The organism is Leptothoe sp. LEGE 181152, assembly GCF_032906605.1.
In the GTDB taxonomy this organism is placed as follows: domain Bacteria; phylum Cyanobacteriota; class Cyanobacteriia; order Phormidesmidales; family Phormidesmidaceae; genus Leptothoe; species Leptothoe turfae.
In genome coordinates, this window is record NZ_JASATU010000039.1 from 1 (window position 1) to 57,671 (window position 57,671).

Consider the following 57,671-nt stretch of genomic DNA (forward strand, 5'->3'; position numbering starts at 1 on the left):
CTCTAAAACAGCCCCCATGAACAGATTTTGTCCGTTTGGAACCCTTCAACATCTAAAAAAAGGGGAGGATAACAGTCTCAGATGAGACTCGATTTTTCAGAAGCCTAATAAATAGAGGTGCCCATAAGGAGGGATTGTGATATGCGATCGCAATGGAAAGTTTTTAATGAAACTGTCTGCACCTATTTATCGCCTAAAACGCCAAGCCAGAATTCTGTCGCGTAAAGAAGGCATCCCACTACATAAAGCACTGGACAACATTGCTGCCAAAGAAGGCTTTTCTAGCTGGAGTCTACTGGCAGCTCACATGTCTGCCGCTTCACCAGCAAAAACGTTACTGGCACAATTTTCCCCTGGCGACCTGATACTTTTGGGAGCACGTCCCGGTCATGGCAAAACACAATTGAGTCTCGAACTCACGGTTGAAGCCATGAAGTCAGGTCGTCAGGGCGTTTTCTTTTCGCTGGAGTATAGCCTGACTAACATTCTCGATTTATTCCAAGGAATTGGAGAAGACCCAACAGTCTTTCGCGATTCTTTTGAGTTTGACACATCAGACAACATTAGTGCCGAATACATTATGGACCAACTCGCCAATTTTCCTGCTGGTACGGTAGTGGTTATCGATTATCTACAGCTGTTAGATCAAAAGCGGAAAAATCCTGAGCTTATGGGGCAAGTCCGTGCGCTGAGAATATTTGCAAGTCAACGTGGTCTAATCATGGTGTTTCTCTCGCAGATCGATCGCTCTTTCAATCCATTAGCCGAACATTGTCCAGGTCTTGAGCACGTTCGACTGCCCAATCCATTGGAGCTTCGACTCTTTAATAAAGCCTGTTTTATCCATAATGGCGAGTTAGCCTTTTCAACAACACAATAAATAGCAACGATTGACGTGGTTTTTTCTAATAGGTTGGCCTAGCCCAAATACCTCAAAGGGCTCGTCCGACTGAACGCCGTTGCTGGTCTAGGGGAAGTACTACTCAATTAAAAGTATTCCACCCATGTATTAAATAGATATAGTAACCATCCTGAAGGCAGCAACGGCGTTTAAACTGTTGAAAATTAGATTTATTCACCCGCCAATGTAGTTTGGGAAGTGTATACCGTTTTCCAAGCGTTAACAGTGCTTTCTCCAATCTTACTGTCAATCGCTTCTCCACTTTCTGCAACCAGTCGGATATCAATTGTTGTCTCTGGTGCGTTTTGTAGGGCTTGAGCTAACTCATTATCGACTGGGAACGTATTATTTTGTCCAGAAATCTCAAATACACTGTCATCAACTTTGATGAACAGTTGGATGATGTTTCTGGCGTTACTGAATTCTGAACAACTCAAATCTGGAGAGACCCGAAATGACCCGCTTAAACAGTCGCGATCTCGAATAATCGACAGCACTCGAATAAAATCACGACTCCAAAGGCTTTGCACCTCAATGCGAGCGGTTGTATTCAAAAAGCGATCACTAAAGGAATGCCGGTCAAATACCCCAATAAAGCTACCCTCAAACGGATCGTCAATTTGCACCGGCTCCGACCAGGGTAAATTACGGTGAGTACCCAATGTGGCAGAGTCAACAACATCCAGCTCAGCAGCATTGGCGAAGGTAGTACCGGCTGACCAGATACTAACGAGTAGTCCCAAACTAAGTGCCAAACGCCTAATCATCAGAGGATTGCTTCATGAGCCTTTATCTCGACGATAGCACAAGGGATTAGAAATAAACGAGAGGTTAACGTTTCCTTTCCGGTAGCAGCCGTAACTTAACTATTTGTAGCTTTCCTGCGTTGAAATCTGTAGATTTTTCTACGGAAACACTCCTGGTCTGGACGTGGATAAAGTTTAACTAGAAAGTCCAATCACTTAACACTTTCCCAGCGTGTTTTAGCTTAAAGAGCAGTAGCTCTGTAACCAGTCGGTTTTAGAGCATCTATCAGTACATCACTGGTTATCGCTGCTTTTTCATCAATCGAAACAGTAATCGTTGTTTTTACCAAAATGTACTCTTATGTTTAAAACGCCATCTATCTGTTGTAAAGCCTGTTTTACTGTTGGAACGCACATCTGACAATGGAGATCCTCACATTTCAGTGTGATTTCGTTAGCTGACTGTTTTTTTTAAACAATTTCATTCTTCCCCCTCATAAGCATAAGGCTAAAGCTCACCAATGTCGCTTATCGACTCCGGTGCAACACGTCGTCGGGCTATTTTTCTATTTTAATAGTGGCCCCGCACTGCTCATACACTGTGAATTCTAGTCGCTCATGTAAACACTTAGCAAGATTATCCTGAAACGTTGTCAGATGCATTACTGAATATCGATATTTAGCCAGGAAATCTTCCAGAATCTTTGTGAGCATGTTGCTGCCGTTACCATCCCGACACACTGGTCAAAAAAACACTCCCAGCATGACATATACGCCATGCCCTGGGGATACTGTAGAACGATATCACTGTTGTTTATTATGAATGGGAGATTCTGTTGAGAGAGTTTTCATAGTACTAACCTACAGCAGACAATGTGAGCATAAACGCGAGATTGGAAGAGGCCTCTAGAGCATGGGGTGCGTTAGCCGTCATGAAGATAAACACACCTGGTGCTAGCGGAATGGTCTCACCGTTTAACGTTAACGATCCTGTCCCCTCTAATACTTGAACCGTGGCATTGCGCGTAGCAGTGTGTTCTGAAATTTCAGTATCCGCTGCCAGGCAAAACAAACTGTACTGGCATAGCTCATTTTTCCAAAGCACCTTGCTGAGTATCCCCGACTCAGGATATTCAAAATGGTCTTTAAGTTGAACAAAAGCGGTATCAGCGGAAATCAGAGTAATGGACATGGTTTACCCCTCCTTTCTGGCGCAAAGCACGACATAGCCCAAGTCACTGCTGTGACGGATAAAGGTTTCTCGCATGGAGAGAATGCGCTGACGGAGAACCGGACGGGTGAGCATATTCCAACCAATGGTTAGCAGTGTGGCTAATCCTTCTTCCTGGGCAATCTGGCGAGGGCTCAGCAGTGTCATGGGACCAGTGTCATATTTTTCCACAGTCAGCCCTGCCGTTTGACAAGCAGTAATCCAACCTTCTGTAGATAAGGGGGACGCATTAACCCGAATAGTAGTTGACAGATCCCGATGGATGGCATCAGTAGCGGTACCGCTTACCCGCAGTTCCTGACTGAGAAATTGGCCGTTGGCTTTGAGGCGATCGCAAATACCCGCCAAAATTTTGGCCTTGCCCCCAGCCGACTGCATGGTCAAAATAGCCTCTGCTAGCACATAATCAAACTGTTCTGTAACCTGTTCCAGGTGAAAAATATCCCCTTCCATAATGCTGACCTGGCCCTGCAAACCAGCTGCTACCACCTTTGCTTGGGCGCGAGCTACGCTGTCTGGGTTTTTCTCAATCCCCACCACCCGCACTCCATAGCGCTGAGCCAGGGAAATTGCACTGTAACCAAAGCTGGCGGCTAATTCCAGGATGGTTTCACCGGGCTTAAAGTCAGCCCAGGCAAAGAGTTGTTCAGTAGCCGTATATCCTCCTGGACGCAGGGCTTGCTTACCAGCTGCTGCTAAGACCTGATGCCCTGGGGCGGTTTTAAGGTTAATCTGAGCCATAACCGTTACCTGATGACAATAGTTTGAGTTTGTCAAAGAATCCTAGTTTGTTCTATGAGATAGCTCATAAAACAGAGCGCTCAATAAACTCCAGCTGTTGAAAATGATGGCAAACCCTCTTAATATCAATAACTATTCTCATTCTTTCCCAGCCAGCCCCCTCTTCGACTCCGCTTAGGAGACGCTTACAATGGCGAGTAGTCTGCCAACGTTAACTTTACACTCCATTAGTTGATTTCAAAATCGATAACATCGCTAGCAGCGACTAAAAAATCCATGGTTGAAATAAAAAGTCTATTTCAACCATGGATAATCGAGTGAATGTAATAGATAAATTCTGAAGAACCAAAAGTCTCATCTAGCATGCGCCCTATCTGAAACCTTTGACTATAAATAGCAATCAAAACTTAACTATCACTGATGCAATTATACATGCTTTATTGAGAATTAATCCTAATACATCTAAATTGCTGACTACAGCATTCAATCCTGGTTTGACGAATAATAGGGCTCTAGCTTTAGGAGCGTTCAACAACATATGTCGTTTTATTCCGATAGTGTTGAGGAAACTCCACACCATTGATTAGAGGCATTTCCTGGCGACATCGTAAACACATCCAATAGATACCCGCCGCACGAACATGACGCAGTAAATTTCCAGAGCAACAAGGACATGAACTCATGAGCGTTATCTCTGCTTAATAGCATAAATTCTCAATAATATTAGCGCACTCCCGCTGAAGTGACCTATTTTTGAGTTCGGTATCCGCGGGGACTATTTAACCCGTCGTCGTCTGCGGCACGTGTAAATTCATCCGCAAGTCAATAGTGGTGCGGCACAGCTAATCATAAATCACTCTCCACCACTGCCGCTGACCATAATCTACTAGCGCACTGTGGACAGGCAAGCTATGAACAGGCTAGTAATTTTTAATCCAAGGCTTGACTATTGAGAAAATATTGCAATAATACAATAATAGAATTGTGTTCTCCTGCCAGCACTCTTACCCTATAGTTTTATGGCTTCTCCTCAGGCAACTCCAAAAGTATCCACAGTCCCATCGCTGCTTCAAGTATTGTTGGCATCAAATACTTCTAACAGTAGTTTATTTCAAGTCTTCTGGCTCGTTGCCAGACTTGCTGCTGGGGGATTAATGATTCATAACGGTCTAGACAAACTCGCTGATATTCAAGGATTTGCCGATAATGTTGTCAGCTATATTGGTCTGCCCTATCCGGTATTTTTTACCTATTGTGCCGCCTACATTGAGGTGGTTAGTGCTGTGCTGATTATGTTAGGCCTGCTGTCACGCCCTAACGCTTTGGCGCTTTTAGCAACAATGGGGGTTGCCATATTTTTTCATATTAAAGGTAACGGGCTGAAGGTCACTCCATTAGAAACAGCATCATTATATGCAACGTTCTATACGTTCTTTTTAGTCAATGGTCCAGGACAGTGGTCGCTAGATGAATTGATTGCAAAAAAAATCAGAAGCTGATTTTTTCTCGACTATGGAACATGAACTGATCTCCACTACATTTCTACTTATTGCAATTGTGCTAGGACCGTTATTTCTACTCGGCATTATGGTCTGGTTTACCGTCAATACTGCCATGCACATAGCCCACTGGCTATGGCGTGCTTATCAGCTGAAGACGACTCCCTGCGGTCATTGTCTTTATTATACTGGTTGTAAAGAGTTAGCCTGTGCGGTGAATCCCCATGATGCGCTGACAAAAAGAGCTAGAGACTGTAAAGACTTTGCCTTAGGGGAAATGGCAACGTATGTTTCTAGAAAACAATCTAAGATTACTCATTAACTCAGTTCGATATTCACTTACGCCACCAGAATGTATTCATCCCAGCCGGAAACCTCTATATACAACTTTTGTTGCAATTTTTGGCTAAACGTTGTGGCTCTTATATAGATGCTGCAGTCAAAACAACAGATGTAAACAACAATGGTTTACAAACAATCCTAACAATAACAACACACATGAAGACCTAACAAGTACCCTTTATCAATGAGAAATATGGCATCAATGCCATAACCAAGTCTGGCAGTTGGATTAGCCTTGACTAGTGGTTGGCTATTTGGCATGCGCACTTCATCGCGTCACCCCAATTGCAACTGGAATTCATAATGGGTCGGCCATCGCCGCTGGATTAAATAGCCTTAGGCTCCTATTGCATCATCAGCTCAATCCTCAGTCAATGGCGAGTTAGAGAAATTTACATCGGTTTTAACCGATATGGAGTACAACTAAAAGCAGGGTATCTAGTTGAGAATTTTAGTCATTAACTAACCTGATGTTGCTGATTAGCAACGGGATTTAATCCTAAGAGTTCTATCCAAGAGCATTTACTCTTAGATAGAGAGATTGATCCTATAAATCAGCTAAATCAGCAGCGGCATTTCAATTCGGGCCCGTCGTCATCTAAAAGCAATCAGTCAAGAGCGGTCAAGGTGAATTTTATGTCTCTTATTCATTTAGAAAAGTCAGTCATTACCTTTCACTTTCGCGAACTTTTAGAAGATGGACATGCCGGCAATCAGCTATCTTTGCTGGGCCTGGGTGTGGTGTTATTAGGGCCAAAGTTATTGCCAGCAATTGCAAAAGCATCACGACCAGTCGCTAAGCAGCTTGTTAAAAGTAGCTACTCCTATCGCCCCAAGATCACGCTGAGTGAATGGGTAAATCAATCTAGACGGACCTCTGTACAGCAAGCAGTTGAGCAGCAAGCTCTCAGTATATCCCAGTATGCACAGCGTATAAAGTAGCCTAATTGATTTTTGAGCAAGCATGGCCCTTGAGCTAACCGAGACCGACTTTTTTAATCTGATGATGCACGCCCATGAACAAGATGGGCACATTTATCAACCGCTGGCTCTCGGCCATCAGGTTCAGCTACCACCGCAAATCGGTCAAGGAAACAATTGCATTCTGGAGTTAAGGGGAGGGTTGACAATTGAAATTCGTAAGGCGCAATTGCAGCAACCCATGGCACTCAAAAGATCCCATGGCGATTCTTTCCCCATTACCGCCAAGTTCTACTTAGCAGGTGGCTCTAGAGTCAAGACGCCTCAGGTGCCGGGGATTGCAGCAGACTATGAAGAAATCGCCGGACATAACTATCTCTATCATTTACCCGATTTAACTGAAACCGAAGAATGGTGCTCAAATCAACCGATTCAGATGGTGATGGTCAGTGCCAGTATGGACTATTTCCAGGGACTCACCCTAGCAGGAGACGGCTTGCCCCGGCCAATACAGCAGATGCTGCAGGATACCCAACGATTTCACCAATCACTGGGAAAAACCACCCCGGCCATGACCCAGGTTTTGCAGCAAATTCTTTACTGCCCCTATCAAGGTTCGGCCCAGCAGCTGTACCTGGAAAGTAAAGCCATGGAGCTATTTTCCCTGCAGATAGCTCAGCTGGAAGCAAACGCGGCTACACCAAAACCCATCACATTGAAACCCAGCGATGTAGAACGGGTGCAATGCGCCCAGGCAATTTTGGCACAACACCTATGTGATCCCCCCAGGTGATCCCGCGCCAGGTGATCGAAGACCAGCAGGCCACCAGCATTGAGGACGTACTCAATAACGCAGCCAGTGTCACCTTTTTAGGTAATGTTGACAGCCAGGGCCTTAATTTTGCCGTGCGTGGCTTTGATGATGCGCCCTTGTTGCGAGATGGGTTTCGGCTACTGGGATTCGCTGGTAGTGGGGGGGCAACCACACCAGAAGTCGCGAATTTAGAGCGGGTTGAAGTGCTCAAAGGACCTGCCTCTGTTTTATATGGTCAAGCAGAACCAGGTGGTTTGATTAATCTAGTCTCCAAGCAACCGCTGTCGGAACCTTATTACAATCTACAGCTGCAGGGCGGCAATCGAGAGATTAGCCCGAGTGTTGATCTCTCAGGCCCCCTGAGCGAAGACGGTCGTGTGCTCTATCGCTTAAATGCCCTTTACCGTCATGAAGATAGCGTTCGTGACTATGACAGCAATTTTGATCGTTTCTTTGTTGCACCCACAGTGAGCTGGGCCATTAGCGATCGCACCGACCTCAGCCTCAATCTGGAGTACATTGACGACAAAGATCCGGCTGATTTTGGCACGGTGCTATCAGGAGATGGAGATACCATTATCCCGGATGACCGAGTGACCAACAATCCCGATGATACCATCGCCAAAGAGTACCTAAGCCTAGGCTACACATTTGAACATCGCTTTAGCGACAACTGGCAGTTACGCAATCGGTTTAGCTTTATTTCCGATGAATTTGACTATAGCGTCATTGACCTACCCTTCTTTTTTGACGACACTACCGGTACGCTGAGTCGAGGATTTGTCGATCGCGATAGTGACGACGATGTTTACGCCCTCTATACCAACCTGCAAGGCGAGTTTAACACTGGCTCTGTTGAGCATACCCTGCTGTTTGGCGTTGATGTCTCCCGTACCGAAGGGTTGAGTATCACCCGATTTTCGCCAACGCCTGAATTTACAACGTTTCTCGATGTTTTCAACCCAGACTACAGTACGCCAGAGCCGGACTCCGAGAGTATTCCCATTGCCTTTGGCAGTGATATTAAAACCAATCGCCTAGGCATTTATGTGCAGGATCAAATTGACCTGTTAGACAATCTTATCCTGGCTGCCGGATTGCGCTACGACACCGTTGACCAAGAGACAACGAATGTCTTGACCGACATAGAAACTGACCAGTTTGACGATGCCATTACCCCTCGCATTGGTATTGTCTATCAGCCAATAGAGCCAGTTTCTCTCTATGCCAACTATGCCCAGGCGTTTAACCCCAATACCGGTACCGATGCCCAAGGTCAGGCATTTGACTCTCAAGAAGGTGAAGGCTTTGAAATGGGTGTGAGGGCAGAACTGATTGAAAATAGGTTAGCGGCCACACTTGCCTATTTTAATATCACCAAAAGCAATGTGTTAGTAGCCGATCCGGATGTAGCATTTGCCTTTATCTCTACAGGAAAACAGCGGAGTCGAGGCATTGACTTTGACATAACTGGTGAGATTTTACCGGGTTGGAATATTGTTGCCTCCTACGCCTACATTGACGCTGAAATCACAGAAGATACAACTGATATTGTGGGCAACCGCTTGATCGGCATTCCAGAGCATAGCGCCAGCCTGTGGACGACCTATCAGATTCAGTCAGGCGATTTAGAAGGATTGGGATTTGGTCTGGGCTTTAACTTTGTCGATGAACGCCAGGGAGATTTAGCCAATAACTTTGCAGCCGATAGCTATTTCACGACCAATGCGGCGGTATTCTATCGCCAAGACAATTGGCGACTAGGGTTAAATATCGATAATCTCTTTGACATAAACTACATTGAATCCGTCGATGGGTTTAATTTTAGACAGGTGATGCCTGGCGATCCGCTGACGGTCAGAGCGTCTGTTGCTTACACATTTTGACCAAACGCTCATGGCGTTTGATTCCACAGGCTCAAGCAGGGACGTCCTGCTATCCTAATAGGAATCAATCCTTTTAGGATAGCATGGCACTTGAGCTGACCGATATCGACCTACATGACCTGATGGTGGAGGCCAACGAGCAGGGTGAACCGATCTATAAGCCGACCGATCTGGGCTATCAGCTCAACATGCCTCAACAAATAGGCCAAGGAGACAGCTGTATCGTTAAGTTACGAGGAGGATTGATTCTTGAAACTCGTAACATTCATTTTCACCAATCCCTAGCGCTTAACAAGCGGCATGAGCATAGGTTTCCAATCGTCGCAAACTTTCACCTATCTGGGGGCTCTAGAGTGAAAACACCCCATGTGCCAGGGGTGAAAGCAGACTATGAAGAACTCGCCGGACACAGCTATCTCTATCATTTACCTGACCTCACAGAAACCGAAGAATGGCCGTCAGATCGGCCAATTCAGATGGTGACGATTAGTGCCTGTGTAGAGTACTTTAGGGGATTTAGTGTCACGGGTGATGCATTGCCCCGTCCTTTAGCGCACATAATGCGGGATACAAACCGATTTCATCAATCTTTGGGCAAAATCACTCCGGCTATGGCCCAGGTGCTGCAGCAAATTATCCATTGTCCTTATCAAGGCTCAGCTCAGCATTTATATCTAGAAAGTAAGGCGCTGGAACTATTGGCTCAGCAGTTTGCCTGTTTGGAAGAGGACGTGCCTGCCCCCAAGTCCCGCGAGTTAAAAGCCAGTGATTTAGAGCGAGTGCAGTACGCTCGGGAGATTTTGGTAAAGCGGCTGTGCGATCCGCTCTCCCTGACAGACCTGGCCCGTCAGGCAGGGTTAAATGAATGTACTCTCAAGCGTGGGTTTCGTCAGCTGTTTGGGACCACGGTGTTTGGCTACCTGCGGAACTGCCGGATGCAGCAGGCGCAAACGCTACTGCAGTCTCCTTATATGACCATTGCTCAGGTGGCTCGTCAGGTAGGGTACCGTAACCCGGAAGCGTTTAGCACAGCGTTTCGACGTCAGTTTGCTATTAACCCAAAGGCGTATCAATTACAACATCGACGATAAGTAATTTTTCCGGCTCACAAAGAAATTTTTCCGGCTCGCAAAGGTGGAGATCGCTTTTAGCTCCTATCATGCTGTCACCTAACTAATAAGAATTAATTTCAATAGTTAGGGCAACGGATATGTGGGTGAGTAGAGCGTGATGAAATTAGTTTATGGGGCATTGCTAACAGCAGGTGCGATCGCATTAGCCGCACAGCCTGGAACAGCGGAGAGCATTCTATCAGGGCAGACGATACAGATGGCCCAGACAGGTGTAGTCGAGATTACCAATATTCAGATTAATGAAGTAACTGAAGGTCTAACACTACAGCTCGAAACCAGCGATGAACTGGCGGATCCCGAAACCTATACTATCGACAACACGCTATTTGCCGACATCTCCAATACAGTGTTGTCTAGTGGAGAAGACTTTATCGTCAGTGATCCCAGCAATGGAATCACTCTAGTCAGTGTGACGGCGCTATCTAATAATCAAGTACGCATTGCCATTACAGGACTAGATGCACCGCCTGTGGTTGATCTCAGTATTGGGGTTTCTGGACTGACGGCTGAGATCGTAACCCCAGGCACCCCCACGGCTCAATCAGCCCAAACTCCAGAAAATGACTCACTGCGGATTGTCGTCACTGGAGAAGATACAGACGACGATTATTTAGTGCCTACTGCCAACAGTGCCACCCGCACTAATACGCGGGTGTTGGATATCCCCCAGGCGATTCAAGTGGTACCGCAACAGGTCCTGGAAGATCAGCAAATTCTACGGGTCGACGATGCCCTGCGTAATGTCAGCGGCGTGGCCGGGCAGTTGGATTCCTTTTCTAACAACGCCGCCCTTACCCTACGAGGCTTTACTGCCAACTCATTTACCAATCTTCCAATTTTGCGAGATGGCTTTCGGATTAATGACAACCTTAGTAGCCAAAACATTACTAACGTTGAGCGCATTGAAGTCATCAAAGGTCCCGCTTCAGTCCTGTATGGTCAAAACGATCCGGGCGGTATTATTAACCTTGTCACCAAGCGTCCCCTGCCCAATCCGTTCTATGAACTAGAAATTCAAGGGGGGAGCGAGGGGCTAATTCGCCCCAGCATTGATCTCACGGGGCCACTAACCCAAGATGGAGCCCTAGGATATCGCCTAAATGCGTCGTATCAGAGAGAAGATGGCTTTCGTGGGTTTGAAACAGAGACGGAGCGCTTTTTTATTGCCCCAGTTCTAAGCTGGGATATTAATGAGCGCACCAATTTCACCCTACTGTTGGAGTACCTTGATGAAGAGATTCCGTTTGATGTTGGATTTCCCGTCATCGGCACGGACGTCGTCGATGTGCCCCGCGATCGCATTCAGAACGCGCCCAATGATCGCATCCGCAGCGAGTCTCTTACCCTGGGCTATGATCTCACCCATCGATTTAGCGACAACTGGGTGCTTAACAACGGCTTTCGCTATGTCACCCAGGATTACAGCGTGCTTTCAACCCTGCCGTTAGGGTTTGATGAAACGACTGGAAACGTTACCCGCTTTTTTGCAGATCGAGACTATGACACTGATGACTATACGATTCAAACCAATGTAGTAGGCGACTTTAACACTGGCTCTATTCAACACACTTTGGTGGCTGGAGTCGATGCCAACTTCAATCGCTTTGATGAACCGTTTACCCGAGCAGACTTTTCTAATCCCGTCATATTAAATATCTTTAACCCTGTTTATGGGACGCCCCGATCGGATTTAAGTAATGTGGTGCCGCTTTCAACCAGTGATCAAAACGTCGATCGATATGGTGTCTTTTTGCAAGATCAAATCACCTTTAGTGAGCAACTTATTTTAGTTGGTAGCCTACGGTACGATAGCGTTGACTTTCGGGATTTAGAAACACCTAACAACAACCGTTACGATAAAGCGTGGAGCCCTAGAATTGGGCTCGTTTACCAACCCACTGAGGCCCTATCGTTTTACGCCAACTATGCTCAAGCTTTTGAGCCTAACTTTGGTCGCACTGTGAATGGTGAGCGCCTGGAACCAGAACGCTCAGAAGGATACGAGGTCGGAATCAAGACTGAACTTTTGGAGGGCAATCTGCTCGCCACCCTGGCCTACTTTGACATCACTAAGCAAAACATATCAACGGCGGACCCCAATAACGCTTTATTCACAACGGCAACGGGGGAACAGCGCAGTCAGGGCGTTGAGCTAGACATTGTTGGAGAGATTTTACCAGGGTTGAACATCATTGCTAACTACGCCTATATCGATGCCAAAATCACAGAAGACAACACCAACCCAGTCGGCAACCGATTACCCAACGCGCCGTACCACAGTGCCGGACTTTGGAGCACCTACGAAATCCAGCAGGGCGATCTGCAGGGATTAGGCGTTGGCTTGGGGGTCAACTATGTGGGCAATCGCGAGGGTGATCTGGCCAATACCTTTGAAGTAGAAGATTACTTTCTCACCAACGCTGCTCTATTTTACAAACGAGATAACTGGCGCTTTGGGCTAAACTTCAATAATCTGTTTGATGTGAACTACATCAGAGTCACAGATAACCGTTCTTTTGGTAATATCCCCGGTGCTCCTTTTTCGGTAGTGGGTTCAGTGTCAGTAACATTTTAATGAGCTGGCAGTATTTACTCAATCAAGATGCCATTCTAATCATTAGATGTCAGGGAACAAAAGCGCGTGAGATTTTTTGCATGGGGCAAGCGGCTGATAGTCATATCGTTGACTTCATGGGCTTTAGTTGCGTGTCAGACAAACACCCAGCAACTAGACAGCCAGTCTGAAACTAACTCTGAAGTCTCATCTGCTGAGTCAACAGACTGTCGCACCGTTCAACATGAGATGGGCGACACCGAGATTTGCGGACAGCCCCAAACTATTGTGGTGCTGGGTCCGTATTTGTTAGAACAGGTGCTAGCACTAGGGGCACAACCCGCTGGCTATGGCGATCATATTGCCTTTCACCAGGGTGATTACGACAACCCCAGCCAACAAATCCCCTATTTAGGCAACAAAGTAACCACTCAGCCAGTCAATGTCGGGTTAGCTTACCAACCCTCCATAGAAGCCATTGTCAAAGCCCAACCAGATCTAATTTTGGCCCCTGGCTTGGAGGCAACTCAGTACGAGCAGTTAACGACCATTGCACCCACACTCAGCTTAAATATCGTGGGTGGCAATACTAATCTAAGTGCTATTGGGCAAGCCTTGGGTCTGAGCGATCGCGCCGATGCACTTCTAGCCGAAACTAATACTCGCATTGAGCAGGCCAAAGCCCAGTTTGCCCCGGTGGTCAAAAACCATCCCCAGGTACTCATGCTCACCTCTGGGGATATGCAGGCATTCAACACGATTAGCCATACGAATAGTCGCTGTGGCGCTTTGGTGCAAGACCTGGGGTTTCAACCCGTTTATCTAGAAGACGTCGCAGCAGATGACCCCACCTCGGTGGCTGAAATATCCATAGAAGCATTGCCAGAGCTGGATGACGCTGATTCAATCCTACTGTTTGGTTATGATTGGGAGACATCTAGTCTGACCGATATGACCGCATTTGAGCAGCAGCAAACCCAAACATTGAAACAAGCTTGGGAGAAGAATGCGATCGCACAGTCCCTAACCGCCAGTAAAGCCGGACGGGTCTATTTTATCCCTGCCTATTTATGTCTGGGTCTACCTGGCCCCATCGGCACCGAGCTTTATCTAAACGAACTCCAAATCCAGCTACAACCTTAGAAAACAAAATTAATTAGGCTCGTACAGACGTTCCATGAAACGTCTCTCCAGCATTAATTTTTGAACCTTATCAAATCCTTCTCCCTTAGGTAGAACCTATGACCGCTCATTTAACCACAGACTGCAAATTTTGTTCTGTTGTCTCTAAAGAAAATGGCGAAGACCCCATCGGCAGCGCCACCCATACCGATAGTTGGTTAGTCATGGAACTACCACTGCCCTGGACAGAAGAACGATTCCATAGCGATCCGTTACTAAAGCCAATTCACGACTTATTTCACGATCTATTTGCCAAGGGGATTCAAGTATCCCCTATGGCCATTGCTCCTGACCGGGACTATTCTATTCCCGAACGCTCCCATGTGTTCTACTATCGTCGCCCCAGCCAACGTTTTTCTCAATTTGAGAGACAAACATTTGTAGTACCGACCACACAGATTACTGCGCTCGCCAAAGCACTGACCTATGAGCCGGAAAACCTACAGCAGTTTTTAACCTACCGACAGCCTGCTGATACTATCCGCGACATGATGATTTGTACCCACGGCAACATCGACATTGCCTGTGCTCGCTTTGGTCAACCCATCTACAAAAAGCTACGAGACAACTACGCCGCTTCATCTAACGGTCAATTACGAGTATGGCGCTGTTCTCACTTTGGTGGCCATCAGTTTGCCCCTACTCTAGTAGATTTTCCCACCGGACAGGTGTGGGGACATCTAGAAGAAGATATTCTAGAGACTTTGATCTGTCGTAATCAGTCGGTCAGTGAGCTACGTCGGTTTTATCGAGGCTGGTCGGGTGTGGACCGATATACACAAATGGTAGAACGTGAGATTTGGATGCAGCGGGGTTGGGAGTGGCTGCAATATCAGAGATCTGGTCAGATGGTGGACCAAGATCCCAATAACACAACGACTGACTGGGCCAGAGTCCGTCTAGAGTTTGTTGCCCCTGATGGGGGTACCGGAACCTATGAAGCAACGGTTGAGACCTGTGGTTCCATTATGACGGCCTACAACTCCGGAGAAGAGCCAACTTCAACTAAACAGTATCGAATTAGCCGGTTGGTGCAGGTTGCTTAAATTAAACAGTATTTTGCCTCAAAGCTAACGACACTAAGAGGGACCACTACTCAGGTGGCTGATCGGGATCGATAGCTTACGTTGGTAGCTACGATAAACACCTCGGCACAGCCAATTTTTCTGCTACGTTACTCTAATAGGAATCACTACCTATAACGTGTCCAAACTAACGTAAGTATGGCAATTAAGCTGACGTGTGATGATTTCCGAGAGATGGAATTACAGGCCCAGCAGCAGGGTGATCAGATTCAACAGCCGCTAGACCTGGGTGCTCGGATCAATTTGCCAGAGCAGATTGGCGTAGGGGGCGATTTCAACCTTCGACTACGCAACAAACTCACACTTACCATTCGTCACGCTCAGTTAAAGCATGCTGTGCAACATATCGCACAGCATGAATCGAACTTTCCTCTGGTAGCTAAGTTTTATCTATCCGGAGCATCTCGGATACGAACGCTAGATGCTACTGATATTGCCCCCGACTACGAGGAAATCAAGGGCCATCATTACCTTTACCACTTGCCCAACCACACTGAAGTTGAAGAATGGTCTACAGGCCCGGTTCAGGTTGTGTACATTTGCGCTGACCCCAGCTATTTCAGCACGTTTGATATAGGTAAAGCCGCAGTGTCACCATCATTACAAAAGCTTCTGGAAGGCGATAGAACCGAGCGGTTTCATCAGTCGTTAGGTGAAATAACACCAACCATTAAGCAACTGCTTCAGCAAATTTTGCACTGTCCTTACACCGGACTGATGCAACAGATTTATCTAGAAAGTAAAGCCTTAGAACTCTTTGCCGCCCAGTTCGCCCTCTGGACTGAGGGAGCCATGTCTGCCCCAGCGATTTTACTCTGCCCTCAAGACATTGAACAATTGCACCAAGCTAAAGAAATTCTGATTCAGCAGGCAACGCAACCCCCCTCTCTGACAGACTTAGCTCGGCAGGTCGGGCTAAATAACCGCAAGCTTAATCGGGGCTTCCGTCAGCTATTTGGCACTACCGTATTTGACTATCTTCAAAACCATCGGCTGCAACAAGCTAGGGAATTATTAAGCAATTCCAGACTCACGATCGCTGGTGTGGCCAGTGCCATCGGCTACAAAAGCCCGGAAGCGTTTAGCACCGCATTTCGGCGCAAGTTTGCAGTCAGTCCCAAAACCTATCAGCTAAGTCAGAGGTCCTGCTCGGACGGCTAAGAAAAATCAGTTTCGCGAAGAAAAAAGTCGGTTTCACGAAGAAAGTTATTGCGTTTGCCACGTATTATTTCCTTACCCAATTAATAAGAATAAATTGCATTAAGCAACATTAAGCTGGGTTTGAATAGTGCGTGAGCGAGACCGCAATGAAACAACTATGCATCACCGTCGTGTTAGGGGCCGTTGCTCTGAGCACAGTACAGCCTGCTGCGGCAATAGAACTGGATCAACGAGAAGGGTGGGTAGCGGCAAACTCTCTGAATGAGTTCGAACCTACAACAGTGATAGACCCGACTCCAGTCGCTCAGACTGACGTGATTGCTATTACCAACCTTCAGATTGAGGAAACAGATCAGGGGTTTACCCTACAGTTAGAAACCAGTAGCGAACTATCCGTTCCTCAATCCACTATCACCGGTGATGCTCTGATTGTTGATATCTCCAATGCCGTATTGCAGATAGACGATTTCTTAGTAGGCGATCCGGCAGCAGGAATTGCACTGGTCACGGTGACGAACCTACCTAATAATCGGGTACAGATTGTTATTACGGGTGCCGATGCGCCGCCTGATGTGGATATTATGGCTGATGTGGCTGGTCTGACGGTGAGTGCCACACCTGGTGATGCGGCAGCTCAGCCCTTAGAGGAGGATACACTTCGCATTGTGGTTACTGGGGAAGACGAAGATGACTATTTTGTCCCCGATGCCAACACGGCAACACGCACTGATACGCCCCTGCGCGATATACCCCAATCGATTCAGGTGATTCCGCGTCAGGTGATTGAAGACCAGCAGGCAATTGGATTAGAAGATGTGCTCGAAAACGCTGCTGGAGTAACGTTTCTAGGCAATGATGCCGGTCGCGGCCTCGGATTTAGTATTCGTGGATTTGATAACGTTCCAGTACTGCGGGATGGCTTTCTCCTCCCCGGTTTTATTGGCGATGCCGCCGAGCCAGAAGTGGCCAACCTGGAGCGTGTGGAAGTGTTGAGGGGGCCTGCCTCTGTTTTATATGGCCAAGCGGAACCAGGAGGCGTGGTCAATCTGGTTACCAAGCAACCGTTGTCGGAACCGTATTACAATCTTCAATTTCAGGCGGGCAATGGCGAATTTATCAATCCAAGTATTGACTTGTCGGGACCTCTAACCGAAGATGGTCGCTTACTCTATCGGTTAAATGCGCTATACCGACAGGAAGATGGTTTTCGCGATTACGACAACAACTTCGAGCGCTTCTTTATAGGACCAACGTTGACATGGTTGATTAGTAATCAGACCGATCTAACCATCAACCTAGAATATACTGAAGATAGGGAGCCTTTTGACCCTGGTATTATCCCTTTTGGAGACGGCATCGAACCGATTCCTTTAGATTTAGTATTTAATAATCCTGAGGACACAGCTGAACAAGATTATCTAAACGTCGGGTATGCTCTAGAGCATCGTTTCAGTGAAAATTGGCAACTGCGCAATCAGTTTCGTTTTACCTCTAGCACCTATGACGTCGACGTGGCTCCACTGCCGCTTTTTATAGATGAATCTACAGGGATTCTAACCCGCGCATTTACGTTTCAAGAAACTGAAGTAGATACTTACTCGCTTTACACCAACATCCAAGGCAAGTTCAATACAGGCTCTGTAGAGCATACGCTGTTGGCTGGAGTTGATTTGACTCGTTGGGAGCAAAGAGGTCTGTCAGGATTTGATTTTGGTGCTATATCTCTAATCGACTTATTTGATCCAGACTATCCGGATCCTTCATCATTTCCAGCAAAGGACAGCCTTCCCCTCTTTGCTCCTCTTAGCAATCCTATTCAAACAGATCAACTAGGGCTGTATCTACAAGACCAGATTGATATTCTAGACAATCTGATCGTAGTTGCAGGTCTGCGCTACAACACGGTCAGCCAAGAAACAACAGATCGTTTCACGGATGCCGTAACAGAGCAATATGATGATGCCCTAATTCCTAGAATTGGCGTTGTTTACCAGCCGATTGAACCAATTTCATTATACGCCAACTATTCTCGCTCATTTGTACCTAGTTCGGAAACTGATGTAGATGGCAATCCTCTAGAACCTGAAGAGGGCGAAGGATTCGAAATTGGAGTTAGAGGGGAAATCATCGAAAATCGTCTCGCAGCGACGTTAGCCTACTTTGATATCACCAAACAAAATGTGGCAACACCTGACCCAGACCCAAACAATCCCTTTTCCTCAGTTGCAACAGGAGAACAGCAGAGTCGAGGCATAGATTTTAATGTGACGGGTGAAATTTTACCAGGATGGAATGCAGTCGCGTCCTATGCTTACATTGATGCAGAAGTTACCGAAGACAATAACACTGACATTTTAGGAAACAGGCTATTTGGAGCTCCCGAACACAGTGCTAGTTTGTGGACAACTTATGAACTCCAGTCCGGAAACTTGCAGGGGCTAGGGTTTGGTTTGGGGCTCAATTTTGTCGGAGAGCAGCAGGGTGACTTAGACAACAGTTATCAGATAGACAGCTATTTTCTTGCCAATGCAGCCATCTTTTATCGGCAAAATGATTGGCAGACACAACTCAATATTGACAACATATTCGACGTTGATTACGCTCGAGCCTCTGGCCTTAGAAACGGAATTAATCGAGGTGAACCTCTAACGATTCGAGCCTCTGTGTCTTACACGTTCTGATGTCGTTAATTTGATGCCGTTGAATATTACTTTACTGCCAGATCATAGACAGAAGAATGGAGACAGAGAGCCTATTGAAGATATACACATGAGAGGTTGAATTTAACAATGTCAGGAATGTTAAAAGCTAGATCGCTGGCTTTGAGTTTGCTCATATCGGTTGCGATCGCATCTTGCCAAAGTCAAACACATCAAGCCCAGCCAGAGGCCGGTTCTCCTGCGTTGTCTGGTTCCCCTGACTGCAAGACGATTCAGCACGAGGCCGGGGAGACTGAAATTTGCGGTCAACCTCAGAGAATTGTCGTACTGGGACCCTATGTGCTGGAATTCTTGCTGGCTCTTGGGGAACAGCCGGTAGGGTTTGCCGACCACATGTCTGTATATCAAAAAGACTACAACAATCCGAGTCAGCAAATTCCATACTTAGGCCGTCAAGTTACTCAGCCAGTCGCCAATGTGGGCATAGCTTACAGCCCTTCTCTTGAGGCAATTATCAAGGCTCAACCAGACTTGATCTTGGGGACGAATTTTGCCAATGTGGCTCAGTATAATGAGTTGTCTAGCATTGCCCCTACGCTGCTAATTGAATGGAAAGATGTAGATCAAGGACTTAGAACGATTGCTCAGGCTGTTGACCGTGAGGAAGAGGCCACAACGCTAATGGCACAAACGGCTCAGCGGATTGCATCGGCCCGCAAGACGTTTGCACCCGTCGTTGAAGCCTATCCTGAAGTTCTACTGCTGAACTCATCGCAGCTAAAAGAGATTAGACTGGGCAACTCTGGACATGGGCTTTGTAGTTCTTTAATCGAGGCACTGGGATTCCAGTTGGTTTCACTGCCAGGTGTTGAACCGGACGAATCCGGTTTACTAGAGCCTATTTCCCTTGAGACGTTGCCACAGTTAAATGATGCAGACTCCATCATCTTGTTGGGCAGTAACTTTAACAACCTTCAAGGTGTTACTGATTTAGATCAGTTTGAAGAAAAACAGCTGTCAGATTTAGAACAAGCCTGGCGTGAGAATGCGATCGCACAGTCCCTCAATGCCAGCAAAGCCGGACGAGTTTATTTTATCCCGGCTTATCTGTGCTTAGGTTTGCCCGGCCCTATCGGCACCAAGCTATATCTCGAAGAACTCAAAGAACAACTACTCACACCAAACTAGCGGAGACGTGGAGACACAGAGAACACCATAGTGTCTAACAAAACAGGTAAGCTACAGAACAGGCAAACACTTTTGACTTTGCCTTTATTGACGCAGACAAAACAAACTACCCCCACTACTATGAAAAGTGCCTGGAGCTGCTGCGGCCAGGAGGGCTGATCGCCATTGACAATGTGCTGTGGGGTGGAGCCGTGGCCGATCTGGAGAAAACTGACCCGGATACGGTGGCGTTGAGAGAGCTAAACCAAACCCTCCACCAAGACCCGCGCGTTGAATTAAGCATGTTACCCATTGCCAATGGCCTTACTCTTGTCATCAAGCGACCTGGACGTCAAGTTTAGATTTTTTGTAAGACTTGACACGGAAAATGGGAGACATGGAGATCGGGTGTTGCTCAAACTCTCCGCGTCCCTGCGCCACTCCATCACCTCGCCACTTAAATTCTGACTACAGCGATGCAATACTATACTGATTAATGAAAATTGCTTTCAATTAAGCAGGGCCAACTGATTAAGCACAATGGCAATCTCATTTGAGAACTTTAGGGAAATCCGAACAATTGCTCAGCAGAAAGGCGAAGCCCTTTATCGAAAAACTGACTTTGAGCGAGAACATGGTCTTCCCAAAAGTCTGGGCGACGGCAGTGAACTTTTCATCTACCTTCGAGGTGGGTTAACTCTACATATTTTTGGGGGGACAATATGGCAGACGGTTATAAGGAAACACCAGCACGGTTCTGATTTTCCCTTAATTGCTAAGTTTTATTTATCCGGTTCTAGCAGAATCCAAACCCAAGGGAATACAGCGATCGCAGCTGACTATACAGAAATTGCAGGCTGTCACTATCTCTATCACCTACCCGACATCACTGAGATAGAAGACTGGCCCGCTAATGAACTGTATCGAATTGTGATAATTTCCGCTCAAGTGGACTACTTTCGCCCTTTTTTCGGTATCGAGATGCTGTTGCCGCCTCCACTTAGACGATTATTTGATGGTGATAAAACCCAGCGATTTCATCAGGCCCTGGGACAGATACCCTCCACAATGGGTCAGGTATTGCAGCAGATTTTGCGGGCTCCTTATCAAGGCATAATGCAACGTATGTATCTGGAAAGTAAGGTACTGGAACTGTTGACGCTACAGTTTGCTCACTGGGCACAAGAGCCATCTCCGGTGAGATCGCGCCGGATGCCATCGGATGAGTTAAATCAACTCCATGCCGCCAAAGCAATTCTAAATCGCAACGTTAATCATCCCCTTGACCTAAATGATCTTGCCCAGCAGGTGGGTCTCAACGAATATCGGCTGAAACAAGGATTTCGTCAGGTCTTTGGCACCACCCCCTTTGGCTATTTGCACGATTGTCGTATGCAGCATGCCCAGCATCTATTGCTAAACTCTACGCTTTCTATTGCTGGCGTTGCCCAACGCATTGGCTATCGCAGCCCAGAAGCGTTTTGTAATGCCTTTCGCCGTCAGTTTATGGTAAGTCCTAAAGCTTATCAGTTGGGTAAATAGCGCTAGTAAGAAGAGATGACGCGGGGACGCAGAGAAGGGGGGATCAAGACAAAGTGCTATCCCACAGATTTTTAAATATCGCGCAGATTTTTTTAAATATCGCGCAGAAAATAAACGATCGTATCCCCTATCATCGCCTTACGCTCTATTGAGAAGCGTTCTTATTTGATGTGTGAGGCAGGGTATGGGTACAACAGGAAAGAACTGGGGCAGTTGGTCCATCCAGCTGACGGTAGGTTTATGGCTATGGATTGGGCAGGGAGCAATGGCGAATCCACACTCAACCTTGACTCAAGAAACATCGGTCAACCGTAATCTATTAGCAACAACAGATCGGTTCCGGCAAGTTGCCCAAACAAGCCAGGGCGAGATTACCGCTATTCAAATTAGCGAAACCACGACAGGGTTTACGCTGCAGCTAAACACCAATGGCGAACTTGAAACCCCTGAAACCGCTACCACCGATAATGCTGTGGTGGTCACTATTCCCAATGCTGTATTGCGCTTGGCCGATAGTGATGAGTTCTTGGCTAGCGACCCGGTCGCAGGCATCGCCCAGATTAATGTGACCAGTTTGCCAGATAACCAGGTGCAGATTGCTATTACAGGTGCTGATGCTGCTCCTGCCTTAGAGATCAGCACCATAACCACGGGTCTACTGGTTAGCGTTACCCCCGGCATTCTCACCGTCCAAGCGTCAGACCAAGCACCAGAGGATAATTCACTGCGACTTGTGGTCACGGGCGCAGGTGAAGACAGATATTTTACCCCCGATGCCAGTACTGCCACCCGCACCGATACCCCCCTGCGGGATATTCCCAACTCGATTCAGGTGATTCCCCGTCAGGTGATTGAAGACCAGCAGGCCATCGGCATTGAAGAAGTTCTGGAAAATGCAGCGGGCGTCTCATCTTTAAGTGATGTTGGTGGCCGCGGTCTGCAATTCGCCATTCGGGGATTTGATGGTGCCCCCATTTTGCGCGACGGGTTCCTGATACTTGGTCCACTTGCTCCAGATGCAACTGGACCAGAAGTGGCCAATCTAGAGCAAGTAGAAATCCTGCGTGGTCCAGCCTCGATCTTATATGGGCAAGTAGAACCAGGAGGCATTATCAATTTGGTAACCAAGCAGCCTCTATCGAAGCCCTACTATAATCTCCAGCTCCAGGGGGGAACCAGAGAGTTTATTAGCCCTAGTGTCGACCTGTCAGGCCCCTTGACTGAAGATGGTCGCTTGCTCTATCGCCTCAATGCCCTTTATCGTCGCGAGGAGAGTTTTCGAGATCTTGACAATGATTTCGAACGATTTTTTATCGCCCCTACCTTGACTTGGCTGATTAGCGACAGCACCGACCTGACTGTTAATCTAGAATATATAGAAGATGATGAGCCGTACGATTCAGGTGCAGTTGCCTTTGGTGACGGTATTGCCGATGTCCCTACATCACGGGTATTTAGCGATCCTGATAGCGCAATCGAAAAAGACTTTTTCAGTGCAGCCTACACCCTAGAGCATCGGTTTAGCGGTAGCTGGAAATTACGCAATCAGTTTCGTTACACGTCTAGTTCCTTTGATCAATCTATCACACCGTTTCCTATTTCTCTGGATGAAACAACTGGCCTTGTGAATCGTTTTGTTTCATCACAGAACATTGACACGGATACCTATTCGCTTTATACCAACGTTCAAGGTGAATTTAATACTGGGTCTGTAGAACATACATTATTGTTTGGAGTCGATCTATCGCGTTCAGATGGCCATTCTGACGCAGTAGCCGACTTTAGCGCAGGTGATGCTATTGATATTTTCGAGGATACGATCGATATTCTGTCTCCGCTTGAGGAAAATCTTACGATTACTCAGGATCGAGACGTAACGATCGACCGGCTGGGAATTTATCTGCAAGACCAGATCGACATTTTAGATAATTTGATTTTAGTGGCCGGGTTGCGCTATGACACGTTGTCGCAAGAGTTGATCCAGAAAGTGCGTGATACAGAAATAAGCAGTAATGAGTCTGCTGTCACACCTCGTATTGGCATTGTTTACCAACCCACTAAACCCATTTCTCTCTATGCCAACTACTCGCGCTCCTTTGCCCCAAATGTTTTTACTACTGATGTAGACGGTAATCCCCTAAAACCAGAAGAGGGAGAAGGGTTTGAAGTGGGCATCAGAGGTGAAATCATTGAGAATCGCTTAGCGGCCACACTGGCCTATTTCGATATCACCAAGCAAAATGTCTCCACTAGAGACCCAGCAGATCTCGTCCCGCCGTTTTCATCGATTGCCACGGGTGAGCAACGCAGTCAAGGTATAGATTTCAACCTGACAGGAGAGGTGTTGCCAGGGTGGAATATGGTGGCCTCTTATGCCTATATTGATGCCGAAGTTACCGAAGATAATACGGATCTTGTCGGCAATCGACTATTTGGTATTCCTGAACACAGTGCCAGTCTATGGACAACCTATGAGATTCAATCGGGAGACTTACAAGGATTAGGTTTTGGTTTAGGGTTTAACTTTGTGGGAAAACGACAGGGTGATTTAGCGAACTCTTTTGAATTAGATAGTTATTTTCGCACCGATGCGGCCGTTTTCTATCGTCAGGACAACTGGCAAGTGCGTCTGAATGTTGACAATCTGTTTGATACTGATTACATCGAGTCTACAGGTGGCAGCAGAACATTTGATATTAATTGGGGGGAGCCGCTAACGGTACGGGCGTCTGTGGAATACGAATTCTAATTGTTCGATTGCTGACTATCTTTTTTTCTGATTCTCTCCTTAGGGAAAGCGATTATACGTCTCACGTTGACCAAGGACTCGATGGTTTATTCAGTCTGGTAGCACATGCAAAGATTTTTACGAGTCAGGCATTTAGCATTCAGTTTACTGACGGCGTTAGCCATTGTGGCTTGTCAACGTCCAGACCATCAGTCAGACGAGGCGGCAACCATCGTCTCGCCGGATGGTCCTGACTGTCGCACCATTGAACATAAACTGGGCATAACCGACATTTGCGGTCAGCCCCAGCGAATTGTGGTGTTGGGTCCCTATGTTCTAGAGCCCTTATTAGCTCTTAACGTTCAGCCTGTCGGGTATGCCGACCATGTGGCCTTTCATCAAGGAGATTACACTGATCCTAGCCAACAGATTCCCTATTTAGGCAATCTTATTACCCAACCATTAGCCAACGTGGGAGTAGCGAGAAATCCATCCCTTGAAGCTATTGTTAAGGTCCAACCCGATTTAATTTTGGGTGCTGATCCAATTAGTTCTAGGCACTATGAAACACTATCCACCATTGCCCCTACCCTGTTGTTTGATCACACTGACGCAGTTGAGCATCTAAACGCTATTGCACAAGCCTTTGACCGCACCGAACAAGCTGAAGAAGTATTAACTCAAACCCAGCAACAAATCGTATCTGCCCAAGAAACCTTTGCCGGTTTTGTTGCCACCTATCCACGGGTAGCCTTTCTTTTCTCATCCACAGATATTCAAACTCTATCTATCCCTGTCAGGCCGGTTGGACTTTGCAATTCATTAGTTGAAACGCTGGGATTTCAAGAAATAGCGCCATCGGGTCTAGATAAGGACAATTCTAGCCCGCTTGCACCCATCTCCCTCGAAGCGTTACCTGATTTTTTTAATGATGCCGATATAGTGATTGTGTTGGGACACAATTTTAGCGACCTGAACCAGTTTGACGGCATGGATAATTTTTCAGAGCATCAGCTGTCGCCCTTAAAACAGGCCTGGGAGAAGAATGCCATTACCCAGTCCCTCAACGCTAGCCAAGCGGGCCGTGTTTATTTTCTGCCTAGCTACCTATGTGGAGCGGTGCCAGGTCCCATTGGTACTGAGCTTTATTTGGAAGCGCTTAAAGAGCAATTACTTGTGCCCTAGGGGAGAGGGAAAGAGGAGACTATGAAGATACGGAAAAAAGGAGAGGAGAACTATGTCTAATAAAACTGTTGGATTGCATGCACATCTCTATGACTATTTGCTTTCGGTTTCTTTGCGAGAGTCGGGAGTTCTCTCTCAGCTGCGGCAGAAAACGGCTCAGCATCCTTACGGTTATATGCAGATCGCGCCTGATCAGGGACAGTTTATGGCGCTATTAGTAACACTGATGGGCGCTAAAAAAGTTCTCGAAATTGGCACTTTTTCTGGTTATAGTGCTCTGTGGATGGCCCTCGCATTACCCGCTGATGGTGTCTTGGTCACCTGTGATATCCGAGAAGACTGTCGGGATTTTGCCCAGCCCTATTGGCAAGCGGCTGGTGTTGCTAACAAAATTGATATGCGCGTTGCCCCGGCTCTCGATACCCTAAACAGTTTGTTAACGACAGGGCAAGCAAACACCTTTGATTTTGCCTTTATTGACGCGGATAAAACAAACTACCCTCACTACTACGAAAAATGCCTGGAACTGCTGCGACCGGGAGGCTTGATGGCGATTGACAATGTGCTGTGGGGTGGGGATGTAGCAGCGCCAGAGAAAACTGATCCTGATACAGTGGCGTTGAGAGAGCTAAATCAAACCCTCCACCATGACGATCGAATCGACTTGAGTATGCTCTCTATCGCCGATGGTCTCACATTGGCCATCAAGCGAGTAGGTTTAAATAATCCACCTCAGATCAATAAACATCCAGTATAAGAAGGACTTTTTCACTGCTAACTATTGCAAAACACTTGCAATAACTCAAAAAGGATAATATATTTTATTTGTGAAAAGTATGCAGACCTAGCTGGTCTGTAATCGTTTTCAGGGGACATCCTACCCAAGTCTGCGGGTAGGGAGATCGATACTTCCTAATGGGAATTATTCTGAATTATTTATGTGTAACAGGATTGGCATTGCTTTCGCATCGAGGTAACCCTGCTTATGATGGCATGTCAGTTTTTGCAAACCCTCTGCAATTGCGTCTTTTGGAGATTTCGGATTGATGTTCCCCATATTAAGAAAGGGCCTTTTTCTTGGTTTAGCGCTGAGCCTGGCAATTCCGGCCCGTGCCGAGGCGATCGAATTTAACTTTGACTGGTCTGGGCAAATCGCTGGATTTCAAGTGTCAGGGTCATTTGGCTACGACGAGACCCAAAGCTACCTGGATGGAATTGTCAGAACCGGGGATTTAGACTTCCTCAATATTTCCTTCTTTGCCCCGGATGGAACCCTGCTGGAGACCTATACTGACAATCACCTTGACCCTGGAGTCAATTTTAATTTTGATACCAGTACCCAAGAGCTTCTTCAAACCGGGAGCTACAACGAACCCGATGGTCTCAATTTGGGTGCGCCCAACTTCGATCGCGAAAGCGGGAACGATCCTACGCTTGCTGCTGGCTTGAGCTTCTGGTCAAAACCACCGCGTAGCAGTACGCCTCACCTACATGTCGATGACTGGGCAGACGAATTTGGATTTCCCATCGGGTTTTCTAGCCATGAAGACGTCTCTTTTCCTTCCATCACGACTCAGGAGTTGGTCGACACAGGTCGAGTTGGGGCTGCCTATCTGCCGCCCAACGGTCAGCCAGTTGTACCTCTAAATGAGACAGGGCAGTTTGCTCAGGTGACGGCTGTACCGGAGCCTACTTCTTTGTTGGGCTTGCTTGGCAGCGGTTTACTAATTACTGGTCTGAGGCGTCGACAAAAGTCTCATCAGGTAGAAACCACAAAAGCTTAGATCGCTAAACAGGCTTTTTGGCACTGCCAATACTAGCTGGAATCCTCATATGGAGCCTATGCCCTTAGGCTCTCTTTTTGTTTTTGCAATTTGAAAGTGGATGAAATTGCCAGTAGCTTTGCTGACCTCGTCTACTACTGAGTTTGCAGAAGCTGCTATGGCAGCTCACCAAATAGGATGGCTGGCTTCCGCTACACTATTGAGAATAAATCCTATCCTTACCAATCTAACGCATTAAACCGCAGCGAGCATGGCCATCGATCTGAGCGAACTGGAAATTCTAAACCTGATGCAGCACTCCCAGGTAACAGAGTTTTATACCCAGTATCATGTTCCGCCACAGCTGGGGAAAGGATGCCATCATACGATTCAGTTGCGAGGAAGCTTGGGCATTCATATTGTTAACGGATGCTTGCCAGAGCCTTTGATAGTACGACGACAGCATGAAGAGCTGTTTCCACTGACGGCAAAGTTTTATTTGTCGGGGGCCTCTAAAGTTAAAGCCAAGAATGTACCTGAGAATCTAGCTGATTACGAAGAGATAGCTGGATGCAACTATCTTTATCATTTGCCTGGTATTACTGAGACTGAAGAATGGCAAGCCCATATACCCACGGTGGTGGTTATAGCCTGGGCTGATTTAGATTACTTTCGAACATTTAGTCCAGGTGATCAGGCGTTACCACAGGCACTCCAGCGTTTGCTTAAAAATGGAGACCGATTTCATCAGCCGTTGGGAAAAACGTCACTGGCAATGAACCGGATCGTGCGACAAATCCTGGACTGTCCTTATCAGGGGATGATGCAGCAAATCTATCTTGAGTGTAAAGTACTTGAACTATTGACACTTCAGCTCAGCTGTCTTGAAGAAGCCTCGTCCGTCCCCAAGAAAGTTGCTCTGACCGCCAGTGAACTAGAACAAGTTGAATATGCCCGAGAGTTATTAGTGCAGTGCTTAAGCAGTCCGCCGTCGCTGGTAGACCTGGCCCATCGGGTAGGGTTAAGCGATCGCAAACTCAAACAAGGGTTTCGCCATCTATTTGGGACCACCGTATTTGGGTATCTATGTGACTATCGTATGGAGCAGGCCCAGCATCTGCTACGCCATTCTCACGTTACCGTGGCCCATGTTGCGGCCAGGGTAGGGTATCGCAACCCAGAAGCCTTTAGCACTGCCTTTCGCCGTAAGTTTGCCATCAGCCCCAAAGCCTACCAGCTAGGTCAGCAGTCATCGTCAACCACCTCCAAGTTAAAACGCGTAGCTTCAAAAAAATCCAATTGTGGAGGGAGCCAAAGTTAACACGTTCATTTCACAAAGAAAAAACGTTCATCTCACAAAGATTGCAAATCCCATTACCCCGTATCATTCTCTCACCAGTTAATAATAATCAGTTTCATTATTGGACCTATCGTAGGTGGGTGAGTATGGCAAAGCGGTTGTGGGGCATATCGTTGACAGGGGTGGTTTTTCTAATCATGTACCCCGCCCTGGCAGAAGGACAAACAATACAGGGGCGGCCAAACATCTCTGTAAACAGGTTTGCTCAGACGAATCCGATAGAAATCACCAACGTACTGATTGACGAAACTGCTACAGGGCTGACGCTTCAGCTGACAACCAATGGGGATCTGGCTACGCCTGAAACCTCGACTAGCAGTAATGCCATGGTTATAGACATTCCCAATGCAGTATTACAACTGTCGGAGGGGGATGAGTTTTTGGTGAGCAATCCAACGGATGGAATTGTCCTGGTTAATGTAATTAATTTGCCGGACAATCGCGTACAGATTGTTATTACCGGTGCTGATGCGGCTCCCACCCTAGAAGTCACAACTGCAGCGGCTAACCTGACAGTTAGCGTTACCCCCGGAGACGCCACAGCTCAAGCTCCCGATGATGATTCCCTGCGAATTGTGGTCACTGGTGAAGGAGACGATGGCGATTATTTTGTCCCCGATGCCAGCACCGCCACCCGCACCAACACTTCACTATTAGATACGTCTGCGTCCATTCAGGTGATTCCCCGACAGGTACTGGAAGATCAGCAGGTGATTCGCCTTGAAGAAGCCCTGACCAATGTCAGCGGCGTCACCACCAGTAACTCATTTGGTAATGCAGGCGAGAACTTTAATATTCGCGGATTTAATGATGCTACTGTTTTACTCGATGGTTTCAGACAGTTTGGCGGATTCGGACAAAGTTTGTCTGAAACTACCAATTTAGAACGGGTCGAAGTACTTAAGGGACCGGCCTCAATTTTGTATGGCGAGATTCAGCCGGGGGGCGTGATTAATCTGGTTACTGAACAGCCGCTTTCTGAGCCCTTGTACGACATTCAGCTTCAAGTGGGTAATCGTGAGTTCTTTCGTCCCCAGCTTGATTTTACTGGGCCGTTAACTGCAGATGGCCGTTTGCTATATCGTCTCAATGCGTCATACCGAAGCGAAGATAGCTTTAGAGACTTCGATCAAGAGTTTGAACGTTTTTTTGTTTCCCCGGTTCTTAGCTGGCAGATTAGCGATCGCACCGATTTAACCGTCCAATTTGAATATGTTGACGAAGAATCGCCCCTAGACAACGGTTTATTAGCCATTGGCAATGATGTTGCAGATATTCCCTTTGATCGGAGCCTGGATGAACCCGACAACGTTGTTAACAATGAATTTGTTAATGTCGGCTACCGTTTTGAACATCGCTTTAGTGATAACTGGCGGTTACGCAATGCCTTTCGCTACACCGATCGGGACCTCCTAAATATTGGTGCAATTCCCTTTGATTTTGACGAGACTACCGGGCTACAAACGCGGTTTGCCGGTCAGCAAGCCATAGATACTCAGAACTACTCCTTACAAACCAATGTAGTAGGGGAGTTTGCCACTGGCTCCGTTGAGCATACGCTCTTATTCGGCGTCGATCTCAATCGAACGGGTGACCAGGAAGTTACCAGTCTTGATTTCTTTAATCCTCAGATCATTGATATCTTTGACCCTGTCTTCGGGGCATTTGATAACATCGATTTCGATGATTTACCACTTGCTAGAAATAGCGAATCGCAAACCGATAGGCTGGGTATTTATTTACAAGATCAAATCGATTTGACGGATGAGCTAATTGTGGTGGCGGGATTGCGCTATGACACTGTAGAGAGAAACGATACTAACGGCATAACTGTTTTTGATCCGGTAGAATCTGAAACAACTCAAAATGATGATGCCGTAACGCCCCGTGTTGGTATTGTCTATCAACCCGCATCAAATATTTCGCTCTACGGCAGCTACTCCCAATCGTTTACACCCAGTTTCGATACAACAACGACGGGCAATCCCCTCGACCCCGAGCAGGGGGAAGGGTTTGAATTTGGCGCAAAGGCGGAGCTATTAGATGGAAACCTGCTGGCTACCCTGGCATATTTCGACATCACTCGACAGAATGTAGCCACGCCTGACCCCATCGATTCACTTTCATCCGTCGCAACGGGTGAGCAGCGCAGTCGAGGTATCGAACTCGATGTCACTGGAGAGATTTTACCGGGATGGAATGTGATTGCGTCCTACGCTTATATTGATGCTGAGGTTACAGAAGATAACTTTATTCCTGAGGGTAATCGTACATTTAATACACCTGAAAATAGCGCTAGTTTGTGGACAACTTACGAAGTTCAGGAAGGGGATTTAGAGGGATTGGGGGTTGGCCTTGGGTTTAATTTTGTTGACCAGCGTGCGGGAGATTTAGACAACTCTTTTGAGCTAGATAGTTATTTTATCACCAATGCAGCCCTGTCCTATCGCCGCGACAATTGGCGTGCAGCCCTGAATTTCCGTAACCTGTTTGATGTTGACTATATCTTAGCAGCAGCTAACAGTCGCATATTTGGCGTAGAACCAGGCGACCCGTTTACAGTGACTGCATCATTTTCAGTCGAGTTTTGATACGCTATACTCGCTCGCCATTTAGCTTTGAAATAAGGGGCAAGGAGCTTTGGCATTCAAAAAATCTTTAATAAGCATATTCTTTTTGGCTTTCGTAACTGCTATCACCGCTTGCCAGAAAAGTACTGGACAATCATCTAGGTCCAATAATCTGTCTAATCTCTCCAATAGAATCGACTGTCAAACTATTACTCATAAAGCAGGAGAAACAGAAATCTGCGGTTATCCTGACAAAATTGTGGTACTAGGCCCGTCAGTTCTGGAATCTCTGCTGGCTTTGGATGTTCAGCCTGTAGCTTACGCCGATTACTTACAAGTACATACAGGCAATTACGATAATCCTAATCAACAGATTCCCTATTTAGGTGAGTATATTACCCAACCATTGAACAATATTGGTGTATCCAGTAATCCTTCAATCGAAGCTATTGTTGCAAGCCAGCCTGATTTGATTTTAGGAACTACTGATAATGCGGACCAATACAACGTCTTATCTGAGATTGCGCCCACATTATTGTTTGACTCTACAGAGCCGGAGGTATCCTTAAGGTCAATTGCTCAGGCCATCAATCGTACTGAGCAGGCTGAACGGATGCTGATTCAAGTGGAGCAACAAATTGTCGCAGCTCGTAAAGACTTTGCTACTGTAGCTGCTGCTCACCCTACGCTGTTGTTGCTCAGTTCCTTTAATTTACAAGATATGTATTTGGGCAATTCTGCCCATGGAATATGCAGTTCCCTGATTGAAGAAATGGGGTTCCAATTAGTAGCACCACCGGAATTTGAAGACTCTAATTCTATCTTTCCTGTCCCGCTTTCCCTTGAAACATTACCACAGTTGAATAAAACAGACTCTGTCATCATGCTGGGCAGCAATTTCAGTCCGTCCCAACTATTGAATAGTGATGCTCAATTTGAAGCAGATCAGCTGGCTGAAATTAAACAATCGTGGCAAGACAATGCGATTACTCAATCTCTGGACGCCAGTAAAACTGGGCGAGTCTACTTTATTCCAGCGTATCTATGCCTGGGTTTATCTGGCCCCATCGGTACCGAGCTTTATTTAGAAGAACTTAAGCAACACCTGTTACCTCCATAGTGGTCCGGCAAAGTCAAATATGTGGAGAAAACCGACATGGGGATACGGAGAGTGAGAGATGCGGAGCAATGTCAAAATAGTCCATTTTGCAAAGAAAAAACTCCGTCTAACAAAGAAAATAAATTCACTGAGTCAGTAATATTACTTTGCCCGCATTTTAAATCCATCTGGTGCGTACGTTTATTCTTCTCTGGCTGGGGCAGATTACCTCTTCTGTTGGCAGCCACATGACCTATTTTGCCCTGACACTCTGGGTATGGCAACAAACTGAGTCGGCAACTGCTGTGGCGCTAATTTTATTTTTTTATCAGCTGCCGCAGATTGCGATCGCACTCGTCTCCGGTCTCTTAGTAGACCGAGTCTCTCGCAAGATATTACTAATTCTCAGCGATACTGGCTCTGCCTGCTGTACTGTCTCTGTGGGCATCTTGGCCATTACCCAAACACTACAGGTGTGGCATCTCTACGTTATTGCTGCCATCATTGGCTGCTTTGGTCATATCCAAACCCTTACCTACACCACCATTATCCCCATGCTGGTACCCCAAGAGCATCATATGCGGGCCGCCGGGATGGGAGCCATGGCAGGCTATAGCACGAGTATCTTTGCCCCTGCCTTGGCCGGGGTGCTGTATCCGATGATTGGGCTATTTGGCATTACCGTCATTGATATGGGGACATTTGCGATCGCAGCTCTCACCCTCCTATTTATAGCTATTCCGGCTACCCGTCATACCAACGACAACACAGATAAAAACAATGCTCCTCTTTGGCAAACCCTCACCTTGGGTTTCCGCTACATTTTTAAGCATCCAGAACTGCGAGCCATGGTGACTGTTCTCTCCTGCTTTGCATTTTTGCATCAGATTGGAGAAACCATCTATCAACCGATGATTTTGGCCCGTACCGGAAACGATGCCCAACTGTTGGGTACTATTGTTGCTGCTGCTGGTGTTGGTGGACTCATTGGTGGCAGCATTCTGACTATCAGCGGTGGTTTCCGCAATTCTAGACGAGGGTTACTGATAGGCATACTCAGCGTCGGACTCGGTAAACTCATTTTCGGCTTTGGTCAGGAATCAGTTGTTTGGACCGGCGCTCGTCTGGGTGCCTCCATCAGCGAACCCATTATTTTCGGCACTTACACCGCCTGCTGGTATGCCATAGTTCCTGCCAAGTTACAAGGTCGCGCCTTTGCTGTGGATCACCTAATCGGTCTACTGATCGGAGCCTCCGCTAGCCTGATAGCTGGACCATTGGCCGACTATGTCTTTGAACCCGCTGCTTGGCTATCGATGTTTGGCCCCATCGCTGACACCTACCCTGGATTTGGCATGACAGTGCTATATGGCCTGAGCGCTGCAGGAATCTTAATGGTAGGCATTGTAAGCAGAACCCAGTTACCGCCTCTTCCATCTCTTAGAAAAGGTACCGAGAAACGACAAATCGAGGAAAACGGGTAAGTGTGGGCTGCTGCTTAACAAAGCCTGACACCGCCCTAAAAGTACAGTCTGTTGGCTGACTATGCCAACGTGGACCTGGGAGCTTGACATTTATCAGCTGAGTCTATTTCACTAATAGGAATAGTTGCCAACTATTTTGCTTAAAAATTGTCTTGATCGCGATGGATGTTATCACCCAGGAAGCCTACGAACAGCAATGGCAGGACTGCCTGAAAGTTAATGGTGCCGTTGAGTACAATACCAATGGATTTGATCGGGTGGGCCATTGCCAGAATCGATACAGCAGCGACCACTTCTGGTCAGTACGGCTACAGTCAGGGCTTCAGATGGATTGGTTCGATGATGACAACCATCAGGATCTATGTCGCAAGACTGAACATTCAGATAGCATGCCATTTGTTGCCAAATTTTATCTCTCTGGCCAGCATGGGGTTTACTGCCCTGGGGTTCCAGGGGTACCGCCAGAATACTGCGAAGCCAACGGTCAGAGCTATTTCTTTGCCTTGCCAGATATCGAAGAGGATGAGATTAGCCTGGCCCATGAGCGTGTGCAACTCATCCGCCTGCATATTGAACCTCGCTTTTTTCAGACGTTTGGGATGGACTTAGCATTTTTGCCAGGGTTGCTGCAGCGAACTCTGACGGGCGAGCACCTACGCTTTCATCAGTCCCTTGGTAAGATGTCCCCGGCCATGCACACGGTACTGCAGCAAATTTTGCACTGTCCCTATCACCATGAAACCAAGCGACTATTTTTAGAGGGCAAAGCCCTGGAACTGCTAGCGCTACAAATTGACCAGTGGGTAGCGCTAGAACAGGATGAGCGTCCTTCCCGAAATGTAAAAGCAGCGGACACTGAGCGACTATACGAAGCGGCGAATATTTTGCTAAAGGAGCTGACTAACCCACCCTCGCTTATTACCCTGGCCCGTCGGGTCGGTCTCAATGAGCATAAGCTCAAGGTTGGGTTTCGGCAGATATTTAAGACCACCGTATTTGGCTATGTTAGAGCCCAGCGACTAGAGCAGGCCAAACAGCTGTTGCTAGCCGGGGATATCACCGTTACCCAGGCCGCTTCAGCCGTTGGCTATGCCAGTCAGGGTCACTTTGCAGCAGCTTTTCGGAAACGGTTTGGGGTGAATCCGCGATCGCTGCGGCAGTAGGGAGAGTCAGCAGGAAGCACATTACCTATTCTTTTCACTGGCCCACCCTTCGGGAAGAGCAAAGCTCTACATCCCCCAGCCCCTTCAGTTAGAGTCAAAGTCCCTCGCCCCGCGGCAGAGGGATTTAGGGTGAGGGCTAACAGGGCGTGATTTTTCCGCCAATCCCTAACGTCAGCAGAAAGATCCCGCTAGGAATGGAAAAGATCCCGCTAGGAACTGACACCGATCACCTCTCTCCGTAAAAATACTCACACTTGAGAATAATTTGCATCTGGTGTGGGGCACAATGGATATTCAAAATCGGCTGAGGCGACGTCTAGGACCGCAGTGTTTGGGTCTAATGGTGGCCCTAGCAGGGGGTTTAGTTGGCGCATTGACACTGTCTGCTGCTGCCCAGGCAAATCAGGGGCTACCTATTGCTGACCAGATGGCGCAGATCGAGACAGTGCAAATTACCGATGTACGGGTGAAAGCCACCGATGCAGGTTTGCAGGTGGTGCTAGAGACAGCGGATGGCACCCTGGCCGAGCCGACTACATCAGTTTCAGGTGACGCGCTGATTTTAGAAATCTCCAACGCGGTACTGCTGAGAGACAGTTTTGAAGAATTTGGCCCAGCGGAAGGCATTGCTGTGGTGCAGGTGTCGGCGTTGCCTGATGGTGGGGTTGAGGTCTCGATTACAGGCACCGATGCTCCACCGGAGGCTCAAGTCAGCGCAGACACGGGCAATCTGATACTGAGCGTCACACCAGGAGTAACCACTTCATTGGTTGCCGATGAGAATGCGATTCAACTCATTGTGACAGCTACGCGAACAGAGGAAAACATTTTAGATGTGCCGCGATCAGTAACCGTCGTGACCCGTGAGGACATCGAGAATCAAAGCCAGCTCACGACTAACCTGATTGACATTTTGGGCCAGACCGTGCCCGGTCTGGGACCACCGACTCAGAACTTTAGAGACTTTCCCCAAACGCTGCGGGGACGAGGAGTTCAGGTATTGATTGACGGTGTGCCCATCAGCACCAACCAGAATACAGCAGGAGCTTCTGTTCTCAGGAGCATTTCACCCAGCGCAATTGAGCAAATTGAGGTGGTTCGGGGACCCTCTGCTGCTTTTGGCGAAGGAGCAACGGGCGGCGTCATTAATATCATTACCCGTCGCCCAACCGAAGCTGGCCTCAGCCAATTTATCGAAACGCGCGTCAACTCTCGTGGCGACTTTGATGAAGATAGCTTTGGGGCTTATGTCGAGTACGGAGTGTCTGGCACTTCAGGCCAGTACGACTATCTCATTAACCTCTCAACGGAGGGCATTGGTTTTGCCTTTGATGGGGATGGCGATCGCATTCCCGGCGCAGGTAATGCGATAGAAAACGCTCGGAACTTTAACATTCTTGGAAAATTTGGCGTAGAGGCTGAAGATCAGCGCTTCCAGGTTAGTTTAAATTACTTTGACGAAGACAGTAGTCCAGATTTCATTAACGACCCCGATGTTGATAACGATCCAACCGCGACCAAGGCTCGTGCTGAAGAAATTGATTTAGACTGTATTGATGTTGAGTGTGGCGACGCTCGGCGATATATCAGCACCAGCCTCAACTACAGCCACGCAGACATTTTAGGTGGCGAGTTAAGGCTGCAAGGGTTTTACAGAAGCAACGACAATTTCTTTGGCGTTCCCTTTGAAGATAGAAGTAGCGGCTCCTTTATCGTTGGTCGGCAAGAGTCCGATCGTTTTGGCGGTAGGGTTGAACTTGAAACGCCATTTTCTGAGACTTTTGATGTGCTATGGGGGCTAGACTACAGCAATGAAGAATCTTCTCAGCCCTATCAGGTGCTTACGGATGAGTTTGTTACCAGTGGATTTCGAGTCGCTCGTCTGGCCGAGGACGTTGTCTTTACACCACCCTACACTGTCGAAAATGTTGGCTTGTTTGCCCAGGCCCAATGGGATATGAGCCCTAACTGGCTGTTGAGCGGTGGTGTGCGGTACGAAAACATTGGCTTGGATGTGGATGACTACACCGCCAGGCTGTTTCGGACAACGCCTGTATCCGTTGAAGGCGGCGGCATCAATGCGGACGATGTGGTGTTCAATGTTGGTACGGTCTACGATATCACCGATGAGTTAAACGTATTTGCTAACTTTTCTCAGGGCTTTGGGGTGCCTGATTTTGGTCGTGTGCTACGCAGTCCTGCCGACGGGTTTACCTCTCTAGAAGACGATCTGGTGTTTACGGCTCCTCAGAAAGTCAACAACTATGAGCTCGGGGTGCGCGGACAGTGGCAAGATGTACAGTTTTCGCTAGCTGGCTTTTATAGCGATTCAGAGCTTGGTGTGAGAACAGAGACTTTTGCCATTGGCGATGTCCGAATTTCGCGTGCGCCCCAGCGCAATTACGGGGTTGAAGCTACAGTTGACTGGCAGCCCAGCGATAACTGGCAACTGGGCAGCATTTTTAGTTGGAATGAGGGGGAAAGCAAGCCAGATGACAATGGTGACTTTATTGCCATCAGAACAGCAGATGTTCAGCCCCTGAAAATTACAACGTATGTTGAAAACAACACTTTACCGGGCTGGCGAAATCGCCTCCAAGGACTCTACGTAGGCAGTAGAGATCGGGGATTTGATGCAGGTGTCGATGCCGTGGCAACTGATAGCTACTTTGTGTTGGACTATATCAGCAGCATTGATTTGGGTTTTGGTTCTGTTCAACTTGGTATTCACAATCTGCTTGATACACAGTATTTTGCAATTGGTGACCAAATATTTGCCCCATTCTCTCTGACTAATCGGCGAGCAGCACCTGGCAGAACCTTTAGTATTGGCTATCGTGTGGAATTTTAGGCTCTGGGCCAGTTTCTGGGGGAGATGTGGGGTAGCCCTGTACCTGATATCTCTCTTTTCTTATGGTCTTTGGTAGCGCGGGAGATGTATGTGAACATAATTGAACTGGGTAAACAAAATCGGTGGCTGCTGCTTGCAGTAGCGGCATGTTTTCTGGTCTCTGCCTGCTGTGGTGTCTTCTCGATTAACACGCCGAGTCCTTCAGACACGGTTCCAGCCGCAGCAGAGTGTCAAACCATCCAGCATGATTTGGGTGAAACCTGTGTTCCGAATAATCCGCAGCGCCTGGTTGCCACAGACGGAATTGCGCTAGAGGTGCTGTTGGCGCTAGATCGTAAGCCGCTCGCAGCAGCAGAGCCTAACCGGGTCAGCAGTCGAGCGCGTCACCTAAAAGGAAAAACCGAAGGAGTTGATTCACTTGGAAAAGAGAGTTCACCAAGTTTGGAAAAGCTGGTGCAGCTTAATCCTGATATGATTCTGGGGTTCAACGTCTCCTCTGAGAATTATGAACTCTTTTCCCAGGTTGCGCCGACAGTCTCGTTTGAATATACCCAGATTGGTTGGAAAGACGAACTCCTGCGCTCTGGGGAGGCTATCGGCAACCGTCAGCGGGCGGAACAACTACTAGCTGAGTATCAGGCTCGAATTCAGGACTTTCAAACAGCGATGGGGGAGCGCCTTGAGCAGACTGAGGTTTCGGTCGTTCGCTTTTATACAGAAGCAAGCAACACCGAGTTTCGTCCAAAATTTTCTTTCCCTGGCAGTGTTTTAGAGGATATGGGGTTGCCCAGACCCGCTGCCCAAAGTGGACCTGAAGAATTCTTTGTTAAGGTCTCGCTGGAGCAACTGGAGCGCCTGGATGGAGACGTGATTTTTGCTGCCCTCGATCCAGGTGCAGAAAAGTCCTTTGAGACCTTCCAGAGTAACCCTCTATGGCAAAATCTTGAAGCTGTGAAAAATGATCGGGTATACATCGTAGATTCGGGATATTGGATTTTTGGCAATATTCTTGCGGCCAATGCAATTCTCGAGGATCTTTTCAACTATCTGCTCCCAGCAGTGGACAGCGGGCATGGGTAATGTTTCTCGGCTGCCGGGGGTCTTAGTGCGTGGCTAAAGGTATGAGAGAGAATCTAAATTAATGAGATTAAGCAAAGCGCACCAATACTTTTCGCTAATTGCTGCAACATAACTCGCGTTATGCGTACCTTCATCATCGTCTGGTTCGGTCAGCTGATTTCAACCGTCGGCAGCTACATGACCGAGTTTGCCCTGATCCTCTGGGCATGGAATCTCACCGGCTCCACAACGGCCCTGGCACTGGTGGGCTTTTTCTCTCAACTGCCGCGTATTCCTATCACACTGTTTGCTGGAGTTGTTGTTGACTGCTACAGTCGCAAACGGTTAATGATACTTGGAGACAGCATCGCCGCCCTCTCCACCCTGGGCATCGCCCTCCTTTACACCACCGACACCCTGCAAATCTGGCACCTGTACCTCGCCGCTGCCCTCAACGGCGGCTTTGGACAAATTCAAAGTCTCGCCTATCAGGCTTCCGTATCTCTGCTGGTTTCTAGAAACCAGCTTACTCGCGCCAACAGCCTACTGGCTTCAGTTCACTACGGCTCAGCCATTTTGGGGCCAGCCCTGGCGGGACTACTTTATCCGCTGATTGGGCTTTTAGGTATTTTATGGCTTGATCTGGTGACCTTTGGCAGTGCGATCGCACTCCTACTCACCTGCTCCATTCCCCAACCCCAGCCGGAAATCGAGCCCAAACCGCTTTGGTCACAACTCACCCTGGGCTTTCGCTATGTTTGGCAGCGGCCCAGTCTACGTGTGCTCTTGCTCATGACCACATTGTTCTGGTTTTTCCACGACCTGGGCGGAGCCGTCTACGACCCGATGATTTTGGCCCGCACCAACGGCAGTGCCCAAGCCCTCGCCAGTACCGGAGCAGCAGCGGGCATTGGCGGCGTTACCGGCGCGATTGTTCTCAGTGTTTGGAGTGGCCCAAAGCAGCGGGTGCGGAGTCTGCTAGCAGGCTTTATCGGAGCCGGTCTGAGCAAGACAGTATTTGGTCTGGGGCGGTCGCTCCAGGTATGGATTCCAGCTCAGTTTTGTTCATCTTTAAATTTTCCTCTGCTAGGTAGTTCTAAAAATGCCCTCTGGATGGAGTCGGTGCCCCCTGCCATCCAGGGGCGAGTGTTTGCAGCCAATTCGCTCACAGTTCAGAGCGTCAGTGCCCTAGGCGTACTGCTGGCCGGTCCTCTGGCCGACCGCCTACTAGAACCAGCGATGATGGGACGGCTGACGCTCTGGCTCCCCGGCTTTGGCAGCGGTCCTGGTACGGGTATGGCAGTTTTGTACACGGCCTGTGCCCTGGCTATGATGCTGGTGGGCATCGGTGGTTTTTTACTGCCCAGCATCAGGGAAATCGAATCTCCTCGCACTTACAACTGAAAGTAGAACGTCTGGGCAGGCATTTTACAAATTGACCGAGGATACCGATCTGTCTTTAATTCTGTAATGGGCGCTAGCTATGGTAAGTGTTTCCATCGATCCTTTAGATTTTTGGATAAAAATCACTTTTGAGAATGAATTGCAATAAGCTAAGCTTAATTGCTTGTGTTTATCCTATGGTGTTGCGTCATGTCGTCCCCAATGTTCGAGACTTATTTGAGGAATTAGACCAGCCCTCAAATGCTGGCTGTTTGGGGCAGCGACCTGAAGTATTTACCCTACCAGATAAATTTGGCAGAGGGTCGATTCAGAGGTGGCATCTGCGTCCAGGGTTAGATCTGATTATCAATGACTTAAACTTTCGAGACCAAATCGTAATTGAACGCAACCATCCAGTGGCGAAAACCTCCATTGGCATGAGTTTTTGCATGGCTGGACAGATGCAGATTGAGGGATCTGGTGCTGATGCAATGGTGCAATTTAAAGCTAAGCAAGCGAATCTAGGAGTTATCAACGACACCAAAGGCAACATCCGATATGAGGCCAATCAGCCTGTTTTGTTAGTTCATATCCATGTTCAGCCTGATGTGATTAATCTGACCACTGGAGAAGAGTTTCATCAGCTACCCCGCCAGCTACGCAATGCGATCGCAGGTATTGACGCAGCCTATCATCAAAGCTTTGCCATGACACCAGTCATGCAGGCAACCATACAACAGTTGCTCAACTGTCCATATCAGGGGTTTACTAAACAACTGTATGTAGAAAGTAAAGCGATAGAGCTGATTAGCCTATATTTTGAGCAATTATTGTCTGATCCTAGTTTGTTGAATGTTCAGTCTGATTTACTCTCAGATGAGAGAGATCGCATCGTCTATGCTAGGGATATTTTGCTAGCACAGGTGGCAAATCCACCCACATTATTAGAACTATCTCGGCAGGTGGGGCTGAATGATCGTAAACTCAAGCAGGGATTTCGTCAGGTATTTGGCACCACTGTATTTGGCTATTTGCGTAACTATCGCATGCAGCAGGCACAACACCTTTTGCTCAGTGCCAATAGCACCATTGCTGGTGTTGCCCAAGCGGTGGGCTATCGCAATCCTGAAGCCTTTAGTGTGGCTTTTCGGAGGGCCTTTGATATTAGCCCCAAAGCCTATCAGCTGAAGCAGCGCTAAAAGTCCGGCTAACAAAGAAAAAAAGTCCGGCTAACAAAGAAAACTAGAAATCTGGCTAGTTACTATTTCCTCCATTAGAAATTATTGCCCAGCAGTAATCGCAATGTGAGGAAATCATCATGACCAGGGACATGAGGCTATGGATATTGTCGCCATTCGTGATCAGTATGCTAAGTTGGCATCTACCCGCCAGAGCACAACCCGACACAACTGGCACCATAGACAATGAAGCAGGCGCAGTCACTCTCCAGCTAGCCCAGGATAGTCAGCCTGAACCAGAGCCATCTGACCCATCTCAGACAGAATCCTTGCGTATTTTAGTAACTGGTGATAACAACATTTACTATGCCCCTGAGACAAGTACGGGGATTGTCACCCCTATTTTAGAAAATCCCCAGTCTATTCAGGTGATTCCGCGACAGGTGCTCGACGATCAGCAGGTGCTAGGTCTCGATGAAGCCTTACGCAACATTGGCGGTGCCTCAGTCAGCTCAACAGAGGGTCGAGGCTTTCAGGTAAATCTACGTGGCTTTGCAGGAGTGCCGGTCTTTCGGGATGGATTTCGTCTCTTTAGCCCCAATGGCAATGGGGATGCCGCTGGACAGAATTTCCCAGAAATTGCCAATATTGAACGCATTGAAGTACTCAGAGGACCAGCGTCAGCTCAATTTGGCCAGATCGGTCCCGGTGGCGCTGTGAATGTGGTGACTAAAAAGCCGTTGGAGACTCCCTTCGCAGAGGCAGAATTTCAGATTGGCAACAATGGTCTGCTCAGACCCCGTGTAGATGTATCGGGGCCGCTGAGCGACAATGGAGATTTTTTATATCGCTTGAATGCAGTGTATACGAGCGAAGATGGGTTCCGAGACTTTGACCAGGATACTGAACAATTTTTTATATCACCTGCCCTTACCTGGAACATCAATGATCGCACCGACCTTAATCTACAGCTAGAGTACCTCAATGAGCAACGGCCTCTAGATACTGGCCTAGTAGCCTTTGGCGATGGATTGGCCGATATTCCCCGTGATCGTGTCCTCGGTGAACTCGACGATGAGATTTCTAGCGACTATTTTAGTGCCGGTTACACCCTAGAGCATCGGTTTAATGATAATTGGCAGCTGCGCAATGCCTTTCGCTATATCCGCGATGCTGACGATATTAGCGCCGCCCCCAGTTTTCCCTTTATTGGCGGGCTAGATGAGACAACTGGCACCCTCAATCGCGTCTTTGGTGAACAAAAAGTAAGTAACACAACCTACGCCCTACAAACCAATGCCGTGGGTGAATTTTCTACCGGGCCGATAGATCATACCCTGCTATTGGGAATTGATTTAGCCCGCTATGAACTCAAGTCAGAATCGTTTACGGACTTTTCATTACGGACACCAATTAACATCTTTGACCCGGTTTATGTTGCTGTGGCCAGGCCCGAGCGCAGCGATGAGATATTATCCGGGGATACCATTGACACAGACAGTCTCCGACTTTATGTGCAAGATCAAATCAAGCTTACAAACAACCTCAGTTTAGTGGCCGGATTGAGCTACGAAACTACTGAGCAGACAACAACCAACCTAATTGATGAGACCGAGTCAACCCTAAATGACGATGCCTTTACCCCCCTCATCGGCATCGTCTATCAGCCCCTGGAAACTGTCTCACTCTATGCTAACTATGCCCGTTCTTTTCTCCCCAATTCCGCCGTTACAATTTCAGGCGATCCCTTAGAACCTGAAGAAGGAGAGGGCTTTGAAGTGGGGATTAAAACAGAATTGTTAGATCGCCGTTTGTTAGCAACCCTGGCCTACTTTAACCTGACCAAACAAAATGTAGCCACAGCAGACCCCACCAATCCTCGCTTTTCTGTGGCCACAGGTGAGCAACAAAGCCAGGGAATAGAGCTAGATATCATCGGTGAGATTGCGCCCGGCTGGAATATTATTGGCTCCTATGCCTACATTGATACAGAGGTCACAGAAGATAATCGGTTTGATCCAGGGAATCGCTTACCCGGTATCCCCGAACATAGTGCCAGCTTATGGACCACCTATGAAATTCAATCGGGCGATCTATCCGGTCTTAGCTTTGGCCTTGGTTTTAACTGGGTCGGGGAACGACAAGGAGATTTAGCCAATAGCTTTGAACTAGATAGCTATTTTCTCACCAATGCAGCCATCTCCTATCAGCGTGATGACTGGCGATTCGCCCTCAATTTCAAAAACTTGTTTGATGTAGATTACATCACTGGCGCACCCCGCACCCGCACCCGAGGCATTGAACCAGGCGACCCATTTTCGGTCGTAGGATCTTTCAGCTATCGGTTTTAAGAGATCTCTTAACCAAATCTAGGAGGATAAATTAAACAACAGATTTACCTGCTGCTTATACGAAATCCTGATCAATGGCATTCGTTATCCCATAGCAGGCACAAGACCTGCCCCTACAAAGTTGTTTACTTAGAACCCATTAGAATGTCCGCAGAAACCGACTCAAAACCCATATAATTGCCCCCGCCGTACCCCCAACTTAGCGCCATTAGAGATAACCTAGTACGTTGGGTTGTAGGGCGGCGTTCCGGCCCTGCCCATGGGAAGCCCCGCATGCCATTTGGAATAACGTGACTACTTCCGGAAAGGGAACTCGGAGGGACCCCAATCAACACCTTTAACTCACCACCAATCGCCCAAACTGTAGCTTAAACTATGAGCCCAACTATTAACCAACCTCAAATATAAGCCCGTCTCTTTTGGAACAAATCCATGGTGCAAAACTTACCATCTACAGCCCCTCCCCGTATAAAGCCCTATGAAAAATTTGTATTACTAAGCAGTCTCTATACCTCTCAATTTTTACCCTCTGCGTTTTTCTTTCGGGCACTCCCCATTTTTATGCGCCAAGAGGGAGCTTCACTTGAGGTAATTGGATTACTCAGCCTGTTGACCCTACCGTGGATGTTCAAATTTCTCTGGGCTCCCCTGGTAGATCTCTATGGTTCTAAACGATGGGGCCATTACAAATCTTGGATTCTGACCACCCAAGGGTTGTTAGTGCTCACACTGCTCCTATGTGCCTCGATGAATGCTGCAGAACACCCCATATTCTTGTTTGGCATCATATTAGTGATTGCCACCCTGGCAGCTACCCAAGATATTGCTACCGATGCCCTAGCGGTTGGCTTATTAGCTCTCCATGAACGCGGTTGGGGCAATGGCATCCAAAGTGCAGGTCGCTCTATCGGCGGCATCTTAGGGGGAGGTGTCATGTTGTTGGCATTAAACCGAGTGGGCTGGACTACCAGTCTATGGATATTGGCCGGAGCTGTATTGTTAGCACTATTACCGTTGTTAGGCTATCAAGAGAATCCTTCAGTCTCTCGTCCCAAAGCAAAACAAAACACAACGGTTGCTCGCTCCTCCACAGCATCTATTCTGTCACCTGTATACCTGAAGAGATATGTGGGCACCTTGGTTAGCTTTGTGCATCGCCCCGGAGCCTGGATTTGGTTGATATTCATCGTGGTGTATGTGACTGGTGGCAGCATGGCCAGCACCATGTTTTCTCCCCTATTGGTGGATGTTGGTTTGTCCATGGCCGACATTGGTTGGATGAAGGGTATTGTCGGATCAGGGGCAGCCATTGTGGGCTCGCTGTTAGCGGGCGGACTGATTCAGCCATTGGGCCGTCGTCGGGCCTTGATCTGGTTTGGATTGCTGCAGGCAGTTGCGATCGCACTTCTGATACTACCCGCCATCGGCATTACTCACATTGTTGTTCTTTACATCGTCAGCAGCCTCGAAGTCTTTGCCCGCAGCCTCACCAGTACCGCCTTGTTTACCGTGATGATGGATAAAAGTCGCCGCGCCACTGCAGGCAGCGACTACACCCTACAATCATCAGCCTATATGGTCGGCCACCATGTGGGCATCCCGGCCCTAAGCGGATTTATTGCCGGTGCGGTGGGCTATACAGGCGTTTTTATCATCGGTATCTCGGTGTGTTTAGTCAGCCTATGGCTAGCCACAAAAGTTCTTAAAAAGTCTTACTAAAACAATCAAGATTGAGGAGATTGACCATGGCCAGTACCCCAAACAATCCCGATGGTGTTCCCCTGACCGAGAAACGACGGATTGCGATCGCAAATCATTTAAACCAAGACCATTTAGACGACATGCTAGCCTGCGTCAAAGCCCAAGAGGGAGCAGACTGGGTCGAACAGGTCCGTGTCATCAGCTTAGATACAGCAGGTATCAATCTAGAAGCTAGCGGTAGAGAACGGGTACACCCCTTACGGCTGGAGTTTCCGGTGCCGGTCATGGGAGCCCTGGCCTTTAAGCGCACCCTGGGCACCATGATTACTGAGAGCCGGGCCAAGTTAGGCTGGGAATAAACAATCTATAGGTAAACCTTGTTCACCTACAGATCAAGCAAAGAAATTATGGGGGCTGCCGACAAACGATACCTGACCCGATTCCAGCAGAACAATCTGGTCAGCGCGCTGCAGGATAACGGGACGATGAGAAACAGTGAGGTAGGTAGGCTCGTAAGGAAGTGGAGGTACGCCAGAATAAGAAAAGGGCTCAGCCACAGCTTTTTTCTCAAGCAAACCATCCCAGAGTTGTTGCTCGGTTTCCACATCCAGAGCGCTAGAAAGATCGTCAAAGATAAGTAGCTCAGACCGACGTAGAATCATACGAGCCGCTGCCAAACGTTGTTTTTGGCCACCAGAAAGACGAACACCGCGAGTGCCAATTGGGGTATCTAGCCCCTGGGGCATTTTAGCTAAATCTGGAGCGAAGGCAGCAACGGAGAGTGCCTGATTGAGCCGAGTTTTCAGGGACGGGCCTGTTTGCCCTAAGAGAAGATTTTCCCGTAAAGACGTGCTAAAGAGCTGGGGAATTTGTGGGGTATAGGCCACATGGGGGGGCACCAAAAAATTAGCTGGGTCGTGAATCTCTTGGCCGTTCCAGATGATTTTGCCGGACTGCCGGGGCAGTAAACAAAGGAGGACGCGGAGCAGGGTGGTCTTTCCAGCACCGACTGGCCCCGTAATTACGGTCAAGCTGCCGCGAGTCAGGGTAAAGGAAATGTTAGTAATCCCGGTGTCTCGTTGAGAATTGCCCTCAGGGTAATGATAGGTCAAACCTTTTAGCTGTAGTGTGTGTAGCGGTTGAACAGTTAGAGGCGGTGGCGGGACAGGCAGCGGCGATTGAGGCCCCAGGATAGGTTTGAGGTAAAGGGGAGAGGGCTGGGTGATGGGATGATTAACCAGCTCATCCATGCGCTCAAACGAGACTTCACTTTGCTGAACAATGGCGAAAAAACCGCCCAAAAAGGCAAAAAAGTAGGTAACAAAAGCAAGATAATAGACAAACAGGGCAAAATCACCCACGGTGAGGCTGTCCCCCAGGTTTTGGGCCGCCATCAACAGGATCAGACCAGTGCCTAGGCTGATAATGGTGCCAAAGCCAGCATTGAGCAGCGCGTTAAAGACCTGTTCTCGCACCTTGAACTGACGTCTGCGATCGCACCGTTGCTGCAGCTCATTGAGCATTGAAGCCTCGGCTCCAGCTACTTTAACAGCCTGGACAGCGGTAAACAGTTCGCCAATTAACCCTGTGACTTGTTGAGTCGCCTGACGACTGTTGCGGCGATAGCGTTTGAGCCGATGTTCGGCCCGATGGACGAGAAATGAGATAGCACATAGGGGCAGAAATACCAGCAGGGTCATTCTGGCATTGACGCTGAGCAGCAGCCCGACAGACACTAGGGCAAATACGGTTTCTGCAAAAATCTCATTGGTAAAAACAACCGTATTTTCAATGTGAGTAGCATCATCACGAAAGTAGCTAAGCAACTCTCCAGGCGATGTCTTTTGGCTCTCCGCCAGCTCAGCTCCAGGCCGGTTTAGCAGACCCAACAGCAAGTTATGACGTACCAAGCCGCTCATCAGAAAACGATGTTGAGTTTTGGTAATGCGTCCGAGAAAAATGGTAACAATTCGTGCTATTCCTATCGCCAGCAGCAGACCGATCCAGACCCAGGGAGATTCGCGAGCTGAGGTTTGCTCAGTTAGGCCATTAAAGAATTGTTGGATGAGTAGACCAGGTACGATAGGCAGCCCGACGATGCCGAGCCACAGTAGCGTATCGACCCAGTAAAGACGCTGGGCATAGCGAATCATTTGCCAAAGGCGTTGGTAGATAGGCATGGGGAAGGGGGGATGCGGGCAATCCGACATGGACGCAGCTTAGCAGGTAGCGGTTGGCAGGCACCATGCCATCGTCGCTGTCGAGATAGAGTTCGCTGGCAATCAGCAGATCAGCCGCACTGTCGGTAGAGGGCAAATCGCAAAAGAGATAGGTGGTTTTGCAGTGGCAACAAACGCGATCGTGCAGGCACAATACCTACGATAAGCTTCGCTAACGCAAATACACAAACATCCCGTAGTCTCAATAGCCAACTAGCTCTCTTCTAAAAGATATTTGAACAGATCGTCAAGGACGGCGTTTGCTGCAATTGGTCCACTCCCAATCCAATACTCACCAGGAACTTCATATACTTGGTCTTGCTGTACCGCTGATAGCGTTGACCATAGCGGATCTGCCTTAAGTTGTGCTTTGGCATACTGTGCGTTTTGAGCAATCTCATCACGGTGCCCAAAGGTCCAGAGAAAGATAGCATCTCCGTCCATCTCAGGTATTTTTTCCTTGCTTACCTCATATTGAATCTGATTGCCAAAGAGAGTTCCTGCCTCTGATGCCGTCAGGTTCTGAGATGGTGGACGAGATAGGCCAGCATCAGCGATAACCGTGCCACAAAACGAGTCTGCAAGGTAGAGATTAATCTGAGTTGGATACACCCGCACAACCGAAACCTCAGTTTCAGCAGCACGAACTCCCATTTGTTGCTGAAATGCTTGAGCCCGCTCGTAATAGCGCTCAATCACCTGCTCAGCTTTCTCAGTTTTGCCAAGCGTTGCACCATACTGCATGAAGACATCTTTCCACTGCCCACTGTAGTCATCTTGAATGACCACCGTCGGAGCAATATTCGACAATAGATCGTAGTTAACATTGAGATAACTACCACCGATAATCAGGTCCGGCTTGAGCTCTAAAATCCGTTCGAAGTTGGGAGTGTCGTCTCCACCAACATCCTCAATACCATCAACCCCATCCTGCAGGTAAAAATTAGCCTGAGCCGCACCATCACTGGCAATCGGCTTGATTCCCAAACTCAACGCGTAGTCTAGCCCAGTTAAGTCAACGATCCGCTGGGGACTATTGGGCACACAGGTTTCACCCGCAAGGTGATTAATCCAGTGACAATCAGTAGCCGTTTGGTCGACGCTGGGGGCATTTCCCTCCTGGCAGGCCATCAAGATGCAGGCCCCAAACACCCCTAATAGAAAGAACGATAGCGCGCGTGATACTCTAGTCTGAAAAAACAGCATAGCCTAAAAAGTGATTGCAAAAGAGGCCGACAAACCAAAGGGAGCTCCTGGATTTGCAGACAACCGTGACCCGAAACTAGTAGACGTAAAGTAATCGATATCAAAGAGATTTTCAAAATTGAGCTGAGCCCTCCAGTTATCTCGTTTATAAAACAGAGCAGCATCGGTGCGGAGGTAGTCCGATAAGGTAAAGGTATTGTCTGTATCACCCTGTCGCTCACCAACATAGAACAGGCCCAGCCCAGCCCCTAGTCCAGCTAAGTCTCCTTGTTCAATTTCATAGGTTGTCCATAGGCTAAACTGATTCTCTGGTACGTTAGCTAGACGGTTCCCTTCAATATCAGTCGTATCTTCACTGATAAAAGCGTCTAAATAGTTATAGGCAGCTGTTACATTCCAACCGGGCAAAATCTCACCATTAAGATTTAGATCGATCCCTCGACTGGCAACTTCTCCAGTCTGTATCGAAAATAAAGGATCGTCGGGATCGGAAACCACAACATTTTGCCGACGAATATCAAACGCAGCTAGTGTCACACTAAGGCGATTGGTTATGTCAGCTTTTACACCAACCTCAAACTGTCTCCCTTCTTCAGGCTCAAAGGTAGATCCGTCTCCATTCAAAAAGCCTGCACCATTAGGAACAAACGAAGTTGTATAAGAGGCATATAGCGAAATAGGTTCAATTGGCTTATAAACAATACCTAGTCTGGGAGTAAAGGCCTCATTTTGATCCTCAAACTCTTGCCTGGGTTCACCTAAATTCTGCTCCGTTCGAAACTCATCCACATAGTCAAACCGCAGGCCTGCCAGCAAAATTAGCTCTGGAGTAATGTCAATTTGATCTTGAATATAGGCACTAATCGTATCTACATTATCATCTCGAAAAAAGTCGGGTTCTTGCTCAAACGGTTCGTTAGTATAGACGGGGTCAAACGCGTTGATTGACGCATAAGGATCCCCAAATTGAAAAGCCGGATCTTCGGTATTGTAACGGTATTCAAGCCCGAATAAAAGCTGATGCTCAATCGCGCCCGTATTAAATTGACCAAGCAGTTCAGCATTAGTAAAAAATCTTTGATAGGTACCCTCTGCAAAGTAGGCGCTTCGCTCGATATCACCCGTAACATCATCAAAGGAGTCCACAAATACCGTGTATCTTTCTGGGTCGTACTGTAGATATTGTGAGCTATGTCTCACAGACCAGTTATCACTAAAATCATGGTTTAATCTATATCCAATACTGAACTGATCTTGGGTAAAGTCACCAAATTCTTCATTGAGAAATCGATCTCGAGGAACATCAATGGGATTCCCATTACTGTCGAAAGGGATACCTTCATCTATTGTTTCGCGATCGTAGGTATACTGCCCGTACACATCTAGCGACGTATTTGGTCCAATATCCCAGGCAACAACGGGAGAAACCTGCAGTCGCTCACCATCGACAAAGTCACGAAAGCTGCCATAATTTTCATAGGACAGATTCAATCGATATCGGACATCGCTGGCCTCGGTAAGTGGTCCTGATAAATCCAATGCCCCACTGTAGGAGTCAAAACTACCTGCACTGGCTGAAATTTCGTAAAAAGGTTCGCTCAGCGGCTGTTTAGACACTAAATTGACAACGCCACCAGGGTTGCCCTGACCAAATAAAACCGATGCTGGCCCCTTTAATACTTCAATTCTCTCTACATCGTTGGTACTTAAGGGACCTAAAGAAAATGCCGAAATGCCATCGCGAAAAATAGTGTCGTTCAGTCGAAACCCGCGAATGAGAAGGTTGGGGCCGATAAAGCTGGTTCCTCGACCTCCAGCATCCACAATGCCTCCAGTAGTTTCCAAGGCATCACCAAGCTCAGTCACGTTGCGATCTTCGAGCACTTGCTCAGGGATAACCTGAATTGAAAAAGGGGTATCTCGTATGGGTGTATCTGTGCCTGTGGCTGTAGTAGCGTTGGTCGGATTGTAACCCTCGTCTTCATCTCCGGTCACTACAAGTCTCAACGGCTCGCTGGTGACATCCGCCTGGGCAACTCCTGGTGTCACAGATAGAGCCAAACTCCCCTCGACAACGATCACGTCTGCTACTGGCGGTGCATCCGCACCTGTGATCGAAACTTCTACTCGATTGCCTGAGCGTTCTGTTACCTGCACTACGGCAATTCCCTCAGCGGGTTCAAACTGAAGAAATTCATCGCTGTCTGCCAACACCGCATTGGGTATTTCAATAATCAATGCATTGCCGGAAGTCGTCGTTCTTGGTGTTGTGACCTCACCGCTGGCAGTGTCTAAAACAACCTGCAACCCAGTTTCAGTGTTCTCAACTTGCACTCCAGTAATCTGTACCAGTCCAGCTTGAGCAATCTGGTTGGTAGCCTGGGTCGTCATCCCAACGCCATCGGTATCAGCTTTAACCTCAATAGCAGGTAGAGCAACCAGCAAAGCGCCAGTCACCATTAGCACTTGTTGTCGATTTAGCATTCTTCCTCACACCCAGCGCCCAGCGCCTTTGTTGCAATTAATTCTTGATTAAGAGCCTATCAAAGGTAATTTCACTGAGATAGCCTTGAATGAACGCTAAACGGAAAACTTTGAATGTCATGCGGAATAGTTTGAACGCTAGCTAGGTTTTAGGACCAGCGACGATACTTTCTGGGAGAAACGCCATACTTTTTCCGAAACGCAGCGGCAAAGTAGCTGCGGTTGGTAAAGCCTACCCGACGGGCTGCCTCCGATACGTTTACCTCTCCCTCAATCAATAGCTGACGAGCTTTTTCCATACGGTGGTTATGTAAATAACCAAATGTGGTCTCGCCAAAGACCTGTCGAAAACCCCGCTTTAAAGTACAGTCGTTAAGCCCTACCTGCCGAGCCAGGCTGAGCAGAGATGGCGGGTTATCAAGCTGCTGTAGAAGAATCTTTCTAGCATGGTGAATACGGTCGATATCATCGGACTTTAACTGACTTGGCGAGGGTTGAACGTCTCGTCGCTGCAATTCCTGATCGAGCAGTAACACCATTAGCTCCCAAACTTTGCTTTCTAAGTAAGCTTTTTTTGTAATACCTGTAAACGGACAGTGCAACAGCTGATGCAATGCGGTATGCATCGCAACTGTTGTCACACCAAGACGTTCAAAGTAAAGTTGCTCAGTCGGCTGAAAAAGGTAGTCTAAACCCGAACTGGTTAAGTCAAACGACTCCCCTAGATATGTTCTCAATACGGATGGCTCAATATGAACATTAATCTCTAAAACCGTTTCATCAGGTGTATGTTCAGAGGTTTCAGCTGGAGCCATACCACTGCCATATAGGGCATATTGACCGGCTGAGAGCGCATCAAACTGATTCCCTTTACCTGCAATACGGAAGACATACTCGATGGGATGAGGCCGTTCGGGAGCGTGTGTAGTCACGCTTTCATGTAGCTGATAATGGTCAATGCCAAGATCTAACCCATCACGCAACTCGATAGAACGGTTATAACCTTGCCCTAACTGTTCTGGGTACTGGAAGACAGTTTCAAACGCCTCTGCTTGATCAGAAGCTTCATGCTGGGGCTGCTTCACTAAATCCCAATATTCTTGCTGCGAGAGTGTAATGGCCATAACATCAACAATCTATTTAGGGCAGACTTATAGTTGAGATTCATTCTCAACTGAATCAAGAAAGGAGTCAAGCAGCCTTGCTTTGTCTGACTCAGGTTACTGAATTGATCTGAAGTAGAGATGAAAATCGAGAATAGGGATCGCGGCTGAGGGAGTTGAGATCGCCATACTCCACCTGTTCACCATTGTCCAAAATCAAAATCTGGTCGGCTCGCTCCACAGTCTGCAGCCGATGGGCAATAATAATGCCCGTACGATTGAGCAATAGCCGATCTACCGCCTGTTCAATCAGCTGTTCTGTTAGCGGATCTAATCGTGAAGAAGCTTCATCTAAAATTACTAACCCCGGATCTTTAAGAAATACCCGTGCAAACGCTAGCAGCTGTGCCTGCCCTGCCGAGAGACCACCGCTGTCAGCTCCAAGGTTAGTATCGAGTCCCTGGGGCAGTCCCTCTAACCAGGGAACCAACCCCAGCTCATCTAATGTTGCCAAAATTTGCTGATCCAAAATATGAGGGTTGAAAAACGTCAGGTTGTTACGCACCGTTGTTTGAAAGATCTGTACATCCTGCGTAACTAAGCCCACATGGTGCGGTAGCTCCTGCAATGGCACCTGAGAAATATTGACTCCACCTAGCAAAATTTCGCCTTGCTGAATGTCGTAAAATCGCAGCAGCAGCCGGGCCAACGTACTCTTGCCGCTGCCAGTACGCCCCAAAACCCCGAGAATCTGTCCCGCAGGCAGGTGAAAAGTCAGATTTTGAAGTGTAGCTTCGTTTTCTTCATAGCCAAACCTAACATTCTCAAACTCGATCGATAATGCCCCCTGAGGCAACGCTGCCTGTCCACCAGGATGCTGCCGACTGCGATAGCTGAGCAGATCTTGAATGCGCTGAAAACTGGCAGCGGCTTGCTGGAACTGTTCGAGTTCTTCTCGAATGCGTTCGATGGGTTCTTGGAGCTGTGTCGTGTAGTAAAACAACAGATAAACGGTGCCAATGGTGATCGCATTTTGATACCAAAGGTAAGCACCGAGGGAGAGAGAAATGGCATTACCCAGGGTAAATAGCCCCACCGTGCCACCCCACAAAAGAGTACTGGTAAAACGAGCCCGGTGAAAGGCAGCCAACCATCGTCGCAGGATACGATAACAGCGATTCATCACATAGCTGACAGCACCGTTAGCACGAATGTCTTCTAACCCGCTTAGATGTTCGACTACAAAGCCATAAAATTCGGCACTAATTTCGCGATAGACCCGCCAGGGAGCCACAGCAATTGCCTGCAAACGGGTGAGTAGACCAAAAGAGGCGAGAGCAAACAAACTCAGCCCCAGTCCAGCTCGCCAGTCTTCAAACCATAGGACGCTCAAAATACCCAGGACCAACAGACCATTGCCAACAACTTGTAAAACAAATTGGGAGAAAAAACGAGAGAGAGCATCCACATCGCCATCCACCCGTTCTACCAGTTCGCCAGGAGTGTGGGTTTTATGAAATGCCAGATCTAGACTGAGACAGTGCTGGGCTAAGTCTAAACGTAACTGATTGGTGGCGGACCAGGCCAGGGTTTCACCGATGTAGGTGGCTGCGATCGCAAGTCCCTGACGTGCCAGAGAAATCCCCATAAACCCTAGCGCCACCATAATCAGCCGCTGCTGTGCTCCGCCCGCCAACGCCGTATCGATAAAGTACCGCAGTATCTGTGGGTTGAGCACCTGCAGACCAATACTAGCCAGCAACGCCATAGCCATCCAAACCACCCGTCGCCGCTGCGGTCTGAGATACATCACCCAAAAATGGCGATACGATGCCTGCTTAACCAAGTGCTGCTCCCCCAAGTCCGTACCTTAGTGCAAGGAAGTGTAGCGAATGATAGTGCTTTAAAGGAGCCACAGCCGGAGTTTTTTGATACTTACCCGGAATACGTCTGACAGTGTTTCTCAGAATTTACTTTGGCAGAGGCTCAATGCAAATCTATACCACCAGGCGACATGGCATACTCTTAATAAGAAGTTTTCCTATTACCTAGGTTGGGCTGGCAGATATGGCAGAGCGGCTAAGTCTAAGTCGTTGGGATGAATGGCTTGATTCAGGCAGTTGGCGAGATCCGAGACTGCTCCATGCCGACCCGTCTGACCGCATCTATGTCTGTCCTACCCGGCTAGGTGATGGATATTACCAGCACATTTTCTTGGAAGAAGATACCAAACTGGTTATTCTCGACTACAGCGTACATCAGGACCTAGTTTTTGATGTGCTGGGAGAGTGCGATCGCATCGAATTTGAATTTCAACTGGCAGGCCCTCAGGCCGGTTATAGCTTTTTCATTCCCTATTTGGGTTTTCAAGAGATGGGGATTAAACGTGCCCGAAAACGTTATTTCAAGGTAGAGGTTTTCTTTGAGCCACCATTATTAAGTACCTACTTTCAAGCCGTTTTTGAGCGATTTACCCCCAAAAACAAACAGGTAGTAAACAATGTAATGCAGTCTCTATATCTTGCCTGTGGTGGCGGCCCTACAACCACATCAACCGAATTATTCCAACGAATTTTTGCGGCAAACAAGTCGTACTATCGCCCCACATTTGAGCAGTTGATGCCCGATCAGCTTTACAACGAAGTGTTCGCTCTGGGGTATGCCACTCGCAGTCCAATCACTGTAGCAATGCAAACCATCATTGGGCACATCCTTAGCTGCCCATACCGCGGATCAGATCGACGTATATATCTCAAGCAAAAAGCGATGGAGCTAGTGAACCTACGTTTAGAGGTGATGACGCGACCCAGGCTGCCATTGGATGAACTTAACCACATTTATCAAGCAGCTGCATTTCTACGAGAGAATTTGACCAATCCACCAACCGTTGAGACCTTAGCCCGTCACATTGGCACTAACCGCCTCAAAATCAATCAAGGCTTTCGTCAGGTCTATGGCACCACACCCTTTGGCTATTTGAAAGACTATCGCTTAAGGCAAGCTAAGCAATTATTGATGACGTCAGAACTATCCGTTGCCCAGGTTGCAACCGCTGTTGGCTACTCTAGTCGCAGTCGTTTTGCCACTGCATTCCGCAAGGAAATTGGTATTAATCCCAAGACATTTCAGATGCAAACATGGCACTATGCCAGTTAGCAGTGCCAGTTAACCAGCGCTCAAAAAAAAATGCGTCTGGGGCGCAAAAATCATAGAAATAAATTTCCGACTCCCATAGCCTAGTTGACACTAATTCGCTTTTAGACCAACGGGGTTCAACGATTGGTCTGCTGTGGTGTGAGGGAAATCATGAAACGGTCATTGTCTGGTCTAAATTTACTACTGTTGTTAGCGATGGGGTGGTTAGCAATCCCTCAAACTGCCCTGGGACAAACGGATGAGAGCGAGACTGAAAAAGCAATGTCCCTGGCTCAGGTGTTAGAGGAATCAGAAGAGATTGAAGGCGAAGAAGAGGAGTCAGAAGAAGAAAGCGAATCTTTGCGGATTGTAGTAACGGGTGAAGAGGGTAGCCGCTACATTGAACCCAATGCCACTACTGGAACTCGTACCAATACTCCTCTACGCGATATTCCCCAGTCAATTCAGGTAATTCCCCAGGAGGTTCTCGAAGATCAGCGAGTGATTCGCCTTAATGATGCCCTGCGTAACGTCAGCGGTGTGGTTGCTAGTTCCAACGATCCTAGAGGTCAGCGGTTTACTATTCGAGGCTTTGATAGTTCATCGGTGTTGCGAGACGGCTTCCGCCTGACGAATGGAGGAAATGGTAACAGTGGTTTTCCTGAGCTATCCCACATTGAGCAAATCGAAGTACTCAAGGGGCCAGCAGCAATTTTGTTTGGGGCGATTGAGCCCGGTGGTGCTATTAACCTGGTGAGCAAGCAGCCTCTAAGTGAGCCCGCCTATGAAGCACTTTTTCAGGTGGGCAACCGCGGCCTGGTTGAAGGCAGCTTGGATGCAGGTGGCCCACTAACAGAAGATGGTCGTGTCCGCTATCGGCTGAATGTGCTCTATCGTGATGAGGACTATTTCCGTGACTTTACCACCAACGTTGATCGTTTCTTTATTGCACCAGTGCTGAGCTGGAACATTAGCGATCGCACCGACCTTACCCTCGACCTTGAATATCGCGACGACGAACGCCCAGCTGACTTTGGCTTAATAGCCATTGGGGACGAAGTGGCCGATATTCCCTTTGACAGACCCCTAGGAGAACTCGAAGATATCTTTGAAGGGAAATTTTTACGCACAGGTTACAACTTCGAACATCGCTTTAGTGATAATTGGAAGCTGCGGAATGCTTTTCACTACACCCGCTATGAATCCGAGTTTATCTCCGCTGGCGGTCGTCCCAGACTGGATGAAGCCACAGGCGACCTACTGCGCAACTTTATCTCCCTTGAGCAGCCCAGCAATACCTTTGAAGTTCAAACCAATATCGTTGGTGAATTTTCTACTGGTTCCATTGACCATACGTTACTGACAGGGTTTGATTTCTATCGCCGTGAAGATAAAGATGGCCTTGGTCGGGGTAATTTCTTTGCGTTTGCACCCATTAATATCTTTAATCCTGTTTATGGACTCACCCCACGCCCCGACTTTAGTCAGGAACCCATATTCTTCGACGGGGATACAAATGTTAATTCCTACGGCTTTTATGTTCAGGATCAGATTGAGCTGGCAGATAATCTCAAGCTGTTAGCAGGGATACGCTATGAAACCTTTGATCAAGAAGTTATTAGCCGCCCCTCCTTATTTTCGCCTGTTGCGTCAGAAACCAATACTAATGGCGATGCATTTAGCCCCCGTTTAGGTGTAGTATACCAACCAATAGAACCATTATCGTTGTTTGCCAGCTACAGCCGCTCATTTATTCCCAATACAGCCCGAACGGTAGCTGGCGACATCATTGATCCAGAAGAAGGCGAACAGTTTGAAGTTGGGGCGCGAGCAGAATTATTGGATGGGCAATTTGTTGCTAGTGTGGCCTATTTTGATATCACCAAACAAAATGTCTCCACCCCTGATCCGAATTTCTCCACATTTTCCATTGCTAGTGGAGAGCAACGCAGCCAGGGTATTGAGGTGGATTTAATTGGTGAACTTTTACCGGGATGGAACCTCGTGGCAAACTATGCCTACACCGATACTGAAATTACCGAAGATAATTCTGGATTGGAGGGCAACGAGCTGTTCGGTGTCCC

42 protein-coding genes and 1 pseudogene (1 of these 43 running past the window's edge) are annotated in these 57,671 nt (G+C 47.8%); 33 read left to right on the plus strand and 10 right to left on the minus strand.

Annotation, left to right across the window (positions count from 1 at the left end; translation table 11 throughout):
- Positions 1-166: 166 nt before the first annotated feature.
- Positions 167-880 carry a DNA helicase gene (locus QGP82_RS21015; RefSeq protein ID WP_499060884.1) on the plus strand — a complete coding sequence of 238 codons (714 nt, stop codon included), beginning with the start codon at positions 167-169 and terminating at the stop codon, positions 878-880.
- A 191-nt stretch (positions 881-1,071) separates the two neighbouring features.
- Here QGP82_RS21015 and QGP82_RS21020 read toward each other — a convergent pair whose 3' ends face one another.
- The 4 genes from QGP82_RS21020 to QGP82_RS21035 form a co-directional block, all read right to left on the minus strand.
- A complete protein-coding gene (locus tag QGP82_RS21020; RefSeq protein ID WP_499060885.1) occupies positions 1,072-1,668 on the minus strand; it encodes a hypothetical protein in 597 nt (198 codons plus the stop codon).
- A 297-nt stretch (positions 1,669-1,965) separates the two neighbouring features.
- Complete coding sequence (locus tag QGP82_RS21025) at positions 1,966-2,097, minus strand: heavy-metal-associated domain-containing protein (protein ID WP_499060929.1); 132 nt, start codon at positions 2,095-2,097, stop codon at positions 1,966-1,968.
- A gap of 406 nt (positions 2,098-2,503) precedes the next feature.
- On the minus strand, positions 2,504-2,839 hold the full coding sequence (locus QGP82_RS21030) for a cupin domain-containing protein (RefSeq protein ID WP_499060886.1): 336 nt from the start codon (positions 2,837-2,839) through the stop codon (positions 2,504-2,506).
- Positions 2,840-2,842: 3 nt separating this feature from the next.
- Positions 2,843-3,619 (minus strand): SAM-dependent methyltransferase, encoded by a 777-nt coding sequence (locus tag QGP82_RS21035; protein ID WP_499060887.1) that lies wholly within the window; start codon positions 3,617-3,619, stop codon positions 2,843-2,845.
- Positions 3,620-4,638: 1,019 nt separating this feature from the next.
- On the opposite strand from QGP82_RS21035, the gene QGP82_RS21040 reads away from it, so the two are divergent.
- From QGP82_RS21040 to QGP82_RS21185, 30 genes and pseudogenes are all read left to right on the plus strand, one after another.
- Positions 4,639-5,118, plus strand: coding sequence for a DoxX family protein (locus QGP82_RS21040; RefSeq protein WP_499060888.1), 480 nt, complete (start codon positions 4,639-4,641; stop codon positions 5,116-5,118).
- A 13-nt stretch (positions 5,119-5,131) separates the two neighbouring features.
- Positions 5,132-5,440 carry a hypothetical protein gene (locus tag QGP82_RS21045; protein WP_499060889.1) on the plus strand — a complete coding sequence of 103 codons (309 nt, stop codon included), beginning with the start codon at positions 5,132-5,134 and terminating at the stop codon, positions 5,438-5,440.
- A gap of 656 nt (positions 5,441-6,096) precedes the next feature.
- Positions 6,097-6,402 (plus strand): hypothetical protein, encoded by a 306-nt coding sequence (locus tag QGP82_RS21050; protein ID WP_499060890.1) that lies wholly within the window; start codon positions 6,097-6,099, stop codon positions 6,400-6,402.
- Between the two features lie 22 nt (positions 6,403-6,424).
- On the plus strand, positions 6,425-7,174 hold the full coding sequence (locus QGP82_RS21055; RefSeq protein ID WP_499060891.1) for an AraC family transcriptional regulator: 750 nt from the start codon (positions 6,425-6,427) through the stop codon (positions 7,172-7,174).
- On the plus strand, positions 7,171-9,081 hold the full coding sequence (locus QGP82_RS21060; protein WP_499060892.1) for a TonB-dependent siderophore receptor: 1,911 nt from the start codon (positions 7,171-7,173) through the stop codon (positions 9,079-9,081). The genes QGP82_RS21055 and QGP82_RS21060 overlap by 4 nt, the downstream gene beginning before the upstream one ends.
- An 83-nt stretch (positions 9,082-9,164) precedes the next feature.
- Positions 9,165-10,172: a helix-turn-helix transcriptional regulator gene (locus tag QGP82_RS21065; RefSeq protein WP_499060893.1), complete on the plus strand. Its 1,008-nt coding sequence runs from the start codon at positions 9,165-9,167 to the stop codon at positions 10,170-10,172.
- A 139-nt stretch (positions 10,173-10,311) separates the two neighbouring features.
- On the plus strand, positions 10,312-12,789 hold the full coding sequence (locus QGP82_RS21070; RefSeq protein WP_499060894.1) for a TonB-dependent siderophore receptor: 2,478 nt from the start codon (positions 10,312-10,314) through the stop codon (positions 12,787-12,789).
- 108 nt (positions 12,790-12,897) lie between these two features.
- The gene (locus QGP82_RS21075) at positions 12,898-13,911 is read left to right on the plus strand and encodes an ABC transporter substrate-binding protein (protein ID WP_499060895.1); all 1,014 of its coding nucleotides are present in this window, start codon (positions 12,898-12,900) and stop codon (positions 13,909-13,911) included.
- Between the two features lie 98 nt (positions 13,912-14,009).
- Positions 14,010-14,996 carry a ferredoxin family protein gene (locus QGP82_RS21080; protein ID WP_499060896.1) on the plus strand — a complete coding sequence of 329 codons (987 nt, stop codon included), beginning with the start codon at positions 14,010-14,012 and terminating at the stop codon, positions 14,994-14,996.
- A 177-nt stretch (positions 14,997-15,173) separates the two neighbouring features.
- Complete coding sequence (locus QGP82_RS21085) at positions 15,174-16,196, plus strand: helix-turn-helix transcriptional regulator (RefSeq protein ID WP_499060897.1); 1,023 nt, start codon at positions 15,174-15,176, stop codon at positions 16,194-16,196.
- A 146-nt stretch (positions 16,197-16,342) separates the two neighbouring features.
- Positions 16,343-18,877, plus strand: coding sequence for a TonB-dependent siderophore receptor (locus tag QGP82_RS21090; protein WP_499060898.1), 2,535 nt, complete (start codon positions 16,343-16,345; stop codon positions 18,875-18,877).
- A gap of 108 nt (positions 18,878-18,985) precedes the next feature.
- On the plus strand, positions 18,986-20,044 hold the full coding sequence (locus QGP82_RS21095) for an ABC transporter substrate-binding protein (protein ID WP_499060899.1): 1,059 nt from the start codon (positions 18,986-18,988) through the stop codon (positions 20,042-20,044).
- A 50-nt stretch (positions 20,045-20,094) separates the two neighbouring features.
- A pseudogene (locus QGP82_RS21100) lies at positions 20,095-20,385 on the plus strand (O-methyltransferase); the annotation flags it as partial.
- A 178-nt stretch (positions 20,386-20,563) separates the two neighbouring features.
- Complete coding sequence (locus tag QGP82_RS21105; protein WP_499060900.1) at positions 20,564-21,565, plus strand: helix-turn-helix transcriptional regulator; 1,002 nt, start codon at positions 20,564-20,566, stop codon at positions 21,563-21,565.
- Positions 21,566-21,749: 184 nt separating this feature from the next.
- Complete coding sequence (locus QGP82_RS21110; protein ID WP_499060901.1) at positions 21,750-24,314, plus strand: TonB-dependent siderophore receptor; 2,565 nt, start codon at positions 21,750-21,752, stop codon at positions 24,312-24,314.
- A gap of 105 nt (positions 24,315-24,419) precedes the next feature.
- Positions 24,420-25,478, plus strand: coding sequence for an ABC transporter substrate-binding protein (locus tag QGP82_RS21115; RefSeq protein ID WP_499060902.1), 1,059 nt, complete (start codon positions 24,420-24,422; stop codon positions 25,476-25,478).
- Positions 25,479-25,530: 52 nt separating this feature from the next.
- Positions 25,531-26,235, plus strand: a complete 705-nt coding sequence (locus QGP82_RS21120) for a class I SAM-dependent methyltransferase (RefSeq protein WP_499060903.1) — start codon at positions 25,531-25,533, stop codon at positions 26,233-26,235.
- 289 nt (positions 26,236-26,524) lie between these two features.
- Entirely contained in the window at positions 26,525-27,262 is a 738-nt protein-coding gene (locus tag QGP82_RS21125) for a PEP-CTERM sorting domain-containing protein (RefSeq protein WP_499060904.1), read from the plus strand.
- A 250-nt stretch (positions 27,263-27,512) separates the two neighbouring features.
- The gene (locus QGP82_RS21130; RefSeq protein WP_499060905.1) at positions 27,513-28,562 is read left to right on the plus strand and encodes a helix-turn-helix transcriptional regulator; all 1,050 of its coding nucleotides are present in this window, start codon (positions 27,513-27,515) and stop codon (positions 28,560-28,562) included.
- 125 nt (positions 28,563-28,687) lie between these two features.
- Entirely contained in the window at positions 28,688-31,192 is a 2,505-nt protein-coding gene (locus tag QGP82_RS21135) for a TonB-dependent siderophore receptor (protein WP_499060906.1), read from the plus strand.
- Between the two features lie 85 nt (positions 31,193-31,277).
- On the plus strand, positions 31,278-32,291 hold the full coding sequence (locus QGP82_RS21140) for an ABC transporter substrate-binding protein (protein WP_499060907.1): 1,014 nt from the start codon (positions 31,278-31,280) through the stop codon (positions 32,289-32,291).
- A 170-nt stretch (positions 32,292-32,461) separates the two neighbouring features.
- Positions 32,462-33,754 (plus strand): MFS transporter, encoded by a 1,293-nt coding sequence (locus tag QGP82_RS21145; RefSeq protein WP_499060908.1) that lies wholly within the window; start codon positions 32,462-32,464, stop codon positions 33,752-33,754.
- Positions 33,755-33,915: 161 nt separating this feature from the next.
- Complete coding sequence (locus tag QGP82_RS21150) at positions 33,916-34,917, plus strand: helix-turn-helix transcriptional regulator (protein WP_499060909.1); 1,002 nt, start codon at positions 33,916-33,918, stop codon at positions 34,915-34,917.
- A gap of 286 nt (positions 34,918-35,203) precedes the next feature.
- The gene (locus QGP82_RS21155; protein ID WP_499060910.1) at positions 35,204-37,768 is read left to right on the plus strand and encodes a TonB-dependent receptor domain-containing protein; all 2,565 of its coding nucleotides are present in this window, start codon (positions 35,204-35,206) and stop codon (positions 37,766-37,768) included.
- Positions 37,769-37,858: 90 nt separating this feature from the next.
- On the plus strand, positions 37,859-38,848 hold the full coding sequence (locus QGP82_RS21160; RefSeq protein WP_499060911.1) for an iron-siderophore ABC transporter substrate-binding protein: 990 nt from the start codon (positions 37,859-37,861) through the stop codon (positions 38,846-38,848).
- A 120-nt stretch (positions 38,849-38,968) separates the two neighbouring features.
- Complete coding sequence (locus QGP82_RS21165; RefSeq protein WP_499060912.1) at positions 38,969-40,231, plus strand: MFS transporter; 1,263 nt, start codon at positions 38,969-38,971, stop codon at positions 40,229-40,231.
- Between the two features lie 176 nt (positions 40,232-40,407).
- Positions 40,408-41,409 carry a helix-turn-helix transcriptional regulator gene (locus tag QGP82_RS21170; RefSeq protein ID WP_499060913.1) on the plus strand — a complete coding sequence of 334 codons (1,002 nt, stop codon included), beginning with the start codon at positions 40,408-40,410 and terminating at the stop codon, positions 41,407-41,409.
- Between the two features lie 167 nt (positions 41,410-41,576).
- Complete coding sequence (locus QGP82_RS21175) at positions 41,577-43,739, plus strand: TonB-dependent siderophore receptor (protein ID WP_499060914.1); 2,163 nt, start codon at positions 41,577-41,579, stop codon at positions 43,737-43,739.
- A gap of 432 nt (positions 43,740-44,171) precedes the next feature.
- Positions 44,172-45,458 (plus strand): MFS transporter, encoded by a 1,287-nt coding sequence (locus QGP82_RS21180; protein WP_499060915.1) that lies wholly within the window; start codon positions 44,172-44,174, stop codon positions 45,456-45,458.
- A gap of 26 nt (positions 45,459-45,484) precedes the next feature.
- Positions 45,485-45,799 carry a DUF2470 domain-containing protein gene (locus QGP82_RS21185; RefSeq protein ID WP_499060916.1) on the plus strand — a complete coding sequence of 105 codons (315 nt, stop codon included), beginning with the start codon at positions 45,485-45,487 and terminating at the stop codon, positions 45,797-45,799.
- 33 nt (positions 45,800-45,832) lie between these two features.
- On the opposite strand, the gene QGP82_RS21190 is transcribed toward QGP82_RS21185, so the two are convergent.
- The 6 genes from QGP82_RS21190 to QGP82_RS21215 all read right to left on the minus strand — a co-directional run bounded on the left by QGP82_RS21190 (position 45,833) and on the right by QGP82_RS21215 (position 54,262).
- Positions 45,833-47,593 carry an ATP-binding cassette domain-containing protein gene (locus tag QGP82_RS21190; protein ID WP_499060930.1) on the minus strand — a complete coding sequence of 587 codons (1,761 nt, stop codon included), beginning with the start codon at positions 47,591-47,593 and terminating at the stop codon, positions 45,833-45,835.
- Positions 47,490-47,756, minus strand: coding sequence for a hypothetical protein (locus QGP82_RS21195; protein ID WP_499060917.1), 267 nt, complete (start codon positions 47,754-47,756; stop codon positions 47,490-47,492). The genes QGP82_RS21190 and QGP82_RS21195 overlap by 104 nt, the downstream gene beginning before the upstream one ends.
- A gap of 116 nt (positions 47,757-47,872) precedes the next feature.
- Positions 47,873-48,865 carry an ABC transporter substrate-binding protein gene (locus QGP82_RS21200; RefSeq protein WP_499060918.1) on the minus strand — a complete coding sequence of 331 codons (993 nt, stop codon included), beginning with the start codon at positions 48,863-48,865 and terminating at the stop codon, positions 47,873-47,875.
- A 3-nt stretch (positions 48,866-48,868) separates the two neighbouring features.
- Complete coding sequence (locus QGP82_RS21205; RefSeq protein WP_499060919.1) at positions 48,869-51,349, minus strand: TonB-dependent siderophore receptor; 2,481 nt, start codon at positions 51,347-51,349, stop codon at positions 48,869-48,871.
- Positions 51,350-51,498: 149 nt separating this feature from the next.
- Positions 51,499-52,473, minus strand: a complete 975-nt coding sequence (locus QGP82_RS21210) for a helix-turn-helix transcriptional regulator (protein ID WP_499060920.1) — start codon at positions 52,471-52,473, stop codon at positions 51,499-51,501.
- A gap of 91 nt (positions 52,474-52,564) precedes the next feature.
- Positions 52,565-54,262: an ABC transporter ATP-binding protein gene (locus QGP82_RS21215; protein WP_499060931.1), complete on the minus strand. Its 1,698-nt coding sequence runs from the start codon at positions 54,260-54,262 to the stop codon at positions 52,565-52,567.
- A gap of 257 nt (positions 54,263-54,519) precedes the next feature.
- Here QGP82_RS21215 and QGP82_RS21220 point away from each other — a divergent pair, with 257 nt between their 5' ends.
- Positions 54,520-55,608 (plus strand): helix-turn-helix transcriptional regulator, encoded by a 1,089-nt coding sequence (locus QGP82_RS21220; RefSeq protein WP_499060921.1) that lies wholly within the window; start codon positions 54,520-54,522, stop codon positions 55,606-55,608.
- A 150-nt stretch (positions 55,609-55,758) separates the two neighbouring features.
- On the plus strand, positions 55,759-57,671 hold the 5' portion of the coding sequence (locus QGP82_RS21225; RefSeq protein WP_499060922.1) for a TonB-dependent siderophore receptor. Its footprint extends 307 nt past the window's final position; only the first 1,913 of its 2,220 coding nucleotides appear in the window; it begins with the start codon at positions 55,759-55,761; the stop codon falls past the right edge of the window.

Excerpts from the sequence above, each read along its gene's own strand:
- QGP82_RS21015 (WP_499060884.1), top strand. The coding sequence starts at position 167 with ATGAAACTGTCTGCACCTATTTATCGCCTAAAACGCCAAGCCAGAATT.
- QGP82_RS21020 (WP_499060885.1), bottom strand. The coding sequence starts at position 1,668 with ATGATTAGGCGTTTGGCACTTAGTTTGGGACTACTCGTTAGTATCTGG.
- QGP82_RS21030 (WP_499060886.1), bottom strand. The coding sequence starts at position 2,839 with ATGTCCATTACTCTGATTTCCGCTGATACCGCTTTTGTTCAACTTAAA.
- QGP82_RS21035 (WP_499060887.1), bottom strand. The coding sequence starts at position 3,619 with ATGGCTCAGATTAACCTTAAAACCGCCCCAGGGCATCAGGTCTTAGCA.
- QGP82_RS21040 (WP_499060888.1), top strand. The coding sequence starts at position 4,639 with ATGGCTTCTCCTCAGGCAACTCCAAAAGTATCCACAGTCCCATCGCTG.
- QGP82_RS21045 (WP_499060889.1), top strand. The coding sequence starts at position 5,132 with ATGGAACATGAACTGATCTCCACTACATTTCTACTTATTGCAATTGTG.
- QGP82_RS21050 (WP_499060890.1), top strand. The coding sequence starts at position 6,097 with ATGTCTCTTATTCATTTAGAAAAGTCAGTCATTACCTTTCACTTTCGC.
- QGP82_RS21055 (WP_499060891.1), top strand. The coding sequence starts at position 6,425 with ATGGCCCTTGAGCTAACCGAGACCGACTTTTTTAATCTGATGATGCAC.
- QGP82_RS21065 (WP_499060893.1), top strand. The coding sequence starts at position 9,165 with ATGGCACTTGAGCTGACCGATATCGACCTACATGACCTGATGGTGGAG.
- QGP82_RS21070 (WP_499060894.1), top strand. The coding sequence starts at position 10,312 with ATGAAATTAGTTTATGGGGCATTGCTAACAGCAGGTGCGATCGCATTA.
- QGP82_RS21080 (WP_499060896.1), top strand. The coding sequence starts at position 14,010 with ATGACCGCTCATTTAACCACAGACTGCAAATTTTGTTCTGTTGTCTCT.
- QGP82_RS21085 (WP_499060897.1), top strand. The coding sequence starts at position 15,174 with ATGGCAATTAAGCTGACGTGTGATGATTTCCGAGAGATGGAATTACAG.
- QGP82_RS21090 (WP_499060898.1), top strand. The coding sequence starts at position 16,343 with ATGAAACAACTATGCATCACCGTCGTGTTAGGGGCCGTTGCTCTGAGC.
- QGP82_RS21095 (WP_499060899.1), top strand. The coding sequence starts at position 18,986 with ATGTCAGGAATGTTAAAAGCTAGATCGCTGGCTTTGAGTTTGCTCATA.
- QGP82_RS21105 (WP_499060900.1), top strand. The coding sequence starts at position 20,564 with ATGGCAATCTCATTTGAGAACTTTAGGGAAATCCGAACAATTGCTCAG.
- QGP82_RS21110 (WP_499060901.1), top strand. The coding sequence starts at position 21,750 with ATGGGTACAACAGGAAAGAACTGGGGCAGTTGGTCCATCCAGCTGACG.
- QGP82_RS21115 (WP_499060902.1), top strand. The coding sequence starts at position 24,420 with ATGCAAAGATTTTTACGAGTCAGGCATTTAGCATTCAGTTTACTGACG.
- QGP82_RS21120 (WP_499060903.1), top strand. The coding sequence starts at position 25,531 with ATGTCTAATAAAACTGTTGGATTGCATGCACATCTCTATGACTATTTG.
- QGP82_RS21125 (WP_499060904.1), top strand. The coding sequence starts at position 26,525 with ATGTTCCCCATATTAAGAAAGGGCCTTTTTCTTGGTTTAGCGCTGAGC.
- QGP82_RS21130 (WP_499060905.1), top strand. The coding sequence starts at position 27,513 with ATGGCCATCGATCTGAGCGAACTGGAAATTCTAAACCTGATGCAGCAC.
- QGP82_RS21135 (WP_499060906.1), top strand. The coding sequence starts at position 28,688 with ATGGCAAAGCGGTTGTGGGGCATATCGTTGACAGGGGTGGTTTTTCTA.
- QGP82_RS21150 (WP_499060909.1), top strand. The coding sequence starts at position 33,916 with ATGGATGTTATCACCCAGGAAGCCTACGAACAGCAATGGCAGGACTGC.
- QGP82_RS21155 (WP_499060910.1), top strand. The coding sequence starts at position 35,204 with ATGGATATTCAAAATCGGCTGAGGCGACGTCTAGGACCGCAGTGTTTG.
- QGP82_RS21165 (WP_499060912.1), top strand. The coding sequence starts at position 38,969 with ATGCGTACCTTCATCATCGTCTGGTTCGGTCAGCTGATTTCAACCGTC.
- QGP82_RS21170 (WP_499060913.1), top strand. The coding sequence starts at position 40,408 with ATGGTGTTGCGTCATGTCGTCCCCAATGTTCGAGACTTATTTGAGGAA.
- QGP82_RS21175 (WP_499060914.1), top strand. The coding sequence starts at position 41,577 with ATGCTAAGTTGGCATCTACCCGCCAGAGCACAACCCGACACAACTGGC.
- QGP82_RS21180 (WP_499060915.1), top strand. The coding sequence starts at position 44,172 with ATGGTGCAAAACTTACCATCTACAGCCCCTCCCCGTATAAAGCCCTAT.
- QGP82_RS21185 (WP_499060916.1), top strand. The coding sequence starts at position 45,485 with ATGGCCAGTACCCCAAACAATCCCGATGGTGTTCCCCTGACCGAGAAA.
- QGP82_RS21190 (WP_499060930.1), bottom strand. The coding sequence starts at position 47,593 with ATGATTCGCTATGCCCAGCGTCTTTACTGGGTCGATACGCTACTGTGG.
- QGP82_RS21200 (WP_499060918.1), bottom strand. The coding sequence starts at position 48,865 with ATGCTGTTTTTTCAGACTAGAGTATCACGCGCGCTATCGTTCTTTCTA.
- QGP82_RS21205 (WP_499060919.1), bottom strand. The coding sequence starts at position 51,349 with ATGCTAAATCGACAACAAGTGCTAATGGTGACTGGCGCTTTGCTGGTT.
- QGP82_RS21210 (WP_499060920.1), bottom strand. The coding sequence starts at position 52,473 with ATGGCCATTACACTCTCGCAGCAAGAATATTGGGATTTAGTGAAGCAG.
- QGP82_RS21215 (WP_499060931.1), bottom strand. The coding sequence starts at position 54,262 with ATGTATCTCAGACCGCAGCGGCGACGGGTGGTTTGGATGGCTATGGCG.
- QGP82_RS21220 (WP_499060921.1), top strand. The coding sequence starts at position 54,520 with ATGGCAGAGCGGCTAAGTCTAAGTCGTTGGGATGAATGGCTTGATTCA.